Raw genomic sequence first — 53285 nt, 5'->3', positions numbered from 1 at the left:
CGGCTGCTCTCCGGGCTGAAGTCCAGCGCTCCGGACATCCTGGCCTCGATCCGCACGGACCGCGAGATCAAGAAGGATGTCGAGGCCAAGCTGGTCGCCTTCCTGGACGACTTCGCCAAGTCCTTCACCTGATCCGGCTGGAATAGACGCCCATGGCCAGCCTGAAGGCACTGCGTACGCGGATCAACAGCGTGAAATCCACGCGGAAGATCACGCAGGCGATGAAGATGGTGGCTGCCGCCAAGCTGCGCCGCGCGCAGGCCCAGGCGGAGGCCGCCCGCCCCTATGCCGAGCGGATGCAGCGCATGCTGGCCTCGCTCGGCGCCTCTGTGGTCGGCAACCCGGACGCGCCGCGCCTTCTGGTGGGCACCGGGGCGGACCAGGTTCACCTGCTGGTGGTGGTCACGGCCGATCGCGGCCTGGCCGGCCCCTTCAACACCAATGTGGGCCGCTTCGCGCGCACCCGCATCCGGGCGCTGGAGGCCGAGGGCAAGACGGTCAAGATCCTGTCGGTGGGCCGCAAGGGCGCGGCCTATCTGAAGCGTGAATTCGCCAGCCGCTTCGTGGGCGAGATCACCTTCGCCGGCAAGAAGCGCATCGGCTTCGAGGAGGCGCAGGACATCACCACGCGCCTCTCCGCCATGTTCGAGGCGGGCGAGTTCGACGTCTGCGCGCTGGTCTACAACCGTTTCCGCAACGTGATCAGCCAGACGCCCGTCGAGCAGCGCCTGATCCCCGCGCCGCTGCCCGAGGTGGCGCCGGCCGAGGGCCCCGCGCCGATCTATGAATATGAGCCGTCGGAGGAAGAGATCCTCGCGCAGATCCTGCCGCAGAACCTGGCCATCCAGGTCTATCGCGCGCTGCTCGACAGCGCCGCGGGCGAGCAGGGCAGCCGCATGACGGCCATGGACAACGCCACGCGCAACGCGGGCGACATGATCAACAAGCTCACTCTCAATTACAACCGCACACGCCAGGCGAACATCACCCGCGAGCTGATCGAGATCATCTCCGGCGCTGAGGCGCTCTGACCCGAGGGATATGCAGGCCATGAAGAACAATGTCGGTCAGGTGACCCAGGTGCTCGGCGCCGTGGTGGACGTGCAGTTCCCCTCCGAGCTGCCCGAGATCATGAACGCGCTGAAGGTGCAGATCGGCGAGAGCACGCTGGTGCTCGAGGTCGCGCAGCACCTGGGCGAGCGCACGGTGCGCTGCATCGCCATGGACACCACGGACGGCCTCGTCCGCGGCTCCGAGGTGGTGGACACGGGCGCGGGCATCTCCGTGCCGGTGGGCAATGGCACGCTGGGCCGCATCCTGAACGTGATCGGCGAGCCGATTGACGAGCGCGGCCCGGTGAAGGCCGAGAAGACCTACACCATCCACCGCGAGGCCCCCTCCTTCGAGGACCAGGCGACCTCCGCCGAAATCCTCGTCACGGGCATCAAGGTGATCGACCTGCTGGCCCCCTACCTGAAGGGCGGCAAGATCGGCCTCTTCGGCGGCGCCGGCGTGGGCAAGACGGTCACCATCCAGGAGCTCATCAACAACATCGCGAAGGCGCATGGCGGCGTGTCCGTCTTCGCCGGCGTGGGTGAGCGCACGCGCGAGGGCAATGACCTCTACCACGAGATGGTGGATGCGGGCGTCATCAAGCTGAACGATGACGGCTCGACCGACGGCTCCAAGGTGGCGCTGGTCTATGGCCAGATGAACGAGCCGCCGGGTGCCCGCGCCCGCGTGGCGCTGTCGGGCCTGTCCATCGCGGAATACTTCCGCGACGAGCAGGGCCAGGACGTGCTGTTCTTCGTGGACAACATCTTCCGCTTCACCCAGGCCGGCGCGGAAGTGTCGGCGCTGCTGGGCCGCATCCCCTCCGCGGTGGGCTACCAGCCGACGCTGGCCACCGACATGGGCGCCCTGCAGGAGCGCATCACCTCCACCAAGAAGGGTTCGATCACCTCGGTGCAGGCCATCTACGTGCCCGCCGACGACTTGACCGACCCCGCGCCCGCGACCTCCTTCGCGCACCTGGACGCGACGACGGTGCTGAACCGCTCCATCGCGGAGCTGGGCATCTTCCCGGCCGTGGACCCGCTCGACTCCACGTCGCGCGCCATGGACCCCCGCGTGGTCGGCCCCGAGCATTACGAGACGGCGCGTGAGGTCCAGAAGATCCTGCAGACCTACAAGTCGCTGCAGGACATCATCGCCATTCTCGGCATGGACGAGCTGTCGGAAGAGGATAAGCTGATCGTGGCGCGCGCGCGCAAGATCCAGCGCTTCCTCAGCCAGCCCTTCCATGTGGCCGAGGTCTTCACCGGCTCGCCGGGCGTCTTCGTGAAGCTGGAGGACACGATCCGCAGCTTCGCCGCCATCTGCAAGGGCGAGTACGACCACCTGCCGGAAGCCGCCTTCTACATGGTCGGCACGGTGGAAGAGGCCGTGGCGAAGGCCGAGAAGCTGAAGCAGGCGGCTTGATCTAAGCCCTCAAACGCCGGGCGGCGGCATCCGCCGCCTTGGCTTGCGCCGCGCCACGGATGCGCGGGTGGGCAGGGCAGGTGGGCGGCGCCGGCCGCGTTGCGGCCGGATACTCGGAGGACGGCACCCCTCTCTTCGGGTGGCGCTTGATGGAATGGGTGGGCACATGGCCACGTTCGAACTGGAACTCGTCTCGCCGGAGAAGCTGCTGCTCTCCCGGCCCGTCGAGATGGTGATCATTCCCGCCGCCGAGGGCGACATGGGCGTGCTGCCCGGGCACGTTCCCATGATCGTGACCCTGCGCGGCGGCGTGATCTCCGTGCGCGAGAACGGCCAGGAGACGGAGCGCATGTTCGTGCGCGGCGGCTTCGCCGAGGTGGGCCCCACCCGCGTCACCGTCCTGGCCGACACGGCCGTGCCGGTGGCCAACCTCTCCCGCGCCGAGGCCGAGCGCCTGATCGAGACCGCCGAGCGCGACTATCAGGCCGCCGCCGCCAATGACACGCCTGAGAAGCGCGAGGCCGCGATGAACCACCTCCTGGCCATGCGCGCCATGAAGGACGCCGCGCAAGCGGCTTGAAAAGGCGCGGTTCCCGGCGCATCTCCTGAGGACAAGGCGGGGCAGGTTCGCCCCATCGCCATGGGAAACGCAGGCCGGGACGCCGGCGCAGGGGTCGCGCAGGCATGAAGCACTGGACACTGGATCAGGTCGCCTGGGACCGCTTCGACCCGTCGAAGGTGGACCCGGAGGTGATCCCCCTGGTCAAGGCCGCCGCCATGGTCGAGCGCAATGGCGATGACTACGCCCTCTACCTGAAGAGCGTCTTCCGCGACGACCCGGACTTCCAATACGCCGCCGACAACTGGGCCGTGGAGGAGGTGCAGCATGGCGACGCGCTGGGCCGCTGGGCCAGCCTGGCCGATCCCTCCTTCGACTACCCGGCCGCCTTCGCGCGCTACCGCGCCGGCTACACGATTGATGTCAAGGCCGATGCCTCCATCCGCGGCTCCCGCACGGGCGAGTTGATCGCGCGCTGCATGGTCGAGACGGGGACCAGCAGCTACTACACCGCGCTGGGCGAGGCCTCGGACGAACCCGTGCTGAAGGAGATCTGCCGCCTCATCGCGGCCGATGAATACCGGCACTTCAAGCTCTTCTACGACCACATGAAGCGCTACCTGGCGCGCGAGAACCTCTCCTTCCCGAAGCGGCTGCGCGTGGCCCTCGGCCGCGTGGGCGAGACGGAGGATGACGAACTCGCCTTCGCCTTCCATTGCAGCAATGACGCGCCGGGCGTGGCTTATGAGCACAACCGCTGCATCACCGGCTATATGGGCCGCGCCATGGGGTTCTATCGCTTCCGCCATATCGAGCGCGGCATGGGCATGATCTTCAAATCCATCGGGCTGGAGCCACGCGGCCGCGTCTCGGGCCTTGCCGCGCGCGCCGCCTGGAAGCTGCTCTGCTGGCGGCGGGACCGCTACCGCCAGGCCATGGCGCGGGAGGCGGCGGCCAATGGCAACGCCCTTCCCGCCCAGCAGGCCGCCTGAGGGTGCGCCTGCCGCGTCGCCTGGCGCTGGCCGCCGCGGCCACCCCCTTCCTGCCGCGCGGCAGCGTCGCCCAGGCCGAAGGTCTGCGCGCCGTCACCCGCGCGCGGGGCATCACCTTCGGCACCGCCATCCGCCATGACCTGCTGCAATCGGACCCCGCCTATGCCGCCCTGGTGGCGCGCGAGGCGGAGCTGCTGGTGCCGGAATGGGAAGCGAAGTGGGACGCGCTGCAGCCTGAGCCGGGGCGCTTCGAATTCGGCCCGCTGCGCAGCATCGCCCTCTTCGCGCGCACCCATCAGCAGCGGCTGCGCGGCCATGCGCTGCTGTGGCATGTCGCGAACCCCGCCTGGCTCGAACCGGCCCTGGCCCAGGGCGAGGCGCGCGCCACCGCCGTGATGGAGGCGCATTTCACCGCCGTCCTGCGCGAGACCCATTCCTACATCCGCGACTGGGACGTGCTGAACGAGATCATCGCCAACCCGCCCGGCAGCGACAACCCGAGCCCCACCCAGGACGATCTGCGACCCACGCCCTGGCTCCAGGCGCTGGGCCCCTCCTATATCGAGCGCGCGCTGCGCCTCGCGCGGGGGCTCGACCCCACGCTGCGCCTCACGCTGAATGATTACGGCGTGGAGGCCGACACGCCCTGGGCCGAGGCCAAGCGCCAGCGCCTGCTGCGCGTCGTCCGCCGGCTGGTGGAGCGGCAGGTGCCGCTGGACGCGGTGGGCATCCAGGCGCATCTGCAAATGCGCGACCCCTTCCGGGCCGAGCCCTTCCTGGCTTTCGTCCAGGCGCTGCGCGGCCTGGGCCTCGCCGTGCTCATCACCGAGCTGGATGTGCGGGAGCCGGACCAGCTCGCCCCCACCATCCCCGAGCGGGATGCGGCGGTGGCGGACTACGTCACCCGCTTCCTTTCCGCCGCCGTGGAGGGCGGGGTCCGCACCGTGCTGACCTGGGGCCTGACCGACCGGAACACCTGGCTGGCGGAGGAGCCCGGCGTGGCCCGCGCCGATGGCCAGCGCACCCGCGGCCTGCCCTTTGACGAGGCGCTGCGGCCCAAGCCCTTCCATGCCGCGCTCAGAAGGGTGTTCGGCGGCTGATTCACCCCTCCGCCACCAGCTCCGCGGCCCGCGCGGCCGCGTCATGGAAGGGCAGCAGCACCAGGTCGGCGCCACGGGCGCGCAGCCCCTCGGCCTCGCTCGCGGCATGGGCCGTGACGGCGGCGCGGCCGGTGAAATGCACCGCCTTCAGCCCGTCCAGCAAAGCGAGGCGGTGGTCCTCCTGGGTCAGCCCGCCGCGCACCGAAGGCGCGGCCGAGACCACCCAGCGCACCCCCTCCAGCGGCAGCGAGGCGATGAGTTCCGGGTCGCTCGCATCGCCATAGATGGCGGGCAGGCCGGCCTTGTGCCAGCGGCGCACCACCTCCGGGTCGAAATCCACCCCCAGCACGCGCAGCCCCCGGTCGCGCAGGCGGCGGGAAATGGCGTCGCCAAAGCGGCCCAGGCCGAAGACCACCACATCGGCGCCCTCGGGGTCGGGGCCGGTGTCGCCGCTGGCCTGGGCCTCGCGCCAGGGCTCGCGCCGCTCGAACAGCTTGAGCGGCGTGTCGAGCCAGGCCGCCAGCCGGTGCGAATGCGTGATCATGTAGGTGGAGGCCGCGATGGTCACCATGCCCACCAGCGTGACGAGGCCGAGCGAGGCCTCGGCCACATGCCCCAGCGCCACGCCCATCGCCATGAAGATCAGGGAGAATTCGCTGATCTGCGCCACCGTCAGCCCCGCCAGCAGCCCGGTGCGGCGGCGATAACCCATGAAGCCCATGATCGCGACCACGATGAGCGGGTTGCCCACCAGCACGAAGACCGACAGCACCATGGCCGCGAAGGCCTGCTCGCCCAACCCGCCCAAATCCAGGCGCGACCCCAGCGCGATGAAGAAGAACAACAGAAGAAAGTCCCGCAGGCTGGACAGCCGCGCGGCGATGGCCTCGCGGAAGGGGGTGGAGGCCAGCGCCACGCCCGCCAGCAGCCCGCCCAGCTCCTTGCCCAGCCCGACATAATCCCCGATCGCGGCCAGCAGCGCCGCCCAGCCGATGGCGAAGCCCGCCAGCAATTCCGGCGCCCGGGCCAGCCGCGAGGTGACCGGCTGCGCGAGGTAACGGATCACCACGCCCACCACCACCAGCATGACCACGCCGCCCAGCAGCACCCGCAGCAGCCCCGCCGCAGCCGAGGCTTGCCCCTGGCCCGCCGCCAGCGCCGAGACCACCACCATGCAGAGCACCACGAAGATGTCCTGCACGATGAGGAAACCCAGCGCGATGCGCCCGTGCAGGCTGTCTATCTCGCGCTTGTCGGACAGCAGCTTCACGATGATGATGGTGGAGCTGAAGGTCAGCGCCACCGCCACATAAAGGCTGGTCAGCGCGTCCAGCCCCAGGGCCAGGCCCAGCAGGAAGCCGATCACGGCCGTGAAGGTCACCTGGCCGAGACCCGTGGCCAGCGCCACCGCGCCCAGGCTCCGCACGAGGCCGAGGTCCAGCTTCAGACCCACCAGGAACAGCAGCACCGCGATGCCGAGTTCCGACAGCAGCGCGATGAATGCATCGGATTGCGCGATGCCCAGCGCCGAGGGCCCCGCCAGGATGCCCGCCGCGATCAGCCCGACAATCAGCGGCTGGCGCAGCAGCAGCGCCACCATGCCCACCGCCGCGCCCAGCACCAGAAGGGCCGCCACCTCATAGAAGACGGAGGCCGCCAGGATGTCCTGCAAACCCACTTGTGCTTTTCCCTCAACCCTCGCGTCAGTTTCGCATGCGGGGCGTGAGGGGGCTACATCGCCTCGCCTTCGGCGGCCCGCACCAGCTCGCGCAGCCGGGCCGCGCCGCCGGGCAGGCGGGGGTGGATTTCCAGCGCGGCGCGGAAGCTGCGCAGGGCGCCGGATGCGTCGCGCGCCTCTTCCTGGAGCTGCGACAAGGTGACCAGGGCCGGGAAATGCCGCGGCTCCAGCCGGAGGGCCTCGCGCAGATCCGCCGCCGCACCCTGCCGGTCGCCCACCGCCGCATGGGCCTGGGCGCGCCAATGCCAGGCATCGGCCAGGCGCGGCTCCAGCAGGATGGCGGCGTCGAAATCCTCCAGCGCATCCCCGGCCTGGCCGCCGCGCAGGGTGCGGATGCCGCGGTTCAGCAGCAGCGCCACGGCGGGCGTGGCCTGGCGGGACCAGAGCTGCCGCACCGCCGCCTCCGCCATGCGGCCGCCGGCCTCGTCGGGGGCGGTGCGCAGGGCGTCGAAGGCGCGGTCCAGCTCGCGCTGCATCAGCTCCGGCGCGGCGGGGGACTGGACCGGCAACGCCGGACCCCCCAATTGCGCTGTAGCGGGTGCCGCGAAGCCCATGAGGAGCGCGGCAAGTGCGGGCAGGGCAGGGCGCATGGGTGATTGTCCCCGGGCACCCACCCCCGCGCAAGAAGGAACAGGCCGATGAGCGGAGAACTGACCACCCTGACCCAGCCCGACAGCGAGGCCGTGCTGGCGCAGGCCGCCAGCGACTACCTGGCCGCGCGCGGCCGGCTGATGTCGGCGCTGGAACAGGCGGGCCGCTTCGTCCAGATGGGCCTGAACCGCCTGCCGCCCGAGGTGCAGAAGATGGTGGCCGAACGCGCGCGTGACGGGCTGGAGCTGGCCTTCCGCACCGCCATCCTGGGCCTCGACCCCGGCGCGCGGCCCGAGCGCAGCGCGGCCTACAAGCTGGGCGGCGCGCTTTCGGGCGCGATGGGCGGCATGGGCGGCTTCGCCACCACCCTGGCGGAGCTGCCGGTGACCACGGGCCTCATCATGCGCTCGGTGGCCGATATCGCACGCGGGCAGGGCCTCGACCTGCGCGACCCGGATGTGCGGACTGCCTGCGTCGAGGTCTTCGCCTTCGGCGGCCCGCTGGAGGAGGATGACGACGCCGACATCGCCTTCTGGGCCACAAGGCTGGCCGGGCAGGAGATGGCGCAGCTCATGGCCAATGTGGTGCTGCGCTACGCGCCCGCGCTGATGACGAAGCTGGGCGCCCAGGCCGTGCCATTGGTGGGGGCGGCGGTGGGGGCCGGGCTGAACCTCGTCTACATGGAATTCTACCAGCGCATGGCGCGCGTGGTGTTCTCGCTGAAGCCGCTGGAACAGCGGCTGGGCCGGCAGGCGGTGCGCCAGCGCTTCGCCGAGGTGGTGGACGCCCGCCGCCGCGCGCTGGGGCATGACGCGCGCTTTCGCGCGCGCGGCTGACGTCTAGCGCCAGGAAAGCGGCCGCGCCTCCTCTGGTTCCTCCGGGGTGGGCGGCATGTCCAGCACCACCCGGTCCCGCCCCTGGCGCTTCGCGTCATAGAGCGCGGCATCGGCCCGGCTCAGCAGCCCGTCCCCCGTCTCCTCGGACTGAAGCTGCGCCACGCCGAGCGAGACGGTGACCGAAAGCCGCTGCCCCTCCGCGCCCACCAGGAAGCCCTCATTCGCCACGGCGCGGCGCAGCGAATCCGCCAGCCCGGCCGCGGCCTCGCGGCAGGTGGCGGGGAGGATGGCGGCGAATTCCTCGCCCCCCACCCGCGCCAGCCGGTCATGCGGGCGCGCCCATTCGCGCAACGTGTCCGCCACGCCGCGCAGCACGGCATCCCCGGCCGGGTGGCCGTGGCGGTCATTGACCGACTTGAAGTGATCAATGTCGAACATCAGCAGGCAGAGCGGCGTCTGCTCGGCGGTGGCGCGGGCCAGCGCCTCGGCCAGGCGTTCCTCGAAGGCGCGGCGGTTGGGCAGGCCGGTCAGCGCATCGGTGGCGGCGGCGCGACGGGCCTCTTGCAGGGCGTCGCGCAGGGCCTCCGCCTCGCGCGCGCGCTCGGCCAGGCGCTGGGCCAGGGTGCGGCTGCTGTGGCACAGCGCCTGGGTGTCGGCCAGGATGCGGCGCAGCGGCTCGTTGAGCGAGGGGAAGGCGGCCTCCAGCGTGTCGGTCAGCCCCTCCAGCCGGGTGCCGTAGCTTGAAGCGTTGTCATGCGCGGTGCCCAGCATGCCGGCCGCGTCGTTCAGCGCGGCCTCCAGCTGGCGCGACACCTGGCCGATGGCCTGGGCCTGGGGTTCGCCGGCGCAGTAGCGGGCGTGCATCTCGTTCAGATCGGCCTGTTCCAGCCGGCCCTGCGCGGCCAGCCGTGCATCCAGCGCGTCATGCAGCTCGGGGTGGGTGCCGGCGTGGTAGCTGAACCAGACGAGGTAGTTCTCCGGCGAGGGGCTCATCCGGTGGTCCAGCAGCGATTGCATGGTGGCATGGGCGGTGCCGATGGCCGGGTCGCGGCCCGGCGTGGTGCCCTTTCGCGGGTCGCGCCCGGCTTCGCCCAGTGGTGGCATTCGAAGGGTCCTCTTCCGGCGGCGCATGTTGCGCCTCTCCCATCCCGCCAAGGCTTACCCTGGGATGCTGAACGGATGCTTACCGCCCGCCCATCGCCGCCTGCACCACCAGCAGCCAGAGCGGCAGGGTGATGACCGAGAGCAGATGCTGGCTGGAGGTGATGGCCGCCATCAGCGGCGCATCGCCACCCATGGCGCGCGCCATCACATAGCTGGAAGAGGCCGTGGGCAGCGCCATGAACAGCACCGCCATGGCGGTGGCCAGCGGGTCCAGCCCCAGCGCCATGCAGAACAGCAGCGTCAGCCCCGGCACCGCCACCAGCTTGAGCGCGGCGGTCCAGAGTTGCAGCGCCACCCGGTCGGTCAGCGCGCCCAGCGTCAGCGCCGCCCCCACCGCGAGTAGGCCGAGCGCCACCGAGGCGCGGCCCAGCGTCTCCATCAGCGGCCGCACCCCCACGGGCAGCCCCCCCATTCCCGCCACCAGGAAGCCCACCACGCAGGCCAGGATCAGCGGGTTCAACGCCAGCTGCTTCAGCAGCCGCCAGGGCCGCACCCGGCCGCCATCCCCGAGGGCGAAGGCAGTCGTGGTCACCACCTGCACGAAGGGAACGATCATGCCCGTGGCGAGCCCGCCCAAGGCGAGGCCCGGCAGGCCGAACATGGCGCCCGCGATGGCGAAGCCCACCAGGTTGTTGAACCGGATGCCGCCCATCAGCACGCTGGTCATGGATTTGTGCGGCTGGCGGAAGCGCCGCGACAGCCAGATGGACGCCAATGTGCCGATGCCCAGCGCCGCCCAGATGGCGGCCATCATGCCAAAGATGGGCACCTCGCCCAGCCGGACGGAGCCGATGGCCACCACCAGCAGCGAGGGCAGCAGCACCCAGAAGATCAGCTTCTCGATGCCCGCCCACACGGCATCATCGCGCAGCAGGCGGCGCTTCAGCACCGCCCCCAGCGCCAGCAGCCCGAAGGCCGGCACGAAGGCGTCGAGATACGGGGCGATCAAGTCAGGAGCCGGGAGCGGCGGCGCGCTGCCCTTGGGCCGCGATATCGCGCAGGCAGGCGGCCTCGGTCCGCTGGCCCACGCCGCTGGCGCGGGCCTGGGCATGCGTCACGCGCAGGCCCTGGGGGGTGGTGTAGAACATCAGGTCGAGCTGACAGCCCCCGGCGGAATAGAGCCAGACCTCCGCATCGCCCTCGCGCCGGCGCAGTCGCGGCGCGCCGAGTCGGCCGATGACGGTGGCGGGCGCGGCGCCCAGCAATTCCTGCACGGCGCCCGGGCCGCGCGGGGCGGCGGCGGGTGCCGTGGTCGAGGACATGGGCTGCCCGAGCGCGGCCAGCGAGGCCCGCTGGCTGTCCAGCAGCGCCTGGGCCGCCGCATCCTCGCGCGACGAATCGGCCACGCAGGCGGCCAGCAGCGGCAGCGCCGCCACCAGCCCCAGCGCGGGCCGGGTCGGGTTCAGCCTTCGCTCGGCAGCATTTCCATGCTGCCCATCAGCGCGCCGCCTTCCTCCACCGAGAGCTTCCGGTAGCGGGCGGTGCCCTTCACCTTGCCGGTGGCGCGGATGACGAGGCTGCCGCGCACGGTGATGTTGCCGTCGAACAGGCCCGCGATCTCGGCATCCTCGACCTGGACCTCCCCGCGGAAGACGCCGGTGGGGCCGATGGCCAGCTCGGCGGCCTGGATCATCTGGCTTTCCACCGTGCCCTCGACCACCAGGCGCTCGGCGTCGCTCACGGTGCCCTGCAGGCTGATGCCGCGGCCGACGACCAGCGTGCGGCGTTCACCGGCGCCCTGCGGGCGGGGGGACTGGGCCGTGGCCGGCGGCGCGCCCGGGCGCGGGGCCTGGACGGGCGTGGCGGGCTTGGGCGGCATGCCCACCGGCGCATTGGCCGAGGGCGCCTGGCGATAGGTGGGAACGGCCAGGTCCTGGTCGCGATTCGGTGTCGTGTTCATGGAATCCCCCGTGGACGGCGCATCCGGCGCGTCATCCTTCTTGCGACCGAAGATGGACATGTGCGGCGCTCCTTGCTTCATGGGCGGGCGGCGAAGCGGGCGTTATAGCGTCCAGGTCCCAGGCGGCAACGCCGCCCCCCGAAGATTCCTTCGCTGATTTGCATTCAGCGCGATCTGGCGTAACCGGAACCCCTCCATATTCCGGCACAGGCCCCCGCATGACCGCACCCAGCCTCGACATCCTCGGCATCGGCAATGCCATCGTGGATGTGCTCGCCCCCTCCGACGACGCCTTCCTGGCGGCGCGCAAGCTGAACAAGGGCGGCATGCAGCTGATTTCCACCGAGGAGGCGGAGGCGCTCTACGCCGCCATGCCGCCCGGCGTGGAAAGCTCGGGCGGCTCGGCCGGCAACACCTGCGCCGTCGCGGCCGCCCTGGGGGCCCGGGTGGGCTTCCTCGGCAAGGTGGCCGATGACCAGCTGGGCGCGGTCTTCGCGCATGACATCCGCGCCACCGGCGTGCATTTCCCGACCGCGCCGCTGAAGGGCGGCGCCCCCACCGCCCGCTGCCTGATCCTGGTCACGCCCGACGGGCAGCGCACCATGAACACCTATCTCGGCGCCTGCGTCACCTTCGGCCCCGGCGATGTGGACGCCGCCGAGGTGGCCCGCGCCCAGGTGGTCTATCTGGAGGGCTACCTCTTCGACCCGCCGGAGGCCCAGGCCGCCTTCCGCGCCGCCGCCCGCGCCGCCCACGCCGCCGGGCGCCAGGTGGCGCTGACGCTGAGCGACCCCTTCTGCGTCGGCCGCCACCGCGCCGCCTTCCGCGATTTCGTGAAGAACGAGACGGACATCCTCTTCGCCAACGAGGCCGAGATCCTCTCCCTCTACGAAACCGAGGATTTCGAGACCGCCGCCGCCCAGGTCGCGCGCGAGGTCAAGATCGCGGCGCTCACCCGCAGCGAGCATGGCAGCGTGATCCTGGCGGGCGGTGAGCGCCATGTCGTCGCCGCCCAGCCCACCAAGGTGGTGGACACCACGGGTGCCGGCGACGCCTATGCGGCGGGCTTCCTGGCGGCGCTGACCCGCGGCCTGCCCTTGCCCGAATGCGGCCGCTGGGGGAGCATCGCGGCGGCCGAGGTGATCAGCCATTACGGCGCCCGCCCGCAGGCCGACCTGAAGGAGCTTGTCGCATGATGCGTCTGCCGGCCCTTTTCGCCGCCCTCACCCTGGCCACGCCGGGCGCGGCCCTCGCCCATCATGGCGACAGCCAGGCCCAGGCCCAGGCCATCCGGGACGTGCAGCAGCAGCGCGCCCGGCTGCTGGCCGAATCCGCGCCCGCCCAGCTCCGCGCCGCCGAGGCCGCGCTGCGCGCCGGCCGTGACGCCGCCGCCCAGGAATGGCTGGAGCGCGCCGAGACCCGGCTGCTGACGGGCGAGGCCCTGCCGGTGGCCGGCGGTGCCGCGACGCTCTCCGGCACCGCCCGCCACGTCGCCGCCGCCCGCGCGGCCGTGCGGGACCATGACAATGCCCAGGCGCTGCGCGAGATCGGGGCGGCGCTGTCGCTGCTCGGCCAGGGCGCGGCCCGCTGATGCAGCCGCCCCCGCTGCCCGACGCGCCGCCCGCCATCCGCGACGCCATCCTGGACTGGCTGGACCGCTTCGCCGCCTGCGTGCGCGAGGTGGACTACAAATCGGCCTACCCCTTCTGGCACCCGCGCATCATCGCCTTCGGCACGGTGCAGGCGCTGGTGGAGGGGCTGGAGAGCTTCCGGGACCGGCAATGGGACAGCGTCTGGCCCCGCACCAGCGATTTCCGCTTCCCGCCCGAGGCGGCGCGGGTGCTGGCCAGCGCGGATGGGAGCATGGCGGTGGCCATCGCCCCCTTCACCTCCACCGGCTACGCGCCGGACGGCACGCCATTCGACCGCCCGGGGCGGACCACGCTGATCCTGGTGCCGAACCCGGGCGAGGGGGAGAAGTGGCTGGCCGTGCACAGCCACATGTCGCTGGCCAAGGGCGTGCCGCCCGACAGCCATGCGAAGCGGGCGATCAAGGCGAAGTAGCCAGCCCGCCGCGCCCCTGCCGCATCCCGGCCCATTGCCCGAGGCTGAACGCCAGCACGGCCGCGGCCTGGGCCAGCAGGAAGGCGAGGCCGAGCCCGGTCGGCGCCACCCCGAACCAGGGCCGCGCCACCGCGGCGAACAGCACGCAATCCAGCACATAGACCAGGTTCAGCGCCACGATGGCGCCGACCAGCCGGGGCGGGTTCACGGCCCGCAGCCCCACCCAGGCCACCAGCGCGGCCCAGGGCAGGAACAGCGCGCCGGCCACGCGCAACAGCGTCTCGGGCAGGCCGAGCCAGGGCGCCAGCGCGCCGGCCGCCAGCACCAGCAGCAGGCCGGTGGCCCCGCTGGCCGCCGCATCGGCCAGCATCCAGAAGCGAAGTGTGGGGGTGGTGTGCATCTCAAGCCTCCATCGGGTTGCGATGGGGCATCCTTTGCGGCCTCGGCGCGGGAAAGCGATGACGTCGGAGGTCATCGCGCCGCCGCACCCGCCCGCGCTAGCGTCGCGCCATGACCCAGCCCCCCATCGGTGCCCTGCTTCGCGGCTGGCGCCAGCGCCGCCGCCGCAGCCAGCTCGACCTGGCGCTGGATGCCGAGATTTCGCAGCGCCACCTGAGCTATGTGGAATCCGGCCGCGCCGCCCCCAGCCGCGAGATGGTGCTGCGCCTCGCCGACCAGCTGGAGGTGCCGCTGCGCGAGCGCAACGCCCTGCTGCTGGCCGCCGGCTACGCGCCCAGCTTCGTGGAACAACCGCTGACCGAACCCTCCATGGCCGCCGCCCGCGCGGCGGTGGAGGCGATCCTGGCCGCGCACATGCCCCACCCGGCGCTGGCCGTGGACCGGCACTGGAACATGGTGGCCGCCAATGGCGCGGTGGCGCCGCTGCTGGCAGGCATCGAGGTCACGCCGCCAGTGAACGTGCTGCGCCTGAGCCTCGACCCGCGCGGGCTCGCTTCGCGCATCCACAACTTCGCCGAATGGCGCCACCACATCCTCGACCGCCTGCGCCGCCAAGTGGAGATGAGCGCGGATGCCGGCCTGGCCGCGCTGCTGGCGGAACTCTCGGCGCTGCCATCGCCGCCGCCGCGCGCGGAGGTGCCGCGCCCCGTGCCGGGCCTGGGCGGGCTGGTGGTGCCGATGACGCTGGATACGGCGGCCGGCCCCGTCGCGTTGATCGCGACCACCACCGTCTTCGGCGCGGCGATGGAGGTGACGCTCTCCGAACTCGCCATCGAGACCTTCTACCCGGCCGACCCCGAAAGCGCCGCCCGGCTGCGCGCGCTTGCCCCCTGAGGCCGGATGCGCCCAAGCTCCCCCTCAGGGGGTGGCGCGAAGGGCCGGCGCGCCCCGTCACACACAAGGCCCGAGGAGGAAACGCGATGGAACGTCGCTCACTTCTGGCCGGGCTGCCGCTCGCGCTGGCCACCCCGCATGTCGCCCGCGCGCAGGCCTGGCCCAACCGGCCCGTGCGCCTGGTGGTGGGCTGGCCGCCGGGCGGCTCGGTGGACATCCTGGCCCGCGTGCTGCAGCCGCGGCTGCAGGCGGTGCTGGGCCAGCCCGTCACCATCGAGAACCGCGCCGGCGCCACCGGCTCGGTGGGTGCGGCCGAGGCCGCGCGCGCGGCCCCCGACGGCCACACCTGGCTGGTGGCGGTGGACAGCCATGTCATCCTGCCTTCGGTGATGCGCCTGCCCTATGACACGCGGCGGGACTTCGCGCCGGTGATGCTGGTGGGGCGCGGGCCGCTGGTGGTGACGTCGCACCCCTCCAGCCCCTGGGCCGGCTTCCCGCAGCTGGTCGAGGCCGCGCGCGCCGCCCCGCGCGGCAGCATCAACTACGCCACCGCCGGCATCGGCACGCTGATGCATGTGGCCATGGTGCAGCTGTGCAACCTGGCGGGCGTGGAACTGACGCATGTGCCCTATCGCGGCGGCGCGCCCGCGCTGGCCGATGCGCTGGCCGGCCATGTGCCGCTGTTTGTCACCAACGCGCCGGTGGGCGGGCCGCATGTCCGCAGCGGGGCGCTGAAGGGCTTCGGCGTGACCACGCGCGACGCCTGGCGCGACCTGCCCGGCGTGCCGAGCTTCCACGAACTCGGCTTCGCGGATTTCGAGGCCCCCACCTGGTGGGGCGTCTATGCACCCTCCGGCGTGCCGCGCGAGATCCAGTCCCGCATGGCGCGGGAACTCACCACCATCCTGGCCGAGCCCGAGATCAAGTCGCGCGTGGAGGCGCTGGGCATGGACGTGCTGGCCACCAGCGGCGAGCCCTTCGCGGACTTCATGGTGAGCGAGATGGAACGCTGGGCGCGGGTGGTGCGGGAGAACAACATCCGGCTGGAAGGGTAGCGCGTCCCGCCAAGGCGGCGGGTTCGCCCGCCGTCATGCCAGCTCCGGGAAGTCCTCCTCGCGCATCTCGCCCTCCGCGCGCGTGCCCGCCCGGAAATGCCGCTCCTCCGCCTGGCGCAGCTCCACGCGGCGGATCTTGCCCGAGATGGTCTTGGGCAGTTCCGCCACCTCGATGCGGCGGATGCGCTTGTAGGGGGCGAGGCGTGCGCGCAGGTGGCGGAAGATGGAGAGCAGCACCTCGCGCTCCGGCTCCACGCCCTCCACCAGCACCACGAAGGCCTTGGGCACGGCCAGGCGCACCGCGTCCGGCGCCGGCACCACGGCCGCTTCCGCCACGGCCTCGTGCTCGACCAGCACGCTCTCCAGCTCGAAGGGCGAGATGCGGTAGTCGGACGCCTTGAACACGTCATCGGCGCGGCCGACATAGGTGAAGTGGCCTTCGGCGTCGCGCGTCGCCACGTCGCCGGTGCGGTAGGCAATGTCACCCAGCGGCGCGGAGGTGCCATCCTCCTGCTGGTAGCCGCGCATGAGGCCGAGCGGCGGCTCGTCCAGCATCAGCGCGATCTCGCCTTCCTCCACCTCCGTGTCGTCGGGCGCCAGCAGCTTGATGCTGTAGCCCGGCGCGGGCACGCCCATGCTGCCGGGCTTCACCTCCTGGCCCGGGAAGTAGCCGATCTGCAAGGTGGTCTCGGTCTGGCCATAACCCTCGCGGATGGTCATGCCCCAGACACGGCGCACATGCTCGATCACCTCCGGGTTCAGCGGTTCGCCGGCGGAACACAGCTCGCGCAGCTGGCCGCGGAAGGGCCCCATGTCCTGCTGCACCAGCATGCGCCAGACGGTGGGCGGCGCGCAGAAACTGTCCACGCCCTCGCGCGCCAGCACCTCCAGCGTGTTGCGCGCGTCGAAGCGCGGCTGGTTGTTCACGAAGACGCCGGCCCCCGCATTCCAGGGCGCGAAGAAGCAGGACCAGGCGTGCTTCGCCCAGCCCGGCGAGGAGATGTTCAAATGCATGTCGCCCGGTTGCAGCCCCAGCCAGTACATCGTGACCAGGTGCCCTACGGGGTAGGATTGCTGGTCGTGCAGCACGAGCTTGGGCTTCGCCGTGGTGCCGGAGGTGAAGTAGAGCAGCAGCGGGTCCGTCGCGCGCGTGACGCCCTCGGGCGTGAACTGCGCGGATGGGTCCTTCAGCGCGTCATATTCCATCCAGCCCGGCGCGCCGCCCACCGCGATGCGCGTCACGGACCTGTCCAGCCCCTCGAACTTCGCCGCATCCGCGCTGCCCGTCACCACATGCCGCACGCGCCCACGCGCGAAGCGGTCGGCGAGGTCCGCGGGTGTCAGCAGCGTGGTCGCCGGCACCACCACGGCGCCCAGCTTCATCGCGGCCAGCATGGTCTCCCACAGCGGCACGGTGTTGCCGAGCATGAGCAGGATGCGATCACCCCGCTTCACGCCGGCTTCGCGCAGCCCATTCGCCAGCCGCGAGGATTCCGCCGAAAGCTCCGCGAAGCTCAGCGTCGCCTCGCCCGCGCCCGCGATGCGCAGCGCGGTGGAATTGCCGAGCGAGCCGCGTGCGAGCTCCGCGTCGAACCAGTCCAGCGCCCAGTTGAAATGGTCCAGCTTCGGCCAGCGGAACTCCCGCCGCGCGGCGGCATAGTCGCCGCGATGGCCGAGCAGCAGGTCCCGCGCCGCGCGGAATGCCGTGGTGGTCATGGATGTTTCCCTCGGGGATTTTCCCCGAGGGTAGCGGGAATTCCGCCTAGCCTTCCAGGCCAGAAAGCTCCGCCACCAGGCGGCCCAGCGCGGAGAGGTCCTCTTTCCCCGCGCCCTGGTTCACCAGAAGTTCCAGCAGGGGCGCGGCCATGGCCGTGGCGGGGCCGAAGACGCCATGGTCACGGATGGCGGCGGCAGCCAGTCGCATGTCCTTGCGCATCAGCTCCGCCCGGAAGCCCGGGGTGAAGTTGCCGGTGATGATGCGCTTCGCGTGGTTGCGCAGCACGAAGCTGTCCGCCGATCCGCCGGACAGCGCGGTGCGCATCGTCTCGGGGTCCAGCCCGGCCTTGCGGCCCATGGCCAGCGCCTCGCTCACCGCCGTGAGCGTCGCGCAGATGATGAGCTGGTTGGCCGATTTGCAGATCTGCCCCGCGCCGGACGGCCCCAGATGCGTGATGGTCTTGCCCACCGCCGCGAAATAGCTGGCGGCCTGCGCGAAGCCCGCGGCATCGCCGCCCACCATGCAGGTCAGCGTGCCGTCAATGGCGCCCTGCGGCCCGCCGGAGACGGGGCTGTCCAGCAGCGTCACGCCCTGCTCCGCCAGGCGTGCCGCGAAGCCCTGGGTCGCCTGGGCGGAGATGGTGGAAAAGTCGATCACCACGGAACCCGCCCCGGCCCCCTCCGCGATGCCGCCAGGTCCGAACAGGGCCAGTTCCACATCCGGCGTGTCGGGCACGCAGAGGCCGATGATGCCCGCCTCCCGCGCCGCCTCGGCGCCCGTGTCGCACCAATGGGCGCCCATGGCCTCAAGCTCGGCCGCCTTGCCGCGGCTGCGGCTGTGGATGGCCAGGTCGAAGCCGGCGCGCTTGAGGTTGGCGGCCATGGCCGCCCCCATGATGCCAAGGCCCACGAAGGCCACGCGGGCGGGTGGGGGAATGTCGGGCATGGGCGTTTCTCCTTGTCTGGGGATGGGGGCCGCCCCGTGAAGGGCGGCCCGGCGGGTCAGAGCGGCTCGCCCGCGCCCGTGCCCTCCATGGGGGTGGGCATGCACCATTCGGTGCCGCGCGGGGTGGTGACGTATTCGGGCCAGCGCAGATCCACCGGCGGCACGAAATCGGCGGGCAGCAAGGGCGGCACCCAGCCGGGCCCGCCCACGCCGCCGCCGCTGCGCTCGCGGAACTCGGCCTGGGCGGCGGCGAGGGTGTCGGGCTCCGTCGCCAGATCCACCAGCGTCAGCGCCATCGTCTTGGCGGCGACGAACATGCCGGGATCGATGGCCCCGGGCAGGCCGCTCAGCGCGTTGTAGGCCCAGGCCGGATAGGCATGGCCGCGCGAGGGCGGGCGCAGCCGCGGCCGCCCCGCCAGCAGCCGCACCGTGGGCGCGTGCCAGGAGAATTCCACATAGTCATCCGCGCTGAGATGCTTCTGCCAGGAGGGCAGGCCCGCGCGCAGCCGGCTCTCGAAGACCTCCGGCGGCATCAGGGTCGAGACCTCGGGGTTGAACGGGTCCGCCATGGGCTCGACGCCGAGGTTGCGCTGCATCTCGCGGCCGAATTCCAGCGCTTCCTCGCCATAGACGGGGGCGCCCACGGCCTGGAGGTTCTTCCAGGTCAGGTTCGTCAGCGCCGTGTTGGGCACGCCCACGCGCGTCTTGGTCACCCAGCGCACGAAGGCGCGGCAGCCCGTGCTGCCCGCCGCGTGCCGGGCGTTGTTGGCCAGCACGCGCCAGATCTGCTCCTGGATGCCGAGGGAGGAGGAGCGCCAGGAATACTGGATCTGCGCGAAGCGCGGCGGCAAATTGTCGGAGGTGGCGCCGCCATCGCCCAGGACGAACTCGTTCAGCGTCCAGGACCCGGCGTGCGGGAACATCGCCTCCTTGGTGTATTTCGTCGTGGTGTACATCAGGCACAGGGCGTCCAGCGCGCCGGGGCAGCGCGCGGCGGCGTGCGCGCCCTCGATGGGCACCAGCGTCGGGTCGATCCAGGTCTCGGGGCTCTCGGCCTCGAAGGTGATGATGGCGCTCCAATAGGCGCCGAAATGCGTCTCGCTGGTGACCGTGTTGTAGGGCCAGGGGTGCCAGACCACGGCGGCATCCAGGCCGTCATAATAGCCCTTCGCGGCGTGGATGGGCTTGGAGCCGCAGACCTTCTCCGCCGGCTCCCCGAACAGTTTCAGCGTGCCCGGGATGTTGTGCTGGCGCATCGCCTCCCGTGCGCCCAGCGTGGCCGCCAGGGACGCCGTGCCCAGCATGGAATGCGGGTCCGTGTGGCCGGCCGTGTAGGGGTGCAGCCCCTCGCGCGGGGCCTTGTAGGGCACCACCTGCTGCGAGTTGCCGGGCACCGCGTCATATTCGGAGAAGCCGGCCAGCACCGGCCCGCCATTGCCGTTCTTCCAGGTGGCGACGAAGGCGGTGGGCATGCCGCCCGAACCGGCCTCCACCTCGAAGCCCTCCGCGCGCAGCAATTCCACATAGTCGGCGGCCGAACGGTATTCGCGCCAGGCGGGTTCCGCATGGTCCCAGATGCGGGAGCAGAAGGCGGAGAAGCGCGCCTCGGTCGCGGTGATGTAGTTCAGGGCCGTGTCGCGGGGGGTGCTCATGCGCGCCTCACATTCCAGAAGGTGGCGAAGCCGTCATTCACGCCGGTCAAGGTGCGGCGGAAGGCGGTGGGCTGGAGATATTGCCCGGTGGGGTAGTAGGGGACCTCGCGCATCGCCTCGAGCTGGATGTCGCGGCAGATGGCCTGCTGCGCGGCCTCGTCCGGGGCGGTGAACCAGTCCTGACGCAGCTGCTCGATGCGCGGCATGTTCGCCCAGCCGGCATAGCCCGCATCGCCATTGCCGCGCAGCGCGATGTGGCCGGCCGGGTTCAGCCAATCCGTGCCGGCCCAGTTGGTGACGAAGGCGCTCCATCCGCCCTCGGCGACCGAGCCGCGGCGGTTGCGCCGCTGCAGCATGGCGTTGAACTCGACCGAGTAGACCTCGACGTTCATGCCCGCGCGCTTGAACTGGTCCTCGACCACCGCGCCCACCGTGGCGTTGGGCAGCGAGGTGGAAGGGATCATCAGCAGCACCGTCTCGCCATTGTAGCCGGCCGCGCGCAGCTCGGCGCGCACGCGGTCATAGTCACGCGGGCCGGTCAGGGGGGCGAGCCCGGCATCGGACGCCATCGGCGTGCCCGGCGCGAAGAAGCCGAGCGGCACGTGGTAGAGGCTGCGGTCCTGCCCCACCAAAGCCTGCATGCAGGAGGCCTGGTCAATCGCGCCCCACAGCGCGCGGCGGATGGCCGGGTTGTTGAAGGGCGCCTGGAGGTGATTGACGCGCACCATGCTGACGAAGCCCGAGCGGTCCAGCACGCGCACCTCGATCTGCCGCGCGCGGCGCAGCATGGGCAGCATGTCGTGATAGGCGTATTCCTGCCAATCCTGCTCACCCGCCATCAGCGCGTTGGTGGCGGTGGCGATGTCGGGCATGACGCGCCATTCCACGCGGTCGAAATGCACGACCTTGGGGCCCGCGGTCCAGGAGATGGCGCCGTCGCGGCGCGGCACATAGTGCTCGAACTTCGTGTAGACATATTGCGCGCCGGGCACGCGCTCATCCGCCTTGAAGCGGAAGGGGCCGCTGCCGATCAGCTCCGGCACCTGCTGGAAGGGGTCGGTGTTGGCCAGCCGCTCCGGCATCATCGCGCAGACCGGCACCGAGGCCTTGCCGAGCGCGATGGGCAGCAGCGGAAAGGGGCGCTTCAGCCGGAAGCGGATGGTGCGGTCATCGGGGGCCGAAAGCTCATCCGTCGCGTCCAGCAGGGTGGCGCCGAAGGGGTCGCGCCGTGCCCAGCGGCGGATGCTGGCCACGCAGTCCCGCGCCAGCACGGGCGTGCCGTCATGGAAGCGCAGCCCCTCGCGCAGGGTCAGGTTCCACAGCTTGCCGTCATTCTCGATGGTATGGCCGTCCACCATCTGCGGTGTGGCCTGGTAGTTGCCGTCCATGCCGTAGAGCGTGTCGAAGACCATGTAGCCATGGTTGCGGCTGACATAGGCCGTGGTCGTGACGGGATCGAGCGTCACCAGATCCTGCTGCGGGGTGAAGCGCAGCGTGGTGGCGGCCTGCGCGCGCAGCGCGGATGGCGCGGCAAGCCCGGCCATGGCGCCCGCGCCGAGCGCGGGCAGCAGGTGACGTCGGTGCATGATGTGGCACTCCATGAAATGGATTCAGGTGCCCGTGGCTGCGCCGCTCCCTTGGCGTCTCAGTCTCTTATCGTGCGAGGAAGGGTCCGGCGGGGCGCCCCGGGTGTCAACCCGTTGGCGCCACGCCGCGTCGCGTGTCAGCCTTTCTTGGCCGCCTGGAATTCGGCGAAGAAGCCGGTGGGGCGGGCCAGGCGGTTTTCCATCTTCACCAGCACGCCGGCCTCGGCCATCGCCTTGAGGTAGGTGCCCCATTCCGGGTCCGCCGCCATGGCGTTGCGGCGCGCGTCGCGGTCCGCCATGTCCTTGTAGCCCCAGATATGGACCACGGTGTTCAACTCACCCTCGGCGGTGGCGTACCAGCCGAGGCAATTCTCCAGGTACTTCTTCTGCAGCGGCCAAGCCTTCTCCTCATAGAGCTTCACGAAGGCGGGCAGCTTGCCGGGGGCGGCGGTGTAGATGCGGATGTCGACCAGCATGCGGGCGTTCCTGTTTCAGGTTTCAGCCCGCGCATGATCGGCGAAACGCGCCTCGCCGCAAGGTCAGTTGGAGATCACCATCCGGTTGTCCGCCGCCAGCAGCGCAAGCCCGAAGCGCCGCACCTCCTCGGGCGGGATGGGGTTGCCGCCGATCCGCACCAGCCGCAGCGCGGGGTTGGATTTCAGCGCGTCGGGCAGGGCGGTGAGGTTGTTGTCGCGCAGGTCCAGCTCATGCAGGCGGCGGTCCGCCAGCACGGCGTCCGGGATGTGCCGCAGCCCGCGCCCGCGCAGATCCAGCACCAGCGGCGCGGAAGGGTCGGCCAGGAAGCCGGCCAGGGCGCGGAGATCCTCCGGCGGGCGGGCCACCGGGGCGGCGGGCGGCGCCGTGAGTTGCGCCACCACCAGCAGCGCGGCGCCCAGCGCCCCCCATACCGGCACGCCCGCCAGCCGCGCGAAGCCGGCACGGGGCGTCTCCCGCCGCCGCCAGGCCACCCAGGCCAGCACCACCGCCACCACGGGAAAGACCGCCAGCACGGCCAGCCCCGCCCCGCGCAGCCAGGCACCGTCCTCCATCACCTTGTGGCCGCTGGCCACCACCACGGCGACCGCGAAGGGCAGGGCCAGCACCGCCAGGATGACGGTGAAGCCCACCAGCACGCGAAGCAAAGATGTCATGCAGGCAATGTGTAGTCCTTGAAGCGCTTCTTCAACTCGGCCTTCCACAGCTTTCCGGTGGCGGTCAGCGGCAGGCTGTCCACGAACTCCACCCGGTCGGGCATCCACCACTTGGCCACCTTGCCCTCCAGCACCGCCAGCACGCTTTCCGCCGTGGGGTTGGTGCCGGGCTTGGGCACCACCACCAGCAGCGGCCGCTCATCCCATTTCGGGTGGGCCACGGGGATGGCGGCGGCGAGCTGCACCTCGGGGTGGGCCAGCGCCAAATTCTCCAGCGTGATGGAACTGATCCACTCGCCGCCGGATTTGATCACGTCCTTGGCGCGGTCCACGATCTCGATGGCGCCCAGCGCGTCCAGCGTCACCACATCGCCGGTGGCGAACCAGCCATCGGCGCTGAAGGCGGGCTCGTTGTCGCGGTTGAAATAGGCGCTGGCCACCCAGGGGCCGCGCACCTCCAGCTCGCCGAAGGCCACCTCGTCCTGCGCGATGGGGGTGCCGTTCGCGTCCAGCACGCGGAAATCCACGCCATAGGGCGGGCGGCCCTGCTTGCGGCTATAGGCCAGCCAGCGCGCATCATCCCAATCCGCCGTCTCGGCCTTGCGGACATTGGTGGAGCCGAGCGGGCTGATCTCCGTCATGCCCCAGGCATGGACGATCTCGACGCCATAGTCGCGCAGGAAGCCCTCCGTGACCGGCACGGGCAGGGCGGTGCCCCCCACCACCAAACGCGGCGGCTTGCTGAACTTCCGCGAGGGGTCGGCGCGCAGCCATTGCAGCAGCATGGTCCAGATGGTCGGCACGCCGGCCGAGAAGGTGATGCCCTCGCCCTCGAACAGCGCGAAGAGGCTGGCGGGGTCGAGCCGCGGCCCCGGCAGCACCATGGAGGCCCCCGTCATCGCCGCCGCATAGGGGATGGACCAGGCGTTGACGTGGAACATCGGCACCACCGGCATCACCACATCGCGCGCCGACATGCAGAAGATGTCGGGCGAGATGGCCGTCATGGCGTGCAGCACCGTCGAGCGGTGGGAATACAGCACCCCCTTCGGCATGCCCGTGGTGCCCGAGGTGTAGCAGAGCGAACAGGCCTCGCGCTCATCCAGTTCGGGCCATTCATAGGCGCCGTCCTCGGCGGCCAGGAGGTCGGCCATGGAAAGCACCTCCACCGGGAAGTCCGGCTTCTCCGTCACCGGGCCCATCAGCACCACGGCGCGCACGGCGGCCGGCAGCTTGTCCTTGACCGCCAGCAGGGCGGGCAGCACCGAAGGGTCCACGAAGATGTGCGTGTCCTGCGCGTCCTCCAGAATATAGGCGATCTGGTCCGGGAAGAGGCGCGGGTTCACCGTGTGCATCACGGCGCCCATGCCCGAGACGCCGTAATACAGCGCCAGGTGCTCGCGCGAATTCCAGGCGAGGGTCGCGATGCGCTCGCCCGGCTGCACGCCGCGCCGCGCCAGGGCCTGGGCCAGGCGCTTCGCGTCCGCCTCAGCCTCGGGCCAGGAGAAGCGCGTCACCGCCCCCTGCGGGTCCACCGAGACGAGCTTGCTGCCGCGGTGGTGCTTCGCCGCATGGCGCAGCAGCGACGAGACGAGAAGCGGGTGGTCCTGCATCAAGCCGCGCATGGATGTTCTCCCTGGAGTTTGTTTCCAGGGAGTATGCCGAGGCTTGGGGCGCCGCGCTACACGCCCAGACGGCCCGACTTCGCGGCCGCGTAGCGCGCGCCGATGCGCCCCCAATGCAGCACCTGCCACCAGGATTTGATGTATTCCTCGCGGCGGTTCTGGTAGCGCAGGTAGTAGGCGTGCTCCCAGAGGTCATTGCCCATCAGCACGCGCTCATCCTGCATCAGCGGCGTGTCCTGGTTGGGCCGGCGGGTGATGGCCAGCGCGCCCTCGCGGTTCACCGTCACGAAGGCCCAGCCGGAGCCGAAGACGTCGCTGCTGGTGCCCTCGAACTGCTCGCGGAAGCGCTCCATGCTGCCGAAGTCGCGGTCAATGGCCGCGCGCAGCTCACCCCGCGGGCCTTCGCCGTCGCCGCCCATGATGTGCCAGAACATGCTGTGGTTCGCATGCCCGCCGCCATTGTTGCGCAGCTTGGTGCGGATGTCCGACGGCGCCTGCTCGATGCGCGTCAGAAGCTGTTCCAGCGGCAGGCGGGCCAGCGTGTCATGGCCTTCCAGCGCGGAATTGAGCTGCCGCACATAGGTTCGATGATGGCCGCCATGGTGCAGCTCCATGGTGCGCGCATCAATCGCGGCCTCGTTGGCGTCGAGGCCATAGGGCAGGTCGGGCAGGCGGTGCGGCCCCTCCTGCGCGCGGGCGGGCGCGGCGGCGATGAGGCCCAGTCCCGCTGTCAGGAACAGCGAACGGCGGTGGAGGTGAGGCATGGCGCGCTTCCTTCGCGTGAGGCTGTTCGGGGTCCAACCCGCCTGGACAGCCCGGGTTGCCCGCGCTACCGCCCGAAACGGCAAAGGAGAATGTCCATGAGCGAACCGAGCCTCATCCTGAACCGGGAGGGCCATGCCGGCACCATCCTGATGAACCGGCCCAAGGCGCTGAACGCGCTGGACATCCAGATGATCCGCGACTTCGCCCATGCCATCGGCCAGTGGCGCCATGCGGCCGAGGTGAAGCTGGTCATTCTCGAAGGCGCCGGTGGCCGCGCCTTCTGCGCCGGCGGCGATGTGCGCGCCGTGCGCCAGGCCGCCATCGAGGGCAACCGCGCCCCGGTCGAGGCCTTCTTCACCGAGGAATACGCGGTGAACGAGGGCATCGCGCTGTTCGGCAAGCCCTGGGTGTCCATCATTGATGGCATCTGCATGGGCGGCGGCATCGGGCTGGCCATCCACAACGGCCCGCGCGTGGTGAGCGAGCACGCGCTGCTCGCCATGCCCGAGACCGCCATCGCGCTGTTTCCGGATGTCGGCACCAGCCACATCCTGCCGCGCCTGCCCGGCGCGCTGGGCACCTGGCTGGCGCTGACCGGCGCGCGGCTCTCGGGCGCGGATGCGGTGCATGCGGGCCTGGCCACGCACTATGTCCCGCGCGAGAAGCTGGCCGCACTCCGCGCCGCCCTGGTCGAGACGGGCGATGCCGCGGTGGTGGACCGCTTCGCCGAAGCCCCGCCCGCGCCCAGCTTCGCCGAGCACCGCGCAACCATTGACCGCTGCTTCAGCCAGCCCTCGGTGCTGGACATCATCCGCGCGCTGGAGGCCGAGGGAACGGAATGGGCCGCGTCGCAGGTGAAGGTGCTGCGGCGCATGTCGCCCACCAGCCTCTGCGTGTCACTGGAACTGCTGAAGCGCGGCGCGGCGCTCGATCTGCGCGGCTGCCTCGATGAGGAGTTGCATCTGACGCGCGTGGTGGTGCACGATCATCCGGACTTCCGGGAGGGCGTGCGCAGCGTGCTCGTGGACAAGGATGGCAGCCCCTCCTGGACCCCCGCCACGCTGGAAGAGGTGGACCACACCGCGATCCGGGCGATGTTCCGGTAAGCCCCAGCGGATAAGCCCAACCGGTAAGATAGTAAGATGGTAAGGCGGGCCGCGAGGCCCGCCTTACCGATCTCGTTCAGCGCGCCGCCGCGGCCGCCGCCGGGAAGGCGAAGTTGTCGTAGCTGTTCTCCGACACGCGGAACCACTGGAACAGCTCGTTCCGGTAGGGGCGGTAGCTGTCCCACAGCGTGCGGAAGCGCGGGTTCTGGCCGGCCAGGTCCGCCATCAGGGCTTCGTTGGCGGTCCAGGCGGCCTGCATCATCTCGCGCGGGAAGAAGCGCAGCTGGGCGCCCGCGGCCACCAGGCGCCGCAGCGCGATAGGGTTCAGGTGGTCGTAGCGGCTGGTCATCTCGCTGTCGGCTTCCGCGCAGGCCACCTGGATAGCGGCCTTGTAGGCGTCCGGCAGCGCGTCATAGGCGCGCTTGTTGGTCATCATGTGCAGGCGCGCGGCCGGCTCGAACCAGCCCGGCGCGTAGTAGAAGCGCGCCACGCGGAAGAAGCCCAGGCGCTCATCGTCATGCGGGCCGGTGAACTCGGTCGCGTCGATCGTGCCGCGCTCCAGCGCCGGGTAGATGTCGGCCGGGGCGATCAGCGTGGGTGCGGCGCCCATGCGCTGGAACACCTGGCCCGCGAGGCCCGAGATGCGGAACTTCAGCCCCTGCACGTCCTGCTGGCTGCGGATCTCGTTGCGGAACCAGCCGCCCATCTGCGCGCCCGTGTCGCCCGCCGGAAAGGCCTGGATGCTGTAGTCGGCGAAGAGCTGGTCGCCCAGCTGGTTGCCGCCGCCATGCCGCAGCCAGGCCGTCAGCTGGCGGGTGTTCAGGCCGAAGGGCATGCAGGTGAAGAAGGCGAAGCCCGGCTCCTTGCCGATATACCAGTAGGAGGCGGTGTGCCCGGCCTCGATGGTGCCGGCCTGCACCGCGTCCAGCACCTGCAGCCCGGGCACGATTTCGCCCGCCGGGAAGACGGAAATCCGGAAGCGGTTGTCGGTCAGCGCCGCGACCCGGCTGGCGATGCGCTCGGCGGTGCCGAACAGCACGTCCAGGTTGCGCGGGAAGCTGGACTGGAAGCGCCAGCGGACCTCGGGGTTGGCCTGGGCCAGCGCCGGGGCGGCCAAGGCCATGGGGGCGGCCGCCGCGGCGGCGCCCAGGATGATGCGGCGATTCATTGCGGAAAATCCTCCCTGCGGGAAAGTTTCTGAATGGCGTCTATCGCATCGGTTCGCGAAGCGGAAGCGCGTTCGCGCGCCGCCGGGCTTGGTGGATGGAGGAAGCCACGCCAGACTTCCCCCCGATGAACGGGAGGTGGTCATGACCTCATTTGCCACGCGCGGCCTGTGGTTGCTGGGCGGGCTGTGCCTCTGGCTGGCCCTCGCCCCCGCGGCCCCGGCGCAGACCGGCAACCCGGCCCATGACGCGCTGTCCGCCCGGCCGGAGGCGGAACGCCGGCAGATCATCCTGCAGGCGCTGCGCGCGGTGGGGCAGGGCTGCGGCAGCGTGGCCCGGCTCTTTCCCGCCGGGCTCGACGCGCGGCGCGGGGCCTATTGGGATGTGCGCTGCGCCGATGGCGGCCAATGGCGGATCCGCCTGCCGGCCGAGCGCTTCGCCCAGCCCAGCCTGCAGCGTTGTGGCGCGGGCGCGCCCGCGCCCCAGGGCGGCCCCTGCTTCCAGGCGGTGGCGGCTGCGCCGGCCGGCGCGCAGCCCCGCGCCACCGCGAGCCCGGCCACCGCGCCCCCGCCCGGCGCGCGCTTCGGCGCCATCTACACCACCGACCAGCCGCGCGCCGCCTATGGCTTCGCCAATGGCCGCACCGACCGGCTGGCGGTGAACCTCGCGGCGCTGCGCGCCTGCGAGGGCATGGCCGAGGGCGCGCCCTGCCAGTTCCGTGGCGAGATCATCAACCGCTGCGCCGCCCTGGCCTTCGCCCTGACCCGCAACCCGCGCGAGGTGCTGCGCGACCATCGCACCCAGGCGCAGAACCTCGCCACCACGGGCCAGGGCGGCACCCAGGCCGAGGCGGAGGCGGCCGCGATGGAGGCCTGCCGCCTCGCCGACCGGGAAGGGGGGAATTGCCGCATCATGGCGGCGGGTTGCTAACCTCAGGTGGTTTTCCCGCCGCTATTCCGTGGCGCATTCGTTCGCATCCGTCTAGCCTCACGCAACCACAGGGAGAGGGGCGGCGACATGGCTGGACGTGCGGGACCTGCGCCCTGGTGGCTTCTTGCGCTGCTGGGCCTCTGGCTCGGCCTTCCGGCGGCGGCGCAGGCGCAGACGGGCAACCCTACGCATGACGCGCTCTCGGCGCGGGGCGAGCAGGAACGCCGGCTGCTCTTCCTCCAGGGGCTGCGCGGCACGGGCAATGCCTGCAACAACATCGCGCTGCTCTACCCCGCCGGGCTCGACGCGCAGCGCAGCGCCTATTGGGATGTGCGCTGCACCGAGGGCACCTCCTACCGCACGCGCATCCCGGCCGAGCGCTTCGGCCAACCCGCCTTCCTGCGCTGCGGCGCCGCCGCCCCCGTGCCGCAGGGCGGGCCCTGCTTCCAGCCGGTGGCGGCCGGTGTGGGCGCGCAGGGCCATGCCGCGCAGACCGCCCAATCCTGCCAGGCCACCTGCGCCCGCCAGCCCCAGGCGGCGCAGAACCAATGCGTGGAGCGCTGCGTGGGCGGGTCGGGGGTGCGGGCCGGGGCGCAGACCGCCGACACCCTGCCCCCCGGCAGCCGCTTCGGCGTCTTCTACCACACCGACAACCCGCTGGCCGCCTTCGGCTTCGCCAATGGCGGGACCGACCGCCTGGCCATCAACATGCAGGCGGTGCGCGCCTGCCAGGCCATGGCGGGGCCCGTGCAGTGCAAGTTCCAGGGCGAGCTGGTGAACCGCTGCGGTGCGCTCGCCTTCGCCATCAGCCGCCACCCGCGCGCGCTGGCCATGACCTCCGACATCTCGACCCAGGTGCTGAACCTCGCCGCCACAGGCGAGGGCGCGACCCAGAACGCCGCCGAGGAGGCCGCGCTGGACGCCTGCCGCCGCGCCGAGGGCCCCGGCGTGCAATGCCGCGTCGTGGCCGCCGGATGCTGACCGCCATGACACCCAAACCCCTTCCCGGAGTTCGCTTGATGCGCCGTTGGCTCGCCGTCCTTGGCCTATCCCTTTTCGCCATCACGCCCGCGACGGCGCAAAGCCTGCTGGACCAGGTGCGCGCGCGGGGCGAGGTGCGCTGCGGCGTGAATGGCGGCCTGCCCGGCTTCTCCGCGCCGGACCCGCAGGGGGTGATGCGCGGCTTCGACGCGGACCTCTGCCGCGCCGTGGCCGCCGCCGCACTGGCCGACCCCACGCGCGTGGCCTTCGTGACGCAGGCCACGCCCGAGGACGGCTTCGCGGCGCTGGAGGAAGGCCGGATAGACCTGCTGGCGCGCAACACCACCATCACCCTCAGCCGTGCCAGCCGCCGCACCCTGGCGCCGGGCCCGGTGATGTTCTTCGACGGGGCGGGCTTCCTGGTGCCCACCTCGCTCGGCGTTTCCAGCCCGCGCAACCTGGATGGCCGCACGCTGTGCTGGGCCGGCGCGGAGGGCGGCGCCACGGGCCTCGCCATCGAGGATTTCGGCCGCCGCCTGGGCAAGGTCTGGACGGTGCGCCGCTTCGCGTCACCGCCCGAGGTGGTGGTCGCCATGCGCGGCGGCGACTGCCACGCCTTCGTGGCCGACCAGGGGGCGCTCGCCACCCGCCGCGTCACCGACTTCCCGGACCCTGACAACTGGGCGGTGCTGCCCGAGGTGATCTCCCAGGAACCCCTCGCCCCCTGGGTGCGGGCCGGCGATGAGCAGTGGCGCGACATCGTGTTCTGGACCATGCAGATGCTGATCACGGCCGAGGCGAATGAAATCTCCTCCGCCCGCCTGCCCGAGATGCTGGCCAGTCCCGATCCGCGCATCCGCCGCGTGCTGGGCTTGGCGCAAGGCTTCGGCGCGGGCCTCGGCTTGCCCGACGACTGGGGCGCGCGCGTGATCCTGGGCGTGGGCAATTACGGCGAAATCTTCGAGCGCAACCTGGGCGAGGGCTCGGTCTTCGGCATGGAGCGCGGGCTGAACGACCAGTGGACGCGCGGCGGGCTGCTCTATGGGATGCCGCTGCGGTAGCGTGGCCCCTTCAGGGCAGCGCCCTGAGCCGCTGCTCCACGATGTCGCGCCAGGGCGCGTTCGCGGGGGCTTCGGCCAGCAGGGCAGTCCAGGTGGCGCGGGCCACCTCGTTGCGCCCGGCCCGTGCCTCGGACAGGCCCGCCAGGAAGCGCAGCCGCGGGTCGCCGGGGTCCACCGCCAGGCCGCGTTCGATCCAGCGGCGGGCTTGGTCGGTGTCGCCCACCTCGATCTTGACCTCGGCCAGATCGCCCGCCAGGCCCACATCGAAGCGGATGGCCTGGGCGCGTTCCCAGGCGGCGGCGGCCTCGGTCCAGCGGCCGCGGTTGCGTTCCGCATTGCCCAGCAGGATGAAGCCCTGGCGGCCGATCTCGGTGTTGGGGTCCTGCGTGGCCAGCCGCTCGCGCAGGCGGTTCAGCAGCTCATCCTCCTGCGCGCCCATGGCCTGCCGGATTTCCAGCGTGGCCGAGGGCATCTCCGGCGTGCCGCGCCAGATATAGGCGCCCACGCCGGCCACCGGCACCAGCACCAGCGCCGCCAGCACCAGCGCGGAGGGGCGGGGCGGGGCGCGGAAGCTCTCGGGCGCGGGGGCGGCCAGCAGGCGGCGCTGCACCTCCACCGTGGCGGCGCGGAAGGCCACATCGTCCAGCCGTCCTTCGGCGCGCTGGAGTTCCAGTTCCGCGAGCTGCGCCTCGAACAGCGCGCGATCCGCCTCGCCGCGCCCGCGCGGATTGGCGGGGCGCAGGAAGGCATAGAACAGCGGTGCGAGAATCAATGCGGCGACGATCGCCAAAGCCACCCAGGTCACGCGCGATGGTCGCCTTTCGAATCCTGTGCGGGCACGATCCGCGCGAGGCGCGCCCGTTCCGCCTCGGTCAGTTCCACCTCGCCCACGCCGGCGCCTGCCGCGGCGCCGCGCCGTCGGATGCGCCAGATGGCGAAGAGCCCGCCCGCCAGCGCCAGCACCGGCGTGGCCCAGAGCAGGATGGTGGCCGTGTTCACGGGTGGGCGCAGCAGCACGAAGTCGCCATAGCGCTGATGGACGAAGCGCATCACCTCGTCATTGGAGGCGCCGGCCGCGATCTGTTCGCGCACCAAGAGGCGCAGGTCGCGCGCCAGGGAGGCGTCGCTGTCCTCGATGGACTGGTTCTGGCAGACGAGGCAGCGCAGCTCACGCCCGATCTCGCGCGCGCGCTGTTCCTGGGCGGGGTCTTCCAGGCGATAGGTGGTGTCGCCGATCTGCGCGAAGGCCGGAGCGGCCAGCAGCGCGAGGACAAGGGCCAACCGCCTCATGCGCGCAGCCGGTCGAGCAGCGGGTTCACTTCCTGGCTCATCAGTTCGGGCGTGATGGGCCCGGCCCAACGCCAGCGCACCACGCCCTGCCGGTCCAGGATATAGGTCTCGGGCACGCCATAGACGCCCCAGTCAATGGCCACGCGTCCCGGCTGGTCCACGCCCAGCCGCGTGTAGGGGTTGCCGTGGCGTGTCAGGAAGGCCTGCGCGTCATTCGCGCGGTCCTTGTAGTTCACGCCAAAGACCGGCACGCCGCGGCGGTGCAGCGCCATGAGGTGCGGATGCTCGATGATGCAGGGCACGCACCAGCTGGCCCAGAAATTCACCACCACGGGGCCGGGGAGGTTCCCGAGGTCGCCGGAGGCCAGCGCCGGCAGGCCCGAGGTCTCCAGCGGCGGCAGGCTGAATTCCGGCACGGTCCGGCCGATCAGCACCGAGGGCACGCCGCGCGGGTTGAAGCTGCCATCCTGCAACCCGCGCAGCATCAGATAGAAACCGGTGCCGCCGGCCAGCGCCACGCCCAGCGGCGCGAAGATCAGCAGGTTGCGGCGGGAGGTGGCGGTGCTCATGCGGTGGCTCCGGCACGGGCGGCTTCCTCGGCCTCGCGGCGGCGGCGGTTGGGGGCGGCGATGCGCACGCGACGATCGCTGAGCGAAAGCCCCGCGCCCAGCGCCATGATGCCCGCGCCGATCCAGATCCAGGGCGCCAGCGGCTTGTGGTGCAGGCGCAGCACGGCCTCGCGCTGGCCGGTCGGGCCGTCGCGCTCCTCGCCCAGCACGGCGTAGAGGTCGCGCGCCAGGTTGGTGCGGATGGCGGCCTCGGTCGTCGTCATGCGGCCCACGGGGAAGAAGCGGCGCGAGGGCTCCATAACGAACTGCACCTGGCCGTCGCGCAGGACGGTGATGCTGGCCTTGCGCGCGGTCCAGTTGGGGCCCTGGAAATCCCGCACGCCGTCGAGGCGCCATTCATAGCCCGCGAACTGCGTGGTGCCACCGGCGGGCAGGGCGATGAGGCGCTCCGTCGCCAGCCCCATGCCGGAAATGCCCAGGATGGTGACGCCCATGCCGGCATGGGCGATGGCCGCCCCCCAGGCGGCGCGCGGCAGGTGGCGCGCCCGGTTGAACACGCTGGCGAGCTTCGTCCGCCCCAGCCCCGCGCGGTCGCCGATGTCCACCACCGCACCCGCCAGCAGCCAGAAGCCGCAGGCGAAGCCCAGCGCCGGCAGCGCGTTCCACCCGCCCAGCACCAGCGCCAGGATGAAGGCGAGCAGCGCGATGCAGGCGGCCCACCACAGGCGTTGCAGCACGGGCCAGAAGGCCGCGCGCTTCCAGGCCATCAGCGGCCCCATGGCCATGGCGACGACCAGCGGGAAAGCGAGCGGCGCGGTGGCCATGTTGTAGAAGGGCGGGCCCACCGAGATCATCTGGCCCGTGAGCAAATCCAGGAACAGCGGATAGAGCGTGCCCACGAAGACCACCGCCGTGATGGAGCACAGCAGCAGGTTGTTCAGCACGATGCCGCCCTCGCGCGAGATGGGCGCGAAGACCCCCTGCGGCGCCATGGCCGGCGCGCGCCAGGCGAAGAGCGCGAAGGCGCCGGCCACATAGACGGCCAGCAGCCCCAGGATGAACACGCCGCGCGCGGGGTCGGAAGCGAAGGAATGCACCGAGTTCAGCACGCCCGAGCGCACCAGGAAGGTGCCCAGCAGCGACAGCGCGAAGGCCAGCAGCGCCAGCAGCACGGTCCAGACCTTCAGCGCCTCGCGCTTCTCGACCACGATGGCGCTGTGCAGCAGCGCGGCACCCACCAGCCAGGGCAGCAGCGAGGCGTTCTCCACCGGGTCCCAGAACCAGAAGCCGCCCCAGCCCAGCTCGTAATAGGCCCACCAGGAGCCGATCGCGATGCCCATGGTCAGGAAGGCCCAGGCGGCGAGCGACCAGGGCCGCACCCAGCGCCCCCAGGCCGCGTCCACGCGCCCCTCGATCAGCGCCGCGACGGCGAAGGCGAAGGTCACGGCATAGCCGACATAGCCGACATAGAGCAGCGGCGGATGGATCGCGAGGCCGATATCCTGCAGCAGCGGGTTCAGCCCCTGCCCATCGGGCGGCGGCGGCCAGACGCGGTCGAAGGGGTTGGAGGTGAACAGCGTGAAGGCCAGGAAGCCCAGCGAGATCATGCCCATCACCGCCAGCACGCGCGACTTCAGCCCCGAGGGCAGGTCGCGCCCGAAGCCGGCCACCGCGGCCGCGCAGATGGAGAGCGTCAGCACCCAGAGCACCATGGAACCCTCATGGTTCCCCCAGGTCCCCGTGATCTTGTAGATCAGGGGCTTCGCCGAGTGGCTGTTCTGCACCACGTTCATCACCGTGGTGTCATTCACCACGAAGGACCAGACGAGCGCGCCGAAGCCCACGCCCACGGCCACCAGCCCCGCGAAGGCGAGCGGCGAGGCCGTGGCCATCAACCGCGCATCGCCCCGATGCGCCCCCCAGAGCGGCAGCACGGACTGCGCGACGCTGAGCATCAGCGCCATGATCAGGGCGAAATGGCCGATCTCGGGGATCATGAGCCGGTCCTCGCGGGGGTGGGGGCGGCCGGCTGGTTGCCGCGCAGCGTGTTCCACTGGTTGGGCGGTGGTGGCGCGCCGGCCTCGGGCTGCCAATGGCCGGCGCGCTTCAGGGCATCGGCCACCTCGGGCGGCATGTAGGTCTCGTCATGGCGGGCCAGCACCTCGCGCGCGCGGAAGGTGCCATCGGTGCCGAGCACGCCCTGGGTGACCACGCCCTGGCCCTCGCGGAACAGGTCCGGCAGCACGCCGTTGAAGACGACGGGGATGGCGTGCGCGCCATCGGTCACGCGGAAGGTGATGGCGGGGCGGCCGTCATAGGTGGCGTCGCGCACCACGCTGCCGGCCTCGACCAGCCCGCCCAGGCGGAAGGCGCGGCCCTGGGGCGGGGTTTCCGCCATGATGTCGGAAGGCGAGCGGAAGAAGACCAAATTGTCCTGGAACGCCGTCAGCGTCAGCGCCGTGGCGGAGCCCAGGCCGATCGCACACAGCATCAGGATATAGAGGCGCCGGCGCTTGCGAGTCATGATTTTCCCCTGGCCCGGGTCTCTAGCCGGGCGAGTTGCCGCTTCGCATTGCGGTGGCGCAAGAGCGCCGCCACCGACAGCGCGCCGAAGACGAGAAGGGTCAGGGCCCAGCTCAGGCCGATGAACCACCAATGGGCCGTGTTCATGCGCGGGCCCCGCGCAGGGTGGCGGGCGCGGCGTCGGCGCGGCGGGCGGCGGCCATCTGCAAGGCCCGCACGCGGCGTTCCATCACCGCCGCGCGCGTCGCCGCCAGCACCACCGCCGCGAAGGCCAGCGAGAAGCCCAGCGTGCACCACAGCAGCGGGTAGAGGATGTCCACATGCATGGCCGGCGCGTCGAGGCGCGTGACGGAGGCCGGCTGGTGCAGCGTGTTCCACCAATCCACCGAGAACTTCACGATGGGCAGATTCACCACGCCGACCAGCGCCAGGATGGCGCCCATCCGCGCGCCCCGCTCCGGGTCGTCGAAGGCGCGCACCAGCGCCACATGCCCCAGCCACAGGAAGAACAGCACGAGGACGCTGGTCAGCCGCGCATCCCACACCCAATAGGTGCCCCACATGGGCCGCCCCCAGAGGCTGCCGGTGATGAGGCAGAGCGCCGTCACCGCCGCCCCCACCGGCGCCAGCTCCCGCGCCGTCAGGTCCGCCAGCGGGTGCCGCCAGATCAGGGACATGACGGAGAGGATGGCGAGGCCGAGGTAACCCCCCATGGCCAGCCAGGCCATCGGGACATGGACGAACATGATCCGCACCGTCTCGCCCTGCTGCCAGTCCGGCGGGGCGAAGAGCAGCGCCCAGGCCACGCCCGAGCCGAGGACGAGCAGCGCCGCGCCGGCCAGCCAGGGCAGCCAGTTGTCCGTCAGCCGCAGGAAGCGCCCTGGGTTGGCGAAGCGGTGCAGCGATGTCGGTGCCCCCGGCTGGCGGGGTGCGTCTTGTGTCGGGGCGTTTTCCACGGTGGCAACACTAGGCTTTATGGCCCTTCACTTAAAGCGTTTGCCCCACCGTGAAAGGGCCACGCAGGCGGAACGTCCGGTGGGTGTGGCCAGCCGGGGCGGGATATGCGAGCAATTCGCCCCCCATCAACCACAGGGCCCGGCATGCCGCAGCACTTCCTGGTCAAATCCGAACCCGATGTCTTCTCCTGGGACGACCAGGTGCGGAACGGCGTGGAGCCCTGGACGGGGGTCCGCAACGCCCAGGCGGCGAAGTTCCTGAAGAGCATGGCGCTGGGCGACCTGGCTTTCTTCTACCACTCCAATATCGGCAAGGAGATTGTGGGCGTGGTGGAGGTGGTGCGCACCGCCTACCCCGACCCCTCGGACGAGACGGGGCGCTGGGTCTGCGTGGATGTGAAGGCGGTGAAGCCCGTGAAGCGCCCCGTGACGCTGGCCGAGATCAAGGCCGAACCCAAGCTGGAGGGCATCGCGCTGGTGCGGCAGTCGCGCCTGTCGGTCATGCCCATCTCCCCGGAACATTGGAAGCTGCTGTGCGGGATGGCGGGGATTTGAGCGGGGAAACGCGGCTGCTCTGCCGCCTCTCCGACATTCCGGATGGCGAGGCGCGGGGCTTTTCCGCGCCGCCGGGCGGCTTCACGGGCCTGTTCGCCGTGCGGCGCGGCGAGACGGTGCATGTCTATGTGAATTCCTGCCCGCATATCGGCGTGCCGCTGGAGCCGGTGCCCGACCGCTTCCTGGACCGCAAGCGCGAACTCATCGTCTGCGCGGCCCATGGGGCGCGGTTCCGGGTGGAGGATGGCGTCTGCGTGTCCGGCCCCTGCCTGGGCGATGTGCTGGAGGCGGTGCCCGTGACCATGCTGGGGGATGAGGTGCATGTGCCGGCGGAGGCGGGGCGTTGACGCGCCGCGCCGCCATGCGAAGGTAACGAAAGGGAGAATTCGCCGGGCCGGCCAACGAAGACAGGATATGTCCATGACGCTGCTTTCCCGCCGCCTCCTTTTGGGCGCCGCCGGTGCCACCGTGCTGGCCTCTCCCGCCCTCGCTTTTCCCGATCGCGTGGTGCGCATCATCTCGGGCTTTCCGCCCGGGGGGCTGAACGACGTCGTCAGCCGCGGCATGGCCCAGGTGCTGGGGCCCATCCTCGGTCAGAACGTGGTGGTGGAGAACCGCGTGGGCGCGGGCGGCAGCCTGGGCGCCACCATGGCGGCGCGGGCGCAGCCCGACGGCCACACGCTGTGGATGGGCATCGTGGACACCCAGGCCATCCTGCCCACGGCCATGCCCAATTTGCCCTACGATCCCGACCGCGACTTCGCGCCCATCAGCTTCGTGGCGAATGTGCCCTTCGCCTTCATCACCGGCCCTTCCAAGCCCAATATCCGTGACTTCCAGGCGCTGATCGCCGCCGCCCGTGCCGAGCCGGGGCAGATCACCTTCGCGAGCTGGGGGGTGGCCTCCACCTCGCATCTGGCGATGGAGCGCGTGCTGCGCCAGCAGGGCGTGGAGATGCTGCACGTCCCCTTCACCGGCCAGGCGCCCGGGATGAACGCCATCGTGGGCGGGCAGGTGGACTGCATGTCGCTGCCGGCGGGCGGCGCCGAGGGCGCCTGGCGCGATGGCCGCGTGCGGGTGGTGGCCGTGGCGGCGCGGGACCGCGTGCCGCTCTACCCCGACGCCCCCACCATCCTGGAACTGGGCGGCACGCTCGATGCCGGGCTGTGGAAGGCCATCTATGCCCCGGCCCGCACGCCCGCCCCCGTCATCCGCCGGCTGAACCAGGCGGTGCACGAGGCCATGCGCCAGCCGAGCCTCATCGAGGTGCTGCGGATGCAAGGCGCCGTGCCCGCCCCCTCCACGCCGGAGGAGCTGGGAGAACTCCAGCGGCGCGACCGCGAGGCCTGGGGCGAGGTGGTCCGCGCCACCAACGCCTTCCTGCGCTGAGGGGCGGGCCAGGGCATGTACCGGCTGATCAGCGCGACACCCTCGCCCTATGCGCGCAAGGTGCGGATCGCGCTGCTGGAGAAGGGCATTCCCTTCGACCTCCAGACCGAGGTGCCCTGGCACGCCGACACCGCCACCCCCGCCTACAACCCGCTGGAGAAGCTGCCCGTGCTGGTGCTGCCGGATGGCACCGGCATCTACGAAAGCCGCTTCATCCTGGAATGGCTGGAGGTGAAGCACCCCACCCCCGCCTGCTGCCCGACGACCCGGAGGGGGTGCTGGCCGCGCGGCAAATCGAGGTGATCGCGGACGGGGTGTGCGACGCCGTGGTGCTGCTGTTCTTCGAGCGCCGCCGGGAGGCGCCGAGCGAGGCCTGGATGGCCCGCCAGCGCCGCAAGGTGGAGGGCGGCGTGCGCGCCCTGGCCGCGCGCGTGGGCGAGGGCTTCCTGGTGGGCGACCGCTTCGGCCTGGCCGACATCGCGGCGGGCACGGCGCTGGGCTACCTGGCGGTGCGCTTCCCGGAATTCGACTGGGCGGCGGAATACCCGGCCCTGGCCGCGATGCACGCGCGGCTGGAGGCGCGCCCCAGCTTCGCCGCCACGCGGCCGGTGCCGCAGGTCATCACGGAGGCTGTGGTCTGAACCGGCGCCTCAGTGGATGCCGCCCGCCTGGTGCGGGCTGTCCAATGAGAAGGCGGGCACGGTCGCGTCGAATTCCTCGCCCGTCTCCACCACCACCATGTGGAAGGTGCCGCGCATGAAGCCGGACGGCGTCGGCAGCGGCGTGCCGGAGGTGTATTCGAAGGCCTCGCCGGGATCGAGCACGGGCTGTTCGCCCACCACGCCCTCGCCATGCACGCGCATGGTGCGGCCCTGGGCGTCGGTGATCAGCCAGGTGCGCTTGAGCAGCTGCACCGGCAGCGGGCCCTCATTGGCGATCTCGATCTTGTAGGCCCAGACGAAGCGCGCCTCCGCGGGGTCCGACTGGTCTTCCAGGTAGAAGGAGCGGACCGAGACGCGCACGCCGCGCGTGGTGGCGGTGAAGGGGCTCATGCGCGGCGCACCGCGGGCCGCGCCACGGCGCCGGAAAGCCGGCCGGCCAGCATCGCGGCGGAGGCGAGGAGGAAGGCGAGCCAGGCTTCGAGCGTCATGCCACGGATATCAGCATGGCATGACGCGGCTTTCCACTATTCCGCGGCGCGCGCGGCGGGGGTGGCCAGGGTATCCAGCGCCTGGGCCAGGTCCTCGATCAGATCGCCCACATCCTCCAGCCCGACCGAGAGCCGCACCGTGCCGTCGCTGATGCCGAGCTTCGCGCGCTCCTCCTCGCCCACGCGCATATGGGTGGTGGTGGCGGGGTGGGTGGCCAGCGACTTGCTGTCGCCCAGGTTGTTGGAGATGTCCACGAGGCGCAGCGCGTTCATGAAGCGGAAGCATTCCGCCTTTCCGCCCTTGATGTTGAACGTCACCAGCGTGCCGCCCGCCGTCATCTGCCGCACCGCCAGCGCGTGCTGCGGGTGGTCGGCGCGGAAGGGGTAGAAGACGCGGGCGATCTCGGCGCGCTCGGCCAGGAAGTCGGCGACGGCGGCGGCGTTGCGGCACATCTGGTCCACGCGCAGCTTCAGCGTCTCGACCCCCTTCAGGATGACCCAGGCGTTGAAGGGCGACATGCCGGGGCCGGTGTTGCGGATGAAGGGCTGCAGCACCTCGTCCACCCATTTCTGCCGGCCGAGCACCGCGCCGCCCAGCACGCGGCCCTGGCCGTCCATGTGCTTGGTGCAGGAATAGACGACGATGTCCGCGCCCTGTTCCAGCGGGCGTTGCAGCAGGGGCGTGGCGAAGACATTGTCCACCACCACCAGCGCGCCGGCGGCGTGGGCCAGTTCGCAGACGGCCTCCACATCCACCAGGTCCAGCATGGGGTTGGAGGGGCTTTCCAGCAGCACCATGGTGGTGGGCGTGGACAGCGCCGCGCGCCACTGGTCCAGGTCGCCGCCATCCACGAAGACGCTCTCGATGCCATAGCGCGGCAGCAGCGTGGACACGATCCAGTGGCAGGAGCCGAAGAGGGCGCGGCTGGCCACCAGCCGGTCGCCGGTCTTGAGGTGGGAGAGCAGGGCGGAATGCACGGCCGCCATGCCGGTCGCCATCAGGCGGCAGGCCTCGGCACCTTCCAACGCGGCCAGCCGGTCCTCCAGCATGGTCAGCGTGGGGTTGCCGAAGCGGCTGTACTGGTAGTGCTGGATCTCGTTCTTGAAGGTGGCCTCGGCCTGCTCGGCACTGTCATAGACGAAGCCGGAGGTGAGGAAGAGCGCCTCCGCCGTCTCGCCATGGTTGGAGCGGTTGAGGCCGCCGCGAACGAGCTGCGTGGCGGGGCGGAGCTTGCGGGAATCGGTCATGGTGAGCACCTCGAAAGCCTGACAGGCGTCCGGCACCCTGGTCCGGGTGGAGGGACCGCCCACGAAGGGCGTCCCTGGGCCGTTTAGCGCGCTTGTTTTCCGCACCCTTCCGCAAGACGGCGGGGCACGACCCGGTTGGGACCTCGCCGCAAGCTGGCCGGACAAATCGCGAGGGCGGAGAAGGGTTAGTCTGCGCGCCGCCCCCGCGTCAAGCGGCGGTGTTTGCATGTGGTGCAACACCGATTGACGCGGCTTCGCGCAAGGTGCCTAACCTTGCCCGGGATGGACACGATCAACACCGAGGTGGCGCGACAGCTGGCGGAGGAGCTTCCGGCCTCCGTCCTGCGTTCCATCATCACGACCTTCGAGGCCGATATCGGCCGGCTCGCCCAGGAATTGCTGGCGGCCGGGCGTGCCGGCAATGCCGAGGGCTATCACCGCGCGGCGCACAGCATCGCGGGCGCGGCCTCGGCCGTGGGCGCCAGCCGGCTGGAGCGGGAGGCGCGGATGGCCATGAACCCCGCGCATCACGAGCCGCCGCATGTTGTCATGCCGCGCCTGATGCTGGAGGCCAAGGCGGCCATCGAGGCGCTGCGCCTGCTGCGGCCCTGATGCGCCCGCGCGTCCTGCTGGTCGAGGACACGCCGACCGAGGCCGAGCTGGCCCGGGCGCATCTCTCCGCTTTCGGCCATGACTGCCACCACGCCGGCACGGTGGCGGAGGCGCTGGAGATCGCGGCCGCCCACCCGCCCGACGCGGTGCTGATCGACCTGCAACTGCCCGATGGCTCGGGCTTCGAGCTGATGCGTCGGCTGCGCCAGGCGGGGGTGGACGCGGCCTTCATCGTGGTGACGGTGAACGCCTCGGTGAAGGCGGCGGTGGAGGCCATGCGCGAGGGCGCGATGGACTTCATCGTGAAGCCCTACAGCCGCGCCCGCCTGCAGGTCACGCTGGAGAACGCGCTGGAAACCCGCCGCCTGCGGGCGGAGCTGGAGGCGGCGCGCGCCCAGCTCGGCCGGGGCAGCTTCTTCGGCTTCGTGGGCGCCTCGCCCGCCATGCAGGCGGTGTATCGCACCATCGAGAGCGTCGCGGGCTCGCGCGCCGCCGTTTTCATCACGGGCGAGAGCGGCACGGGCAAGGAGCTGGCGGCGGACGCCATCCACCGCGCCAGCCCTCGCGCCGGAAAGCCCTTCGTGGCGCTGAACTGCGCCGCCATCCCGCGCGACCTGCTGGAGAGCGAGATCTTCGGCCATGTGAAGGGCGCCTTCACCGGCGCCACCGAGAACCGCGCGGGGGCCGCCAAGCAGGCCGATGGCGGCACGCTGTTCCTGGACGAGATCGGCGAGATGCCGGCCGACATGCAGGTGAAGCTGCTGCGCTTCCTGCAACTGGGCAGCTTCACCCCGGTGGGCGGCACCAGGCTGGAAAAGGTGGATGCGCGCATCATCGCCGCCACCAACCGCGACATCCGCGCCGAGGTGGAGGCGGGCCGTTTCCGCGAGGACCTGTTCTATCGCCTCTATGTGGTGCCCCTCGAACTGCCGCCTTTGCGCGCGCGGGGCGAGGATGTGCTGCTGATCGCGCGGCACTTCCTGGAGGTGTTCAGCGCGGAGGAGGGCAAGGGTTTCAACGGCCTGGACGCCGAGGCTGAGGCGCTGATCCTCTCCGCCCCCTGGCCAGGCAATGTGCGGCAGTTGCAGAATGTGATGCGCAACATCGTGGTGCTGCATGACGGCCCGCTGGTCACGCGCGCCATGCTGCCCGCCCAGCTCATCCAGCCCACCCCGCGCGACAGCGGGGGGCGCCCCGCGGTGCGGGTGGAACGCCGCGCGCGGGCGGTGGAGCCGCTTTCCGTGGTGGAGAAGCGCGCCATCCTGGCCGCGCTGGAGCACACCGCCCAGGACGTGCCCCGCGCCGCCGCCCTGCTGGAGGTGAACCCCAGCACGATCTACCGCAAGCTCGCCGCCTGGAAGAAGGAGGCTTAAGACAACGCACATAAAGACATGTTTATGCCTCTTTGCAGTCGGCGTCGGGGCGTGCTAGGCCCTGCCGCACCGAACATGCCCCTGCTGAGGATGCCGCTGAATGCCCGTCGCCGCTGAATACATCGTGAAGGATCTCTCTTTGGCCGATTGGGGCCGCAAGGAGATCAACATGGCCGAGGACGAGATGCCCGGCCTGATGGCGACGCGCGCCGAATACGGCAAGGCCCAGCCGCTCAAGGGCGCCCGCGTGGCCGGCTGCCTGCACATGACCATCCAGACCGCCGTGCTGATCGAGACGCTGACGGCGCTCGGCGCCGATGTGCGCTGGTCCTCCTGCAACATCTTCTCGACGCAGGACCACGCCGCCGCCGCCATCGCGGCCGCGGGCGTGCCGGTCTTCGCCAAGAAGGGCGAGACGCTGGAGGAATACTGGGACTACGTCCGCAAGACCCTCGAATGGGGCGATGGCGGCGAGCCCAACATGCTGCTGGACGATGGCGGCGACATGACGCTGCTGGTCCATTACGGCCTGCGCGCCGAGCAGGGCGACGTGGCCTTCCTCGACAAGGCGACCAATGAGGAAGAGACCGTCTTCTTCGCGCTGATCAAGAAGTGCCTGAGCGAGAAGCCGGGCTGGTTCGCGAAGCTGGCCAAGGCGATCCGCGGCGTCTCCGAGGAGACGACGACGGGCGTGCACCGCCTCTACAACATGGCGAAGGAGGGCAAGCTGCTCTTCCCCGCCATCAACGTGAATGACAGCGTCACCAAGTCCAAGTTCGACAACCTCTATGGCTGCCGTGAATCGCTGGTGGACGCCATCCGCCGCGGCACGGACGTGATGATGGCCGGCAAGGTGGCCGTGGTGTGCGGCTATGGCGATGTGGGCAAGGGTTCCGCTGCCAGCCTCCGCAACGCCGGCTGCCGCGTGCAGGTGACCGAGATTGACCCCATCTGCGCGCTGCAGGCCGCGATGGAGGGCTATGAGGTCGTCACCATGGAGGACGCCGCGCCGCGCGCCGACATCTTCGTGACCGCCACGGGCAATGTGGACGTCATCACCGCCGACCACATGCGCGCGATGAAGCACCGCGCCATCGTCTGCAACATCGGCCACTTCGACAGTGAGATCCAGGTCGCGGCGCTGAAGAACTACAAGTGGGACAATGTGAAGCCGCAGGTGGACGAGATCGAGTTCCCCGACGGCAAGCGCATCATCCTGCTGTCCGAGGGCCGGCTGGTGAACCTGGGCAATGCCACGGGCCACCCCTCCTTCGTGATGTCGGCCAGCTTCACCAACCAGACGCTCGCGCAGATCGAGCTGTGGACGAAGCCCGGCCAGTACGAGAAGAAGGTCTATGTGCTGCCCAAGCACCTGGACGAGAAGGTGGCGATGCTGCACCTGGAGAAGGTGGGCGCGAAGCTGACCAAGCTGCGCCCGGACCAGGCCGACTACATCGGCGTGCCGACCGCCGGGCCGTTCAAGGCGGAAGCCTACAGGTACTGATCCCCAAAAAATCTCCGGCCCTTGGCCGGAGATTTTCCGGGGGCCCCGGTTTGGTGCTGGTCCTTCTAGGTTTCGCCGTTGCCGCGGCGAAGCCGCGGCGCCGACCGGAAGGGGCCAGATAGGCGGTACCGTTAGTTGCGCGGAATTTCCGGGTGTGAGGGGGCGGGCTGTCAGGGCCCGCCTTTTTTTGTTCAGGCGGCCTGGGTGGTCTTGGCGCGGAACAGCAGGGCCAGCCCGACCAGCGTGATCGCCCCGCCCAGGATGTCGGTGCCGTAGAGGCGCTCATTCATCGCGGCCCAGCCGATCACGGCCGCGACCGGTGGCGCCAGCAATTGCAGCGCCGTCGCGTTGGAGGCGCCGAGCCTTCGGATCACCACGAAGAACAGCGCATAGCCCGCCATCCCCACCACCAGGCTGGAATAGAGCAGGCCCACCACCACCCCCGTGGTGACGGTGGTGGGCAGGGGCCCGCCCACCAGGGCCGAGATCACCAGCAGCACCACCGCGCCGGCCGCCGTCTGGCCCAGATTGGCCGCCCAGGGGTCCACCCGCGCCCGCGCCGGCGCATAGGCCAAGAGCCCCGTCGCCTGGAGCATGGCGCCGAACAAGGAGAGGCCAATGCCCCAGGCCTCGGCGCTGGCCATGCCGTCCACGGCGCGCGTCGCCCCCAGCACGGCCACGCCGACCCAGCCCACCGCCAGCCCCACCCAGCCCTGCATGGCAAGGCGCCGACCGCGCCAGGCCTCGCCGAGGGCCACGAACATCGGCGCGGTCGCCGCCAGCAGCGCCACCAGCCCGGCCGGGATATAGGCCAGCGCCACCCAGGAACAGGCCAGGTAGCCGCCCATCCCGAACACGCCCATCCAGCCCACGCGCCAAGCGTCGGGCCCCCAGGGGAAGGCCGCGCGGCGGTATCGCCACACCAGCCAGAGCAGCGGCACGATGGCCGCGAAGCGCAGCGTCAGCGCCCAGAGCGGCGGCCAGTCCAGCGCCACCAGCCGCGCCGCGTTGAAGGCCGAGCCCCACATCAGCACGAAGAGGGCGCCCAGCAGCAGGTTCACGGGCGGCGCAACATGTCCTCGATGCGGGACAGCGCGGCCTGGAGCGCCTCGGCCCGCGCCTCGGCCCGCTTCAGCGCCACGCCCAGCCCCCCGATGGCGATGAGCGCCAGGGCGGAGACGGCCCCCGCCCCGGCATAGAGCATCCGCGCGCGCGACCACTCGCCCCCGCCCCAGGGCGTGGCCCCCCAGGCGAGGTTCAGGCACATCAGCAGCGCCAGGACGCCCACCACCTGCAGGGTGCGGTGCAGGATCATGCGCCGCCGCGCCGCGAGAGCGCCGCCTCCAGCGTGTTCTCCAGCAGGCAGGCGATGGTCATGGGGCCGACGCCGCCGGGCACGGGGGTGATGGCGCGGGCCACGGGCAGGGCCTCGGCGAAGGCGACGTCGCCCACCAGCTTGCCGCTCTCCAGCCGGTTGATGCCCACGTCAATCACCACCGCGCCGGGCTTGATCCAGTCGCCGCGCACCATTTCGGGCCGGCCCACCGCGGCCACCACGATATCGGCGCGGCGGCATTCGCCCGGCAGGTCGGCCGTGCGGGAATGGGCGATGGTGACGGTGCAATCCGCGCCCAGCAGAAGCTGCGCCATGGGCCGCCCCACGATCTGGCTGCGGCCGATGACGATGGCCCGCGCGCCGCGCAGCTTGGCGCCGGCCTCGGCCAGCAGGTGCATGGCGCCCCTTGGCGTGCAGGGAACCAGGCCCGGCAGGCCGGAGGCGAGCCGCCCGGCATTCATGGGGTGGAAGCCGTCCACATCCTTGGCGGGGTCCACGGCCTCGATGGCGGCCTCGGCGCGGATATGCGCGGGCAGGGGAAGCTGGACCAGGATGCCGTCCACCGCCGGGTCCGCGTTCAGGGCGGCGATCTCGGCCAGCAGCTCGGCCTCGGTGGTGGATTCGGGCAGGTGGCGGGTGCGCGAGGCGAAGCCCGCCTCCCGCGCCGCCTTGTCCTTGTTGCGGACATAGACGCCGCTGGCCGGGTCCTCGCCCACCCGAACCACGACGAGGCCGGGCGCCCAGGGGAGACCCGCGATGCGGCTGGCGAGCCCGGCGCGCAGCCGCGCGGCCACCTCCTTGCCGTCAATCAGGGTGGCGGTCATGCCAATGTCTCCAGGCGGGGGCGCAGGGCCTCGGGCGGGGCCGCCACGCGCAAGGTCTTCTCGCGCGAGGTGGGTCCCTGCGCGAGGGTGACGCGGGAGGGGGGAAGGCCGAGGGCCGTGGCCAGCGCGGCGCAGGCGGCCTCGGTGGCGCGGCCATCCTCGGGCGGGGTGGTGACCGAGATCATCAGGCGGGGGCCATCCGGGCCGTGGCGCAGCCCGCCCAGGGACGCGCGGCGCGCCCGGGGCTGCACGCGCACCTGGACCAGCACGGTTTCCTTCTCCGCCCGCCAGAACTCAGAAATAGATGCCGGCCCGCAGCATATAGCCGCGGATGGCCGCCACCAGCAGCATGGCCGCCTGGATCAGCAGCAGCACCACGAGCGGCGAGAGGTCTATGCCCCCCAGGTTCGGCAGGCGGTTGCGGACGGGGCGCAGGGCGGGTTCGGTCACGCGGTAGAAGAAGTCGGACAGGGTCCAGACCAGGCGGTTGCGCGTGTCCAGCACGCCGAAGCCGACCAGCAGGGACAGCACGGCGGCGAGGATGACGGCCCAGAAGAACAGGTTCAGCCCTGCCTGGACCAGGAAGAAGAGGGCGTCGAGGATCATGCGCTGGGCGGCTCCTGGCTTTGGGCGGTTGTCGCGGATGCGGGGCGCGCTCGCAAGGGGGAAGGGCAGCTTGACAGGGGCAGCTTGACACTGGGGCGCGGCTGCGCGAAACGCTCCGCCGTGCCGTTCCCCAAAGCGGCGCCGCGTGTGGGGCTGTAGCTCAGTTGGGAGAGCGCGTCGTTCGCAATGACGAGGTCAGGGGTTCGATTCCCCTCAGCTCCACCATACCTTCCCCATCATGCGCGGCTTGAAGCGGGACATCCTGGTGGGGGCGGCGATCGGCCTGGGCATGACGGCCCGCGCGGCCGCCGATGGCGGGGCGGATTTCCTGCTGGTGCTGAACGCCGGCCGGCTGCGCGTCATGGGCGCGCCCTCGCTCGCCGCCATGCTGCCCATCGCCGACAGCAACCCCTTCACCGACGCCTTCGCCCGGCGCGAAATCCTGGACCGGGTGCGGATTCCCGTGTTCTTCGGCGCCGCCGCCTGCGACCCGCGGCTCGACCTGCCGCGTTTCGTGGCCGGCATCCGCGAGGCCGGCTATCACGGCATCGCCAACTTCCCCACCGCCATCCATTTCGACGGCGCGCTGCGCCAGGCGCTGGAGGCGGCGGGGCTGGGCTTCGGGCGCGAGGTGGCCCTGCTGGCCGAGGCCCGCGCCCAGGGCCTCGCCACCCTCGCCTATGCCAAGACCCGCGCGGAAGCCCAGGCCATGGCCGATGCGGGGGTGGAGCGCCTGGTGCTCAATTTCGGCTGGAACGCTGGCGGCAGCATGGGCGTGCCCGGCGGCGTGCGACTGGAGGACGCGGCCGAGCGCGCGCGGCGCGTCTTCGCCGCCCTGCGCCGCCGTGCCCCGGGCATCCGCTGCCTGGTGGAGGGCGGGCCCATCGTGGACGCGCAGCATATGCTCCAGGTCTGCGACGCCTCGCGCGCCGATGGCTATGTGGGCGGCTCCACGCTGGACCGCCTGCCGCTGGAACTCTCGGTGATGCAGAGCACCTCCGCCTTCAAGACCGCGGCCCTGCTGCGCCCGGCCGAGGCGGCCTCGCCCGCCCTGCCGCGCGGCATGGTGGGGCGTTCGGCGGCGGCGCGGACGCTGGCCCAGCGCGTGGCCCGTCTGGTCGCGACCGAGTTGCCCGTGGTCGTGGAGGGGGAGCCGGGCTCGGGCCGCTCCACCGTCGCGCGGGCGCTGCATGCGGGGGCGGGGCGCGCGGGCGGGCCGATCTTCCTGGACGCGCGGGAGGACATCGCTTCCGCCCTCTCGGCCGACCCGCCGCGCGGGCTCTTGGGCCGGCAGGGGGTGACGGTGGTGATCGAGCAGGCGGACGCCCTGCCGCCCGTGCTGCGCGCCCGCCTGTCGGACTGGATCGAGCGCGGGGCCTTCGCGCGCTTCGGCACGCCGGAGGAACGCCGGCCCCGCGCGCGCCTGGTGCTGGTGCACCCGCCGGGCGCGCAGGGGCTGGCGCGGGCGCTGTCGGCGCAGCGCCTGGTGGTGCCGCCGCTGCGGGACCGGCTGGAGGACATCCCCCTCATCACCCGCGCCATGCTGCGCGAGGCGGGCCGCGCCGCCAGCGCGGTGGAGCCTGCCGCGCTGCGCCTGCTGATGGCGCGGTCCTGGCCGGGCAATCTGCGCGAATTGCGTGAGGTGCTGCTGCGGACGCTGACCGAGACGCCGGGCGGGCGCGTGACCGTCGCGGCGCTGGAGGCGGTGCTGGGCCCCGCCGAGCCGCCCGCCGCGCCCGAGGCGCTGGACGAACGCGCCTGGATCATGGACGCGCTGCGCCGCCACCGCTTCCGCCGCGGCGAGACGGCGGCCTTCCTCGGGATCGCGCGGAAGACGCTCTACAACCGGATGCGGCGGCTGGGGCTGGAGGCCTAGCGGTCAGACGCGGTCATGGCGCCCAGGCCAGCGCCTCGCCGCCCTCCACCGCCACATGGCTGGCCAGCTCGGCCCAACCGGGGCCGGCGGGCAGGAGCAGGCGGCGCAGGCCCAGCGCCAGGGCGGCCTCGGCTTCCTCCTGCCGGGCGGCATAGGCGATGGGTCGCAACCCGTGCTCGGCGAGTGCCAGCAGCACGCGGAATTCGCGTTCCGCCCGATAGCCCACGGCGCCCAGCGCGGCCGCCGCCTCGCCCTCATGCGCCTGGACGCTGGGGAGGTTCACCACCTCCGTGATGCCGGCCGCGCGCAGGCTGGCGGCCATGTCGCGCGGACGCAGGAACGGGTCGCAGGCGAAGATGGCGGCGATGGGCGGGGCCGCGCGGAAGGGCGCCTGGGCCGCCAGTGCGGCCACCAGCGCCCCGTTCACGTCCAGCACCGGCAGATGCACCACCAGCGGCCAGAGCGCGGGCGGGAAGGGGGCCAGCGCCGGCAGGAAGACCCGGCGCGCTCTTTGCCGGGTGGGCAAGCCGTCGAGAGACGCGGCGGGGTGCAAGGTGGGTGGCATACCCAATCTTACCCAAAAACAAACAAATTTCCATCTTGTTGCCGGGGCCGCCTCCGGTCGAGGCTGAACCCAGGCCGTCGCATGAGCGGCCATGGGGAGCGAACGACCGCATGGAATTGGCGGCCACCATCGTCTTGAACGGGCTGACCCTGGCTGCCCTCTACTTCATCGTGGCCAGCGGCTTCTCGTTGATCTTCGGGCTCATGCGCGTGGTGAACATGGCGCATGGCACCCTGTATCTCGTGGCCGGCTATGTCGGCTACGCGGTGTTCGAGCCGCTCTATGACCAGGACCTCTGGTGGGCCTGGTATGCGGGGCTGGCGGCGGGCGTGCTGGCGGCGGCGGTGTTCGGCGCGCTGCTGCAACAGGTGCTGCTGGGCTGGATGCAGGGGCAGGAGCTGCGCCAGGCGCTCGTCACCATCGGCATCTCCATCATCGCGGCCGACCAGATCCTGGCCATCTATGGCGGCAACCCGCGACAGTTCTTCGCGCCGGATGCCATCTTCGGCTCCACCCAGGTGCCGCTGGTGGGCGGCTACCCGACCTTCCGCCTGGTGCAGATCGGCGTGGCGGTGGCGGTGGGCCTGGGGCTCTGGCTGCTGCTGAACCGCACGCGGCTCGGCATGATGATCCGTGCCGGGGTGGATGACCGCGAGATGCTGGGCGCCTGCGGCGTGAACGTGCCGCTGGTGGGTGTCGCCGTCTTCGCGCTGGGGGCGGCGCTGTGCGGGCTGGGGGGCGTCATCGGCTCCACCGCGCAGCCGCTGGCCATGGGGCAGGATGGGCGCTTCCTGCTGATCTCGTTGGTCGTCGTCATCGTGGGCGGCATGGGCTCCGTCACCGGGACGGCGGTGGGCGCCGTCCTGGTGGGGCTGGCCGAGCAGCTGGGCCAGGCCATGTTCCCCACATACTCCGTGGTGCTGACCTTCGTGATGATGGTCGCGGTGCTGGCGCTGCGCCCGCAGGGGATCCTGGGCCGTGCGTAGGGGGCTCGCCATTGCCGCCGCGCTGGGGCTTCTGGCGCTGCCCTGGCTGCTGCACGCCGTGCTGCCGGCCAACCAGGCGGGGTTCTGGATGGGCAACATCCTGGGCCGCGCGCTGGTCTTCGGCATCATCGCCATGTCGCTGACCTTCCTGGCCACCTATGGCGGCTTCGTCTCGCTCGCGCAGATGATGATCGCGGGGGTGGCGGGCTACACGCTCGCCATCTTCGTGGAAGGTGCGGTGCCGCGCATCGTGGGCGGCGCGGGCTATGCGCTGGCCATTCCGCTGGGCGTGCTGGCGGCGACGCTGATGGGGCTGCTGGTGGGCGCCATCGCGGTGCGCACGCGCGACATCTACCTGCTGATGATCACGCTGGCGCTGTCCATGGGCGTGTTCCGCTTCGTCGAGACGAACATCACCTGGTTCAACGGCTATGAGGGCATCCGCAACGTGGTGGGGCCGAGCCTCTGGGGCCTCGATTTCCGCAACCCCTGGGTCTTCTACCACGTCACGCTGGGCACGGCCGTGCTGCTCTTCGCGGCGGTGATGTATCTCGTGCGCTCGCCCTTCGGGCTGGTGCTGCAGGGCATCCGCGACAATCCGCGGCGGGTCTCGGCGCTGGGCTACAACGTGGCGCTGCACCGCATCGCGGCCTTCGGCGTGGCGGGCTTCATCGCGGGCTGCGGCGGGGTGCTCGCCACCATCTACAACATCGGCATCTCGCCCGGCACGATCGGGCTGGGGGCCACGGTGAACGTGCTGATCATGGCCGTCATCGGCGGGCTGGGGCACCCGGTGGGGGCCTTCCTCGGCTCCCTCATCTTCACGGTCTTCGACACCTTCGCGGCCACCATCTACGACCGCGACCGCTTCAACACGCTGATCGGGCTTGTCTTCCTGGTCATCGTGCTGGCCTCGCCCGACGGGGTGCTGGGGGTGGGCGCGCGGCTGCGCCGCCTGCTCACGCGCCGCGCGGCCGACAAGTGAATTTCCACCACAACGACAACACGCAAGGAGGAAACAACATGTCCATCACCACCACCCGCCGCGCGACGCTTCTGGGTAGCGCGGGGCTTGCGGGCGCGGCCCTCGCCTCGCCCGCCATCGCGCAGCGCGCGCCCATCCGCCTGGGCGGGCTGACCACGCTGGAAGGCCCCTTCGCCACCGGCGGGCAGGATTCCTTCCGCTGCGTGCAGATGGAGTTGGAGCGCATCAACTCCACCGTCGGCGGCCGGCGCATCGAGTTCATCCGCGAAAGCTCCAACGCCCAGGCCGATGTGGCGCTGGCCCGCGCGCGCAAGCTGATCGAGCAGGACAATGTGGACATCATCCTCGGGCCGCTTTCGGGCGCCGAGGGCATCGCGCTGCGCGACTATTCGCGCACGCTGACGGGCAAGACCATCGTCAACGGGTCCTCGGGTGCCGCGGACACCACGCTGCGCAACCCCTCGCCCAACTTCTTCCGCTTCTCGACCGATGGCACGCAGTGGATGGCCGGCCTCGGCAACCATGTCTTCCGCAACATGAACATCCGCGAAGTGGCCGTCGCGGCCGGTGACTACGCCTTCCCCTACGCGCAGGTCTTCGGCTTCAACATCGAGTATTGCCGCGCCGGCGGGCGGGTGCAGCATTACTGGGCGCCGCTCGGCACCACCGATTTCTCGGCCCAGATCGCGCAGATCAACCGCTCCTCGGCCGGCGCCGTGGTCGTGGTGCATGGCGGCACCGACGGCCTCGCCTTCATGACGCAATACGCGCAGTCGGGCGGGAACAAGCCGCTGATCGCGGGCTCCATCATGGCGGACCAGACCATGCTCTCGGCGCGCGGGCCGCATCGCCGCGTGATGGTGGGGATGATCTCCGGCGGGCCCATCGCCGACGTGATCGACGACCCGACCTGGCGCGAATTCGTGGAGCGCTATCGCCGCCGCTGGCTGAACGAGGGCGGGTTCCAGTCGCCCTCCATCCATGGCGTGAACTACACCACCAACCTCTACGGCATCCTGCACGCGCTGCGCGAGGTGGATGGCGACCTGGGCAACAACCAGGAGGCCTTCCAGCGCGCCCTCGCGGCCGCGCGCATCACGGCGCCCACGGGGGCGGCGGTGCGGCTGGACCACAACCGCCAGGCCATCTCCGACATCTTCCTCAACCGCATCGAGGAGCGTGACGGGCGGGCGCAGGTGGTGGCCTTCGCCCGTGCCGAGGGCGTGAACCAGACGCTGAACACGCCGGAGGCGCAGTTCCTCGCCCTCGGCGCGCCCTCGCGCGACAACCCCGGCTGCGTGCCGGCGGCTTCGTAGTTCCCCACGACGTCGCTTCGCGCCGTCGCGGGGGCCCCGGCTTGGTGCCCGTCCTGCCGGGCAGGCACCGCCTCCCGAGGCTAAGCCTCGGGAGGGCACCGGGGGGCGGCGCGTGGCTTGGGCGTCCGTGTCTTCAATGTCTGTCTTGTCTGGAAAGAACCGAGTGCATCCCGCTATCCGATTGACCGGCGTCAGCCGCCGCTTCGGCGCCTTGCAGGCCGTGCGTGACGTCAGCTTCGACGTCATGCCCGGGGAGCGGCGGGCCGTGCTCGGCCCCAACGGGGCGGGCAAGACGACGCTGTTCAACACCATCTGCGGCGACTTTCCGCCCACCGCGGGCCGCATCGAGCTCTTCGGCACGGACATCACGCGGCTCAAGCCGCACCAGCGCACGCGGCTGGGCATCGGGCGCACCTACCAGACCTCGTTGCTGTTCAACGGGCTGTCGGTGCGGGACAACCTCTTCATCGCGGTGCGCGGGCTGCGGCCCAACCGCTTTTCCTTCCTGCGGCCGGGCCGCGACGATCCGGGCCTCGCGCAGGCACGCGCGCTGGCCGAGCGCATGCGCCTGTCGCACCTGCTGGATGTGGAGGTGGTGAACCTCTCGCACGGCCAGCGACGGCAGCTGGAGGTCGGCATGGCGCTGGCGGGCGATCCGCGCGTGCTGATGCTGGACGAGCCCGCGGCCGGCCTCTCCCCCGGCGACCGGCCGGAATTGCTGCGCCTGCTGCGCGAGCTGCCGCGCACACTCACGCTGATCCTGATCGAGCACGACATGGACATCGCGCTGCCCGCGGCCGACATCGTCACCGTCATGAAGGATGGCGAGGTGGTGGTGGAAGCCACGCCCGACCGCATCGAGGACGACCCGGTGGTGCAGGCCATCTATCTCGGGGGCGGCCACTGATGCTGACCGTGCGCGACCTGCATGTCCGCTTCGGCCAGGCGCATATCCTGCAGGGCGTCTCGCTGGAGCTTGGCGCGGCGCCGCTCGCCATCGTCGGGCGAAACGGCATGGGCAAGACGACGCTCTGCGGCGCCATCTCGGGGCTGGTGGCGGCGAGCGAGGGCGAGGTCACGTTGGATGGCGCGCGGCTCTCGGGCCTGGCCCCCTATCGCATCGCGCGGCGCGGCGTGGCGCTGGTGCCGCAGGGGCGGCGCACC

At 71.2% G+C, this 53285-nt stretch carries 61 protein-coding genes and 1 tRNA gene (2 of these 62 only partly in view); 31 read left to right on the top strand and 31 right to left on the bottom strand.

Annotated elements, in window-relative coordinates; translation table 11 throughout:
* The 6 genes from atpA to ICW72_RS09665 form a co-directional block, all read left to right on the top strand.
* Positions 1–132, top strand: partial view of a F0F1 ATP synthase subunit alpha gene (gene atpA / locus ICW72_RS09690; RefSeq protein ID WP_191085994.1) — the 3' end only. 1401 nt of this gene lie to the left of the window's left edge; only the last 132 of its 1533 coding nucleotides appear in the window; the start codon falls outside the window, past its left edge; the stop codon is at positions 130–132.
* 20 nt (positions 133–152) lie between these two features.
* Positions 153–1031 carry a F0F1 ATP synthase subunit gamma gene (locus ICW72_RS09685; protein WP_191085993.1) on the top strand — a complete coding sequence of 293 codons (879 nt, stop codon included), beginning with the start codon at positions 153–155 and terminating at the stop codon, positions 1029–1031.
* A 10-nt stretch (positions 1032–1041) separates the two neighbouring features.
* Positions 1042–2481: a F0F1 ATP synthase subunit beta gene (gene atpD, locus ICW72_RS09680; protein WP_456300187.1), complete on the top strand. Its 1440-nt coding sequence runs from the start codon at positions 1042–1044 to the stop codon at positions 2479–2481.
* 166 nt (positions 2482–2647) lie between these two features.
* A complete protein-coding gene (locus tag ICW72_RS09675) occupies positions 2648–3061 on the top strand; it encodes a F0F1 ATP synthase subunit epsilon (RefSeq protein ID WP_184386247.1) in 414 nt (137 codons plus the stop codon).
* Between the two features lie 104 nt (positions 3062–3165).
* Positions 3166–4032 carry a ferritin-like domain-containing protein gene (locus ICW72_RS09670; RefSeq protein WP_191085991.1) on the top strand — a complete coding sequence of 289 codons (867 nt, stop codon included), beginning with the start codon at positions 3166–3168 and terminating at the stop codon, positions 4030–4032.
* A gap of 2 nt (positions 4033–4034) precedes the next feature.
* Complete coding sequence (locus tag ICW72_RS09665) at positions 4035–5132, top strand: endo-1,4-beta-xylanase (RefSeq protein WP_223880944.1); 1098 nt, start codon at positions 4035–4037, stop codon at positions 5130–5132.
* Position 5133: 1 nt separating this feature from the next.
* Here the strand turns inward: ICW72_RS09665 and ICW72_RS09660 are convergent, their stop codons facing one another.
* Entirely contained in the window at positions 5134–6810 is a 1677-nt protein-coding gene (locus ICW72_RS09660; protein ID WP_223880943.1) for a cation:proton antiporter, read from the bottom strand.
* A 53-nt stretch (positions 6811–6863) separates the two neighbouring features.
* Positions 6864–7460: a tetratricopeptide repeat protein gene (locus tag ICW72_RS09655; protein ID WP_191085990.1), complete on the bottom strand. Its 597-nt coding sequence runs from the start codon at positions 7458–7460 to the stop codon at positions 6864–6866.
* Between the two features lie 48 nt (positions 7461–7508).
* On the opposite strand from ICW72_RS09655, the gene ICW72_RS09650 reads away from it, so the two are divergent.
* On the top strand, positions 7509–8297 hold the full coding sequence (locus ICW72_RS09650) for an EcsC family protein (protein WP_191085989.1): 789 nt from the start codon (positions 7509–7511) through the stop codon (positions 8295–8297).
* A 3-nt stretch (positions 8298–8300) separates the two neighbouring features.
* Here ICW72_RS09650 and ICW72_RS09645 read toward each other — a convergent pair whose 3' ends face one another.
* The 4 genes from ICW72_RS09645 to ICW72_RS09630 form a co-directional block, all read right to left on the bottom strand.
* Positions 8301–9401 carry a GGDEF domain-containing protein gene (locus ICW72_RS09645; protein ID WP_191085988.1) on the bottom strand — a complete coding sequence of 367 codons (1101 nt, stop codon included), beginning with the start codon at positions 9399–9401 and terminating at the stop codon, positions 8301–8303.
* 79 nt (positions 9402–9480) lie between these two features.
* Positions 9481–10410: an AEC family transporter gene (locus tag ICW72_RS09640; RefSeq protein ID WP_223880942.1), complete on the bottom strand. Its 930-nt coding sequence runs from the start codon at positions 10408–10410 to the stop codon at positions 9481–9483.
* A gap of 1 nt (position 10411) precedes the next feature.
* Positions 10412–10837 (bottom strand): hypothetical protein, encoded by a 426-nt coding sequence (locus ICW72_RS09635; RefSeq protein WP_191085987.1) that lies wholly within the window; start codon positions 10835–10837, stop codon positions 10412–10414.
* 26 nt (positions 10838–10863) lie between these two features.
* Positions 10864–11421 (bottom strand): bactofilin family protein, encoded by a 558-nt coding sequence (locus ICW72_RS09630; protein WP_223880941.1) that lies wholly within the window; start codon positions 11419–11421, stop codon positions 10864–10866.
* Positions 11422–11579: 158 nt separating this feature from the next.
* On the opposite strand from ICW72_RS09630, the gene ICW72_RS09625 reads away from it, so the two are divergent.
* From ICW72_RS09625 to ICW72_RS09615, 3 genes are read left to right on the top strand one after another with little or no spacing between them, the layout of a single operon-like run.
* A complete protein-coding gene (locus ICW72_RS09625; protein WP_191085986.1) occupies positions 11580–12557 on the top strand; it encodes an adenosine kinase in 978 nt (325 codons plus the stop codon).
* Complete coding sequence (locus ICW72_RS09620) at positions 12554–12952, top strand: hypothetical protein (RefSeq protein WP_191085985.1); 399 nt, start codon at positions 12554–12556, stop codon at positions 12950–12952. Before ICW72_RS09625 ends, ICW72_RS09620 begins: the two co-directional genes overlap by 4 nt.
* Positions 12952–13425 (top strand): YybH family protein, encoded by a 474-nt coding sequence (locus ICW72_RS09615; protein WP_191085984.1) that lies wholly within the window; start codon positions 12952–12954, stop codon positions 13423–13425. Before ICW72_RS09620 ends, ICW72_RS09615 begins: the two co-directional genes overlap by 1 nt.
* Here ICW72_RS09615 and ICW72_RS09610 read toward each other — a convergent pair.
* Positions 13412–13825 carry a hypothetical protein gene (locus ICW72_RS09610; protein ID WP_191085983.1) on the bottom strand — a complete coding sequence of 138 codons (414 nt, stop codon included), beginning with the start codon at positions 13823–13825 and terminating at the stop codon, positions 13412–13414. The genes ICW72_RS09615 and ICW72_RS09610 overlap by 14 nt on opposite strands.
* Before the next feature lie 110 nt (positions 13826–13935).
* Here ICW72_RS09610 and ICW72_RS09605 point away from each other — a divergent pair, with 110 nt between their 5' ends.
* Positions 13936–14718 carry a helix-turn-helix transcriptional regulator gene (locus ICW72_RS09605; protein WP_191085982.1) on the top strand — a complete coding sequence of 261 codons (783 nt, stop codon included), beginning with the start codon at positions 13936–13938 and terminating at the stop codon, positions 14716–14718.
* 86 nt (positions 14719–14804) lie between these two features.
* On the top strand, positions 14805–15773 hold the full coding sequence (locus ICW72_RS09600) for a tripartite tricarboxylate transporter substrate binding protein (RefSeq protein WP_191085981.1): 969 nt from the start codon (positions 14805–14807) through the stop codon (positions 15771–15773).
* A gap of 33 nt (positions 15774–15806) precedes the next feature.
* On the opposite strand, the gene ICW72_RS09595 is transcribed toward ICW72_RS09600, so the two are convergent.
* From ICW72_RS09595 to ICW72_RS09560, 8 genes are all read right to left on the bottom strand, one after another.
* Entirely contained in the window at positions 15807–17489 is a 1683-nt protein-coding gene (locus ICW72_RS09595; protein WP_191085980.1) for an AMP-binding protein, read from the bottom strand.
* 46 nt (positions 17490–17535) lie between these two features.
* On the bottom strand, positions 17536–18435 hold the full coding sequence (locus ICW72_RS09590) for an NAD(P)-dependent oxidoreductase (RefSeq protein WP_191085979.1): 900 nt from the start codon (positions 18433–18435) through the stop codon (positions 17536–17538).
* Between the two features lie 56 nt (positions 18436–18491).
* Complete coding sequence (locus ICW72_RS09585; RefSeq protein ID WP_191085978.1) at positions 18492–20087, bottom strand: zinc-binding metallopeptidase family protein; 1596 nt, start codon at positions 20085–20087, stop codon at positions 18492–18494.
* The gene (locus tag ICW72_RS09580; protein ID WP_191085977.1) at positions 20084–21673 is read right to left on the bottom strand and encodes an ABC transporter substrate-binding protein; all 1590 of its coding nucleotides are present in this window, start codon (positions 21671–21673) and stop codon (positions 20084–20086) included. The genes ICW72_RS09585 and ICW72_RS09580 overlap by 4 nt, the downstream gene beginning before the upstream one ends.
* Before the next feature lie 137 nt (positions 21674–21810).
* Positions 21811–22149, bottom strand: a complete 339-nt coding sequence (locus ICW72_RS09575; protein ID WP_191085976.1) for an NIPSNAP family protein — start codon at positions 22147–22149, stop codon at positions 21811–21813.
* A gap of 63 nt (positions 22150–22212) precedes the next feature.
* Positions 22213–22824: a hypothetical protein gene (locus ICW72_RS09570; protein WP_191085975.1), complete on the bottom strand. Its 612-nt coding sequence runs from the start codon at positions 22822–22824 to the stop codon at positions 22213–22215.
* Positions 22821–24449, bottom strand: coding sequence for a long-chain-fatty-acid--CoA ligase (locus ICW72_RS09565; protein WP_191085974.1), 1629 nt, complete (start codon positions 24447–24449; stop codon positions 22821–22823). Before ICW72_RS09565 ends, ICW72_RS09570 begins: the two co-directional genes overlap by 4 nt.
* A gap of 56 nt (positions 24450–24505) precedes the next feature.
* Entirely contained in the window at positions 24506–25213 is a 708-nt protein-coding gene (locus ICW72_RS09560) for a superoxide dismutase (protein WP_191085973.1), read from the bottom strand.
* A gap of 96 nt (positions 25214–25309) precedes the next feature.
* Here ICW72_RS09560 and ICW72_RS09555 point away from each other — a divergent pair, with 96 nt between their 5' ends.
* Positions 25310–26320 carry an enoyl-CoA hydratase/isomerase family protein gene (locus ICW72_RS09555; protein ID WP_232370772.1) on the top strand — a complete coding sequence of 337 codons (1011 nt, stop codon included), beginning with the start codon at positions 25310–25312 and terminating at the stop codon, positions 26318–26320.
* 76 nt (positions 26321–26396) lie between these two features.
* Here the strand turns inward: ICW72_RS09555 and ICW72_RS09550 are convergent, their stop codons facing one another.
* A complete protein-coding gene (locus ICW72_RS09550; protein ID WP_191085971.1) occupies positions 26397–27488 on the bottom strand; it encodes a TRAP transporter substrate-binding protein in 1092 nt (363 codons plus the stop codon).
* A 142-nt stretch (positions 27489–27630) separates the two neighbouring features.
* Between ICW72_RS09550 and ICW72_RS09545 the strand changes: the two genes are divergently transcribed.
* The 3 genes from ICW72_RS09545 (at position 27631) to ICW72_RS09535 (ending at position 30458) form a co-directional block, all read left to right on the top strand.
* Positions 27631–28416, top strand: a complete 786-nt coding sequence (locus tag ICW72_RS09545) for a DUF4189 domain-containing protein (RefSeq protein ID WP_191085970.1) — start codon at positions 27631–27633, stop codon at positions 28414–28416.
* An 87-nt stretch (positions 28417–28503) separates the two neighbouring features.
* Entirely contained in the window at positions 28504–29397 is an 894-nt protein-coding gene (locus ICW72_RS09540) for a hypothetical protein (protein ID WP_191085969.1), read from the top strand.
* A gap of 38 nt (positions 29398–29435) precedes the next feature.
* The gene (locus ICW72_RS09535; protein WP_191085968.1) at positions 29436–30458 is read left to right on the top strand and encodes a transporter substrate-binding domain-containing protein; all 1023 of its coding nucleotides are present in this window, start codon (positions 29436–29438) and stop codon (positions 30456–30458) included.
* A gap of 10 nt (positions 30459–30468) precedes the next feature.
* Here ICW72_RS09535 and ccmI read toward each other — a convergent pair whose 3' ends face one another.
* Genes ccmI through ICW72_RS09500 form a run of 7 tightly spaced genes read right to left on the bottom strand, consistent with a single transcriptional unit; the run spans position 30469 to position 35796 of the window.
* Positions 30469–31263, bottom strand: a complete 795-nt coding sequence (ccmI, locus tag ICW72_RS09530; RefSeq protein ID WP_191085967.1) for a c-type cytochrome biogenesis protein CcmI — start codon at positions 31261–31263, stop codon at positions 30469–30471.
* On the bottom strand, positions 31260–31748 hold the full coding sequence (locus tag ICW72_RS09525) for a cytochrome c-type biogenesis protein (protein WP_191085966.1): 489 nt from the start codon (positions 31746–31748) through the stop codon (positions 31260–31262). Before ICW72_RS09525 ends, ccmI begins: the two co-directional genes overlap by 4 nt.
* Positions 31745–32317 carry a DsbE family thiol:disulfide interchange protein gene (locus ICW72_RS09520; RefSeq protein WP_191085965.1) on the bottom strand — a complete coding sequence of 191 codons (573 nt, stop codon included), beginning with the start codon at positions 32315–32317 and terminating at the stop codon, positions 31745–31747. Before ICW72_RS09520 ends, ICW72_RS09525 begins: the two co-directional genes overlap by 4 nt.
* On the bottom strand, positions 32314–34314 hold the full coding sequence (locus ICW72_RS09515; protein WP_191085964.1) for a heme lyase CcmF/NrfE family subunit: 2001 nt from the start codon (positions 34312–34314) through the stop codon (positions 32314–32316). Before ICW72_RS09515 ends, ICW72_RS09520 begins: the two co-directional genes overlap by 4 nt.
* Positions 34311–34841 (bottom strand): cytochrome c maturation protein CcmE, encoded by a 531-nt coding sequence (ccmE, locus tag ICW72_RS09510; RefSeq protein ID WP_191085963.1) that lies wholly within the window; start codon positions 34839–34841, stop codon positions 34311–34313. The genes ICW72_RS09515 and ccmE overlap by 4 nt, the downstream gene beginning before the upstream one ends.
* Positions 34838–34987 carry a heme exporter protein CcmD gene (gene ccmD, locus ICW72_RS09505; RefSeq protein WP_191085962.1) on the bottom strand — a complete coding sequence of 50 codons (150 nt, stop codon included), beginning with the start codon at positions 34985–34987 and terminating at the stop codon, positions 34838–34840. Before ccmD ends, ccmE begins: the two co-directional genes overlap by 4 nt.
* Positions 34984–35796, bottom strand: a complete 813-nt coding sequence (locus ICW72_RS09500) for a heme ABC transporter permease (RefSeq protein ID WP_191085961.1) — start codon at positions 35794–35796, stop codon at positions 34984–34986. Before ICW72_RS09500 ends, ccmD begins: the two co-directional genes overlap by 4 nt.
* A gap of 144 nt (positions 35797–35940) precedes the next feature.
* Between ICW72_RS09500 and ICW72_RS09495 the strand changes: the two genes are divergently transcribed.
* The 5 genes from ICW72_RS09495 (at position 35941) to ICW72_RS09480 (ending at position 38381) form a co-directional block, all read left to right on the top strand.
* Complete coding sequence (locus ICW72_RS09495) at positions 35941–36351, top strand: EVE domain-containing protein (RefSeq protein ID WP_191085960.1); 411 nt, start codon at positions 35941–35943, stop codon at positions 36349–36351.
* Positions 36348–36698 carry a Rieske (2Fe-2S) protein gene (locus tag ICW72_RS09490; protein ID WP_191085959.1) on the top strand — a complete coding sequence of 117 codons (351 nt, stop codon included), beginning with the start codon at positions 36348–36350 and terminating at the stop codon, positions 36696–36698. The genes ICW72_RS09495 and ICW72_RS09490 overlap by 4 nt, the downstream gene beginning before the upstream one ends.
* A gap of 73 nt (positions 36699–36771) precedes the next feature.
* Complete coding sequence (locus ICW72_RS09485; RefSeq protein ID WP_191085958.1) at positions 36772–37740, top strand: Bug family tripartite tricarboxylate transporter substrate binding protein; 969 nt, start codon at positions 36772–36774, stop codon at positions 37738–37740.
* Between the two features lie 15 nt (positions 37741–37755).
* Positions 37756–38043 carry a glutathione S-transferase N-terminal domain-containing protein gene (locus ICW72_RS20650; RefSeq protein WP_223880940.1) on the top strand — a complete coding sequence of 96 codons (288 nt, stop codon included), beginning with the start codon at positions 37756–37758 and terminating at the stop codon, positions 38041–38043.
* Positions 37962–38381 (top strand): glutathione S-transferase C-terminal domain-containing protein, encoded by a 420-nt coding sequence (locus ICW72_RS09480; RefSeq protein ID WP_223880939.1) that lies wholly within the window; start codon positions 37962–37964, stop codon positions 38379–38381. Before ICW72_RS20650 ends, ICW72_RS09480 begins: the two co-directional genes overlap by 82 nt.
* A 9-nt stretch (positions 38382–38390) precedes the next feature.
* Here ICW72_RS09480 and apaG read toward each other — a convergent pair whose 3' ends face one another.
* On the bottom strand, positions 38391–38792 hold the full coding sequence (gene apaG / locus ICW72_RS09475) for a Co2+/Mg2+ efflux protein ApaG (protein WP_191085957.1): 402 nt from the start codon (positions 38790–38792) through the stop codon (positions 38391–38393).
* 134 nt (positions 38793–38926) lie between these two features.
* Positions 38927–40138, bottom strand: coding sequence for an O-succinylhomoserine sulfhydrylase (gene metZ / locus ICW72_RS09470; protein WP_191085956.1), 1212 nt, complete (start codon positions 40136–40138; stop codon positions 38927–38929).
* A gap of 282 nt (positions 40139–40420) precedes the next feature.
* On the opposite strand from metZ, the gene ICW72_RS09465 reads away from it, so the two are divergent.
* The 3 genes from ICW72_RS09465 to ahcY all read left to right on the top strand — a co-directional run bounded on the left by ICW72_RS09465 (position 40421) and on the right by ahcY (position 43627).
* The gene (locus ICW72_RS09465) at positions 40421–40750 is read left to right on the top strand and encodes an Hpt domain-containing protein (RefSeq protein WP_191085955.1); all 330 of its coding nucleotides are present in this window, start codon (positions 40421–40423) and stop codon (positions 40748–40750) included.
* The gene (locus ICW72_RS09460; protein ID WP_191085954.1) at positions 40750–42123 is read left to right on the top strand and encodes a sigma-54-dependent transcriptional regulator; all 1374 of its coding nucleotides are present in this window, start codon (positions 40750–40752) and stop codon (positions 42121–42123) included. The genes ICW72_RS09465 and ICW72_RS09460 overlap by 1 nt, the downstream gene beginning before the upstream one ends.
* 100 nt (positions 42124–42223) lie before the next feature.
* Positions 42224–43627: an adenosylhomocysteinase gene (ahcY, locus tag ICW72_RS09455; RefSeq protein WP_191085953.1), complete on the top strand. Its 1404-nt coding sequence runs from the start codon at positions 42224–42226 to the stop codon at positions 43625–43627.
* A gap of 191 nt (positions 43628–43818) precedes the next feature.
* Here ahcY and ICW72_RS09450 read toward each other — a convergent pair whose 3' ends face one another.
* The 5 genes from ICW72_RS09450 to ICW72_RS09430 are packed head-to-tail and all read right to left on the bottom strand — an operon-like array spanning position 43819 to position 46393.
* Positions 43819–44688: a DMT family transporter gene (locus ICW72_RS09450; RefSeq protein WP_191085952.1), complete on the bottom strand. Its 870-nt coding sequence runs from the start codon at positions 44686–44688 to the stop codon at positions 43819–43821.
* Positions 44685–44942, bottom strand: coding sequence for a hypothetical protein (locus tag ICW72_RS09445; RefSeq protein ID WP_184386203.1), 258 nt, complete (start codon positions 44940–44942; stop codon positions 44685–44687). The genes ICW72_RS09450 and ICW72_RS09445 overlap by 4 nt, the downstream gene beginning before the upstream one ends.
* Entirely contained in the window at positions 44939–45787 is an 849-nt protein-coding gene (gene folD / locus ICW72_RS09440) for a bifunctional methylenetetrahydrofolate dehydrogenase/methenyltetrahydrofolate cyclohydrolase FolD (protein WP_191085951.1), read from the bottom strand. Before folD ends, ICW72_RS09445 begins: the two co-directional genes overlap by 4 nt.
* Positions 45784–46056, bottom strand: a complete 273-nt coding sequence (locus ICW72_RS09435) for a DUF167 domain-containing protein (protein WP_223880938.1) — start codon at positions 46054–46056, stop codon at positions 45784–45786. Before ICW72_RS09435 ends, folD begins: the two co-directional genes overlap by 4 nt.
* 25 nt (positions 46057–46081) lie before the next feature.
* A complete protein-coding gene (locus ICW72_RS09430; protein WP_191085950.1) occupies positions 46082–46393 on the bottom strand; it encodes a YggT family protein in 312 nt (103 codons plus the stop codon).
* 149 nt (positions 46394–46542) lie between these two features.
* On the opposite strand from ICW72_RS09430, the gene ICW72_RS09425 reads away from it, so the two are divergent.
* Both ICW72_RS09425 and ICW72_RS09420 read left to right on the top strand, forming a co-directional pair.
* Positions 46543–46618 (top strand) — tRNA-Ala (locus ICW72_RS09425).
* A 13-nt stretch (positions 46619–46631) separates the two neighbouring features.
* Complete coding sequence (locus ICW72_RS09420) at positions 46632–48269, top strand: phosphoenolpyruvate hydrolase family protein (RefSeq protein WP_191085949.1); 1638 nt, start codon at positions 46632–46634, stop codon at positions 48267–48269.
* A 13-nt stretch (positions 48270–48282) separates the two neighbouring features.
* Here the strand turns inward: ICW72_RS09420 and ICW72_RS09415 are convergent, their stop codons facing one another.
* On the bottom strand, positions 48283–48795 hold the full coding sequence (locus ICW72_RS09415; protein WP_191085948.1) for a phosphoenolpyruvate hydrolase family protein: 513 nt from the start codon (positions 48793–48795) through the stop codon (positions 48283–48285).
* A 149-nt stretch (positions 48796–48944) separates the two neighbouring features.
* Between ICW72_RS09415 and ICW72_RS09410 the strand changes: the two genes are divergently transcribed.
* From ICW72_RS09410 to ICW72_RS09390, 5 genes are all read left to right on the top strand, one after another.
* Positions 48945–49820 carry a branched-chain amino acid ABC transporter permease gene (locus tag ICW72_RS09410; protein WP_191085947.1) on the top strand — a complete coding sequence of 292 codons (876 nt, stop codon included), beginning with the start codon at positions 48945–48947 and terminating at the stop codon, positions 49818–49820.
* Entirely contained in the window at positions 49813–50805 is a 993-nt protein-coding gene (locus ICW72_RS09405) for a branched-chain amino acid ABC transporter permease (protein WP_191085946.1), read from the top strand. Before ICW72_RS09410 ends, ICW72_RS09405 begins: the two co-directional genes overlap by 8 nt.
* A gap of 38 nt (positions 50806–50843) precedes the next feature.
* A complete protein-coding gene (locus ICW72_RS09400) occupies positions 50844–52121 on the top strand; it encodes an ABC transporter substrate-binding protein (RefSeq protein ID WP_191085945.1) in 1278 nt (425 codons plus the stop codon).
* Between the two features lie 163 nt (positions 52122–52284).
* Positions 52285–53028: an ABC transporter ATP-binding protein gene (locus tag ICW72_RS09395; RefSeq protein WP_223880937.1), complete on the top strand. Its 744-nt coding sequence runs from the start codon at positions 52285–52287 to the stop codon at positions 53026–53028.
* A protein-coding gene (locus tag ICW72_RS09390; RefSeq protein ID WP_191085943.1) for an ABC transporter ATP-binding protein crosses the window boundary here: on the top strand, positions 53028–53285 show its 5' portion. 447 nt of this gene lie beyond the right edge of the window; 258 of the gene's 705 nt are visible here — the first part of the coding sequence; its start codon is at positions 53028–53030; its stop codon lies beyond the right edge, outside the window. The genes ICW72_RS09395 and ICW72_RS09390 overlap by 1 nt, the downstream gene beginning before the upstream one ends.

Source organism: Roseococcus microcysteis (assembly GCF_014764365.1).
Lineage (GTDB): Bacteria > Pseudomonadota > Alphaproteobacteria > Acetobacterales > Acetobacteraceae > Roseococcus > Roseococcus microcysteis.
The sequence above is the reverse complement of the archived record's forward strand: the minus strand, read 5'-3'. Positions and strand labels throughout refer to the sequence as shown.

Coding starts and splice junctions, on each gene's coding strand:
- ICW72_RS09645 (WP_191085988.1), bottom strand. CDS start 9,401: ATGCCACCACTGGGCGAAGCCGGGCGCGACCCGCGAAAGGGCACCACG.
- ICW72_RS09485 (WP_191085958.1), top strand. CDS start 36,772: ATGACGCTGCTTTCCCGCCGCCTCCTTTTGGGCGCCGCCGGTGCCACC.
- ICW72_RS09605 (WP_191085982.1), top strand. CDS start 13,936: ATGACCCAGCCCCCCATCGGTGCCCTGCTTCGCGGCTGGCGCCAGCGC.
- ICW72_RS09675 (WP_184386247.1), top strand. CDS start 2,648: ATGGCCACGTTCGAACTGGAACTCGTCTCGCCGGAGAAGCTGCTGCTC.
- folD (WP_191085951.1), bottom strand. CDS start 45,787: ATGACCGCCACCCTGATTGACGGCAAGGAGGTGGCCGCGCGGCTGCGC.
- ICW72_RS09410 (WP_191085947.1), top strand. CDS start 48,945: ATGGAATTGGCGGCCACCATCGTCTTGAACGGGCTGACCCTGGCTGCC.
- ccmE (WP_191085963.1), bottom strand. CDS start 34,841: ATGACTCGCAAGCGCCGGCGCCTCTATATCCTGATGCTGTGTGCGATC.
- ICW72_RS09670 (WP_191085991.1), top strand. CDS start 3,166: ATGAAGCACTGGACACTGGATCAGGTCGCCTGGGACCGCTTCGACCCG.
- ICW72_RS09515 (WP_191085964.1), bottom strand. CDS start 34,314: ATGATCCCCGAGATCGGCCATTTCGCCCTGATCATGGCGCTGATGCTC.
- ICW72_RS09465 (WP_191085955.1), top strand. CDS start 40,421: ATGGACACGATCAACACCGAGGTGGCGCGACAGCTGGCGGAGGAGCTT.
- ICW72_RS09535 (WP_191085968.1), top strand. CDS start 29,436: ATGCGCCGTTGGCTCGCCGTCCTTGGCCTATCCCTTTTCGCCATCACG.
- ICW72_RS09520 (WP_191085965.1), bottom strand. CDS start 32,317: ATGAGCACCGCCACCTCCCGCCGCAACCTGCTGATCTTCGCGCCGCTG.
- ICW72_RS09565 (WP_191085974.1), bottom strand. CDS start 24,449: ATGCGCGGCTTGATGCAGGACCACCCGCTTCTCGTCTCGTCGCTGCTG.
- ICW72_RS09655 (WP_191085990.1), bottom strand. CDS start 7,460: ATGCGCCCTGCCCTGCCCGCACTTGCCGCGCTCCTCATGGGCTTCGCG.
- ICW72_RS09630 (WP_223880941.1), bottom strand. CDS start 11,421: ATGTCCATCTTCGGTCGCAAGAAGGATGACGCGCCGGATGCGCCGTCC.
- ICW72_RS09445 (WP_184386203.1), bottom strand. CDS start 44,942: ATGATCCTGCACCGCACCCTGCAGGTGGTGGGCGTCCTGGCGCTGCTG.
- atpD (WP_456300187.1), top strand. CDS start 1,042: ATGCAGGCCATGAAGAACAATGTCGGTCAGGTGACCCAGGTGCTCGGC.
- ICW72_RS09600 (WP_191085981.1), top strand. CDS start 14,805: ATGGAACGTCGCTCACTTCTGGCCGGGCTGCCGCTCGCGCTGGCCACC.
- ICW72_RS09460 (WP_191085954.1), top strand. CDS start 40,750: ATGCGCCCGCGCGTCCTGCTGGTCGAGGACACGCCGACCGAGGCCGAG.
- ICW72_RS09650 (WP_191085989.1), top strand. CDS start 7,509: ATGAGCGGAGAACTGACCACCCTGACCCAGCCCGACAGCGAGGCCGTG.
- ICW72_RS09555 (WP_232370772.1), top strand. CDS start 25,310: ATGAGCGAACCGAGCCTCATCCTGAACCGGGAGGGCCATGCCGGCACC.
- ICW72_RS09420 (WP_191085949.1), top strand. CDS start 46,632: ATGCGCGGCTTGAAGCGGGACATCCTGGTGGGGGCGGCGATCGGCCTG.
- ccmD (WP_191085962.1), bottom strand. CDS start 34,987: ATGAACACGGCCCATTGGTGGTTCATCGGCCTGAGCTGGGCCCTGACC.
- ICW72_RS09610 (WP_191085983.1), bottom strand. CDS start 13,825: ATGCACACCACCCCCACACTTCGCTTCTGGATGCTGGCCGATGCGGCG.
- ICW72_RS09525 (WP_191085966.1), bottom strand. CDS start 31,748: ATGAGGCGGTTGGCCCTTGTCCTCGCGCTGCTGGCCGCTCCGGCCTTC.
- apaG (WP_191085957.1), bottom strand. CDS start 38,792: ATGAGCCCCTTCACCGCCACCACGCGCGGCGTGCGCGTCTCGGTCCGC.
- ICW72_RS09620 (WP_191085985.1), top strand. CDS start 12,554: ATGATGCGTCTGCCGGCCCTTTTCGCCGCCCTCACCCTGGCCACGCCG.
- ICW72_RS09580 (WP_191085977.1), bottom strand. CDS start 21,673: ATGCACCGACGTCACCTGCTGCCCGCGCTCGGCGCGGGCGCCATGGCC.
- ICW72_RS09575 (WP_191085976.1), bottom strand. CDS start 22,149: ATGCTGGTCGACATCCGCATCTACACCGCCGCCCCCGGCAAGCTGCCC.
- ICW72_RS09570 (WP_191085975.1), bottom strand. CDS start 22,824: ATGACATCTTTGCTTCGCGTGCTGGTGGGCTTCACCGTCATCCTGGCG.
- ICW72_RS09480 (WP_223880939.1), top strand. CDS start 37,962: ATGGCTGGAGGTGAAGCACCCCACCCCCGCCTGCTGCCCGACGACCCG.
- ahcY (WP_191085953.1), top strand. CDS start 42,224: ATGCCCGTCGCCGCTGAATACATCGTGAAGGATCTCTCTTTGGCCGAT.
- ICW72_RS09550 (WP_191085971.1), bottom strand. CDS start 27,488: ATGAATCGCCGCATCATCCTGGGCGCCGCCGCGGCGGCCGCCCCCATG.
- ICW72_RS20650 (WP_223880940.1), top strand. CDS start 37,756: ATGTACCGGCTGATCAGCGCGACACCCTCGCCCTATGCGCGCAAGGTG.
- ICW72_RS09540 (WP_191085969.1), top strand. CDS start 28,504: ATGGCTGGACGTGCGGGACCTGCGCCCTGGTGGCTTCTTGCGCTGCTG.
- ICW72_RS09560 (WP_191085973.1), bottom strand. CDS start 25,213: ATGCCTCACCTCCACCGCCGTTCGCTGTTCCTGACAGCGGGACTGGGC.
- ICW72_RS09615 (WP_191085984.1), top strand. CDS start 12,952: ATGCAGCCGCCCCCGCTGCCCGACGCGCCGCCCGCCATCCGCGACGCC.
- ICW72_RS09595 (WP_191085980.1), bottom strand. CDS start 17,489: ATGACCACCACGGCATTCCGCGCGGCGCGGGACCTGCTGCTCGGCCAT.
- ICW72_RS09430 (WP_191085950.1), bottom strand. CDS start 46,393: ATGATCCTCGACGCCCTCTTCTTCCTGGTCCAGGCAGGGCTGAACCTG.
- metZ (WP_191085956.1), bottom strand. CDS start 40,138: ATGACCGATTCCCGCAAGCTCCGCCCCGCCACGCAGCTCGTTCGCGGC.
- ICW72_RS09685 (WP_191085993.1), top strand. CDS start 153: ATGGCCAGCCTGAAGGCACTGCGTACGCGGATCAACAGCGTGAAATCC.
- ICW72_RS09585 (WP_191085978.1), bottom strand. CDS start 20,087: ATGAGCACCCCCCGCGACACGGCCCTGAACTACATCACCGCGACCGAG.
- ICW72_RS09625 (WP_191085986.1), top strand. CDS start 11,580: ATGACCGCACCCAGCCTCGACATCCTCGGCATCGGCAATGCCATCGTG.
- ICW72_RS09495 (WP_191085960.1), top strand. CDS start 35,941: ATGCCGCAGCACTTCCTGGTCAAATCCGAACCCGATGTCTTCTCCTGG.
- ICW72_RS09400 (WP_191085945.1), top strand. CDS start 50,844: ATGTCCATCACCACCACCCGCCGCGCGACGCTTCTGGGTAGCGCGGGG.
- ICW72_RS09590 (WP_191085979.1), bottom strand. CDS start 18,435: ATGCCCGACATTCCCCCACCCGCCCGCGTGGCCTTCGTGGGCCTTGGC.
- ICW72_RS09545 (WP_191085970.1), top strand. CDS start 27,631: ATGACCTCATTTGCCACGCGCGGCCTGTGGTTGCTGGGCGGGCTGTGC.